General features: G+C 68.4%; 56 protein-coding genes, 2 tRNA genes and 1 pseudogene (2 of these 59 running past the window's edge). 21 read left to right on the top strand and 38 right to left on the bottom strand.

The window, feature by feature from the left end; translation table 11 throughout:
- Positions 1-532 carry the end of a DUF4349 domain-containing protein gene (locus LL236_RS07460; protein WP_228178112.1) on the top strand. 581 nt of this gene lie to the left of the window's left edge, so only the last 532 of its 1113 coding nucleotides appear in the window; its start codon lies off the left edge, out of view; it ends in the stop codon at positions 530-532.
- A gap of 28 nt (positions 533-560) precedes the next feature.
- Here LL236_RS07460 and LL236_RS07455 read toward each other — a convergent pair whose 3' ends face one another.
- Positions 561-1712, bottom strand: a complete 1152-nt coding sequence (locus LL236_RS07455; RefSeq protein ID WP_228178111.1) for an AAA family ATPase — start codon at positions 1710-1712, stop codon at positions 561-563.
- A gap of 800 nt (positions 1713-2512) precedes the next feature.
- Between LL236_RS07455 and LL236_RS07450 the strand changes: the two genes are divergently transcribed.
- Complete coding sequence (locus LL236_RS07450) at positions 2513-2830, top strand: hypothetical protein (protein ID WP_195691657.1); 318 nt, start codon at positions 2513-2515, stop codon at positions 2828-2830.
- Positions 2827-3876 (top strand): zeta toxin family protein, encoded by a 1050-nt coding sequence (locus tag LL236_RS07445; RefSeq protein WP_195691658.1) that lies wholly within the window; start codon positions 2827-2829, stop codon positions 3874-3876. Before LL236_RS07450 ends, LL236_RS07445 begins: the two co-directional genes overlap by 4 nt.
- Positions 3877-4199: 323 nt before the next feature.
- Here the strand turns inward: LL236_RS07445 and LL236_RS07440 are convergent, their stop codons facing one another.
- Both LL236_RS07440 and LL236_RS07435 read right to left on the bottom strand, forming a co-directional pair.
- On the bottom strand, positions 4200-4859 hold the full coding sequence (locus LL236_RS07440) for an arsenate reductase ArsC (RefSeq protein WP_228178110.1): 660 nt from the start codon (positions 4857-4859) through the stop codon (positions 4200-4202).
- A gap of 5 nt (positions 4860-4864) precedes the next feature.
- Positions 4865-5542, bottom strand: coding sequence for an arsenate reductase/protein-tyrosine-phosphatase family protein (locus tag LL236_RS07435; protein ID WP_195694251.1), 678 nt, complete (start codon positions 5540-5542; stop codon positions 4865-4867).
- A 47-nt stretch (positions 5543-5589) separates the two neighbouring features.
- Between LL236_RS07435 and LL236_RS07430 the strand changes: the two genes are divergently transcribed.
- The 3 genes from LL236_RS07430 to chrA are packed head-to-tail and all read left to right on the top strand — an operon-like array spanning position 5590 to position 8915.
- Positions 5590-6285 (top strand): aquaporin, encoded by a 696-nt coding sequence (locus tag LL236_RS07430; RefSeq protein WP_195691660.1) that lies wholly within the window; start codon positions 5590-5592, stop codon positions 6283-6285.
- Positions 6282-7664: an FAD-dependent oxidoreductase gene (locus tag LL236_RS07425; protein WP_195691661.1), complete on the top strand. Its 1383-nt coding sequence runs from the start codon at positions 6282-6284 to the stop codon at positions 7662-7664. The genes LL236_RS07430 and LL236_RS07425 overlap by 4 nt, the downstream gene beginning before the upstream one ends.
- Before the next feature lie 33 nt (positions 7665-7697).
- Positions 7698-8915: a chromate efflux transporter gene (gene chrA / locus LL236_RS07420; protein ID WP_195691662.1), complete on the top strand. Its 1218-nt coding sequence runs from the start codon at positions 7698-7700 to the stop codon at positions 8913-8915.
- Between the two features lie 23 nt (positions 8916-8938).
- Here chrA and LL236_RS07415 read toward each other — a convergent pair whose 3' ends face one another.
- Both LL236_RS07415 and LL236_RS07410 read right to left on the bottom strand, forming a co-directional pair.
- Entirely contained in the window at positions 8939-9664 is a 726-nt protein-coding gene (locus LL236_RS07415; protein WP_195691663.1) for a VIT1/CCC1 transporter family protein, read from the bottom strand.
- Positions 9665-9773: 109 nt separating this feature from the next.
- Entirely contained in the window at positions 9774-11684 is a 1911-nt protein-coding gene (locus tag LL236_RS07410) for a heavy metal translocating P-type ATPase (protein WP_195691664.1), read from the bottom strand.
- A gap of 141 nt (positions 11685-11825) precedes the next feature.
- Here LL236_RS07410 and LL236_RS07405 point away from each other — a divergent pair, with 141 nt between their 5' ends.
- Positions 11826-12827 carry an IS481 family transposase gene (locus tag LL236_RS07405; protein ID WP_195691665.1) on the top strand — a complete coding sequence of 334 codons (1002 nt, stop codon included), beginning with the start codon at positions 11826-11828 and terminating at the stop codon, positions 12825-12827.
- Positions 12828-12836: 9 nt separating this feature from the next.
- Positions 12837-13355: a gamma carbonic anhydrase family protein gene (locus LL236_RS07400; RefSeq protein ID WP_228178109.1), complete on the top strand. Its 519-nt coding sequence runs from the start codon at positions 12837-12839 to the stop codon at positions 13353-13355.
- Positions 13356-13370: 15 nt separating this feature from the next.
- Here LL236_RS07400 and LL236_RS07395 read toward each other — a convergent pair whose 3' ends face one another.
- From LL236_RS07395 to LL236_RS07340, 12 genes are all read right to left on the bottom strand, one after another.
- The gene (locus tag LL236_RS07395) at positions 13371-14066 is read right to left on the bottom strand and encodes an alpha/beta fold hydrolase (protein ID WP_195691666.1); all 696 of its coding nucleotides are present in this window, start codon (positions 14064-14066) and stop codon (positions 13371-13373) included.
- The gene (atzF, locus tag LL236_RS07390; protein ID WP_228178232.1) at positions 14056-15807 is read right to left on the bottom strand and encodes an allophanate hydrolase; all 1752 of its coding nucleotides are present in this window, start codon (positions 15805-15807) and stop codon (positions 14056-14058) included. The genes LL236_RS07395 and atzF overlap by 11 nt, the downstream gene beginning before the upstream one ends.
- 11 nt (positions 15808-15818) lie before the next feature.
- Complete coding sequence (gene biuH, locus LL236_RS07385; protein WP_228178108.1) at positions 15819-16523, bottom strand: biuret amidohydrolase; 705 nt, start codon at positions 16521-16523, stop codon at positions 15819-15821.
- Positions 16520-17539: a ring-opening amidohydrolase gene (locus LL236_RS07380; protein WP_195691667.1), complete on the bottom strand. Its 1020-nt coding sequence runs from the start codon at positions 17537-17539 to the stop codon at positions 16520-16522. The genes biuH (LL236_RS07385) and LL236_RS07380 overlap by 4 nt, the downstream gene beginning before the upstream one ends.
- Positions 17539-18264, bottom strand: coding sequence for a biuret amidohydrolase (biuH, locus tag LL236_RS07375; protein WP_195691668.1), 726 nt, complete (start codon positions 18262-18264; stop codon positions 17539-17541). The genes LL236_RS07380 and biuH (LL236_RS07375) overlap by 1 nt, the downstream gene beginning before the upstream one ends.
- Before the next feature lie 79 nt (positions 18265-18343).
- The gene (locus LL236_RS07370; protein WP_195691669.1) at positions 18344-18985 is read right to left on the bottom strand and encodes a GntR family transcriptional regulator; all 642 of its coding nucleotides are present in this window, start codon (positions 18983-18985) and stop codon (positions 18344-18346) included.
- Between the two features lie 49 nt (positions 18986-19034).
- Positions 19035-19850, bottom strand: a complete 816-nt coding sequence (locus LL236_RS07365) for an ABC transporter ATP-binding protein (RefSeq protein WP_228178107.1) — start codon at positions 19848-19850, stop codon at positions 19035-19037.
- On the bottom strand, positions 19847-21259 hold the full coding sequence (locus tag LL236_RS07360; protein WP_195691670.1) for an amidohydrolase family protein: 1413 nt from the start codon (positions 21257-21259) through the stop codon (positions 19847-19849). Before LL236_RS07360 ends, LL236_RS07365 begins: the two co-directional genes overlap by 4 nt.
- On the bottom strand, positions 21256-22284 hold the full coding sequence (add, locus tag LL236_RS07355; RefSeq protein ID WP_228178106.1) for an adenosine deaminase: 1029 nt from the start codon (positions 22282-22284) through the stop codon (positions 21256-21258). The genes LL236_RS07360 and add overlap by 4 nt, the downstream gene beginning before the upstream one ends.
- Before the next feature lie 2 nt (positions 22285-22286).
- A complete protein-coding gene (locus LL236_RS07350; RefSeq protein WP_195691672.1) occupies positions 22287-23078 on the bottom strand; it encodes an ABC transporter permease in 792 nt (263 codons plus the stop codon).
- Entirely contained in the window at positions 23075-23857 is a 783-nt protein-coding gene (locus LL236_RS07345) for an ABC transporter permease (protein ID WP_195691673.1), read from the bottom strand. Before LL236_RS07345 ends, LL236_RS07350 begins: the two co-directional genes overlap by 4 nt.
- Positions 23854-24900, bottom strand: a complete 1047-nt coding sequence (locus LL236_RS07340) for an ABC transporter substrate-binding protein (RefSeq protein ID WP_195691674.1) — start codon at positions 24898-24900, stop codon at positions 23854-23856. Before LL236_RS07340 ends, LL236_RS07345 begins: the two co-directional genes overlap by 4 nt.
- A 114-nt stretch (positions 24901-25014) precedes the next feature.
- On the opposite strand from LL236_RS07340, the gene LL236_RS14845 reads away from it, so the two are divergent.
- The 3 genes and pseudogenes from LL236_RS14845 to LL236_RS07330 all read left to right on the top strand — a co-directional run.
- Positions 25015-25398, top strand: a complete 384-nt coding sequence (locus LL236_RS14845; protein WP_267189647.1) for a histidine phosphatase family protein — start codon at positions 25015-25017, stop codon at positions 25396-25398.
- Positions 25284-25805, top strand: coding sequence for a histidine phosphatase family protein (locus LL236_RS15135; protein ID WP_374198017.1), 522 nt, complete (start codon positions 25284-25286; stop codon positions 25803-25805). The genes LL236_RS14845 and LL236_RS15135 overlap by 115 nt, the downstream gene beginning before the upstream one ends.
- Positions 25738-25899: pseudogene (locus LL236_RS07330) on the top strand (gamma carbonic anhydrase family protein); the annotation flags it as partial. The gene LL236_RS15135 and the pseudogene LL236_RS07330, both read left to right, overlap by 68 nt.
- On the opposite strand, the gene LL236_RS07325 reads toward LL236_RS07330, so the two are convergent.
- Both LL236_RS07325 and LL236_RS07320 read right to left on the bottom strand, forming a co-directional pair.
- A complete protein-coding gene (locus LL236_RS07325) occupies positions 25896-26213 on the bottom strand; it encodes a hypothetical protein (RefSeq protein WP_195691675.1) in 318 nt (105 codons plus the stop codon). The pseudogene LL236_RS07330 and the gene LL236_RS07325 sit on opposite strands and share 4 nt — an antisense overlap.
- Before the next feature lie 10 nt (positions 26214-26223).
- A complete protein-coding gene (locus LL236_RS07320) occupies positions 26224-27186 on the bottom strand; it encodes an IS481 family transposase (protein ID WP_228178105.1) in 963 nt (320 codons plus the stop codon).
- A gap of 301 nt (positions 27187-27487) precedes the next feature.
- Between LL236_RS07320 and mobF the strand changes: the two genes are divergently transcribed.
- The gene (mobF, locus tag LL236_RS07315; protein WP_228178104.1) at positions 27488-30907 is read left to right on the top strand and encodes a MobF family relaxase; all 3420 of its coding nucleotides are present in this window, start codon (positions 27488-27490) and stop codon (positions 30905-30907) included.
- A 40-nt stretch (positions 30908-30947) separates the two neighbouring features.
- Here mobF and LL236_RS07310 read toward each other — a convergent pair whose 3' ends face one another.
- Complete coding sequence (locus tag LL236_RS07310) at positions 30948-31649, bottom strand: hypothetical protein (RefSeq protein WP_195691677.1); 702 nt, start codon at positions 31647-31649, stop codon at positions 30948-30950.
- Between the two features lie 120 nt (positions 31650-31769).
- Between LL236_RS07310 and LL236_RS07305 the strand changes: the two genes are divergently transcribed.
- Together LL236_RS07305 and LL236_RS07300 are read left to right on the top strand one after the other, a co-directional pair.
- Complete coding sequence (locus LL236_RS07305; RefSeq protein ID WP_195691678.1) at positions 31770-31982, top strand: helix-turn-helix transcriptional regulator; 213 nt, start codon at positions 31770-31772, stop codon at positions 31980-31982.
- Positions 31983-31991: 9 nt separating this feature from the next.
- Positions 31992-33119: a site-specific integrase gene (locus LL236_RS07300; protein ID WP_195691679.1), complete on the top strand. Its 1128-nt coding sequence runs from the start codon at positions 31992-31994 to the stop codon at positions 33117-33119.
- 61 nt (positions 33120-33180) lie between these two features.
- On the opposite strand, the gene LL236_RS07295 is transcribed toward LL236_RS07300, so the two are convergent.
- Positions 33181-33256 (bottom strand) — tRNA-Glu (locus LL236_RS07295).
- 106 nt (positions 33257-33362) lie between these two features.
- Between LL236_RS07295 and LL236_RS07290 the strand changes: the two genes are divergently transcribed.
- Positions 33363-34001 carry an MBL fold metallo-hydrolase gene (locus tag LL236_RS07290; RefSeq protein WP_228178103.1) on the top strand — a complete coding sequence of 213 codons (639 nt, stop codon included), beginning with the start codon at positions 33363-33365 and terminating at the stop codon, positions 33999-34001.
- A gap of 15 nt (positions 34002-34016) precedes the next feature.
- Here the strand turns inward: LL236_RS07290 and LL236_RS07285 are convergent, their stop codons facing one another.
- Complete coding sequence (locus LL236_RS07285) at positions 34017-34808, bottom strand: hypothetical protein (protein ID WP_228178102.1); 792 nt, start codon at positions 34806-34808, stop codon at positions 34017-34019.
- Positions 34809-34949: 141 nt separating this feature from the next.
- Here LL236_RS07285 and LL236_RS07280 point away from each other — a divergent pair, with 141 nt between their 5' ends.
- Together LL236_RS07280 and LL236_RS07275 are read left to right on the top strand one after the other, a co-directional pair.
- Positions 34950-36167, top strand: a complete 1218-nt coding sequence (locus LL236_RS07280; RefSeq protein ID WP_228178101.1) for an ArnT family glycosyltransferase — start codon at positions 34950-34952, stop codon at positions 36165-36167.
- A gap of 27 nt (positions 36168-36194) precedes the next feature.
- Positions 36195-36977: a hypothetical protein gene (locus LL236_RS07275; protein WP_228178100.1), complete on the top strand. Its 783-nt coding sequence runs from the start codon at positions 36195-36197 to the stop codon at positions 36975-36977.
- Between the two features lie 27 nt (positions 36978-37004).
- Here the strand turns inward: LL236_RS07275 and LL236_RS07270 are convergent, their stop codons facing one another.
- The 3 genes from LL236_RS07270 to LL236_RS07260 are packed head-to-tail and all read right to left on the bottom strand — an operon-like array spanning position 37005 to position 38625.
- Positions 37005-37313, bottom strand: coding sequence for a DUF6510 family protein (locus LL236_RS07270; RefSeq protein WP_228178099.1), 309 nt, complete (start codon positions 37311-37313; stop codon positions 37005-37007).
- Complete coding sequence (locus tag LL236_RS07265) at positions 37310-38035, bottom strand: FAD-binding oxidoreductase (protein ID WP_228178098.1); 726 nt, start codon at positions 38033-38035, stop codon at positions 37310-37312. Before LL236_RS07265 ends, LL236_RS07270 begins: the two co-directional genes overlap by 4 nt.
- On the bottom strand, positions 38032-38625 hold the full coding sequence (locus LL236_RS07260; protein ID WP_228178097.1) for a sulfite oxidase-like oxidoreductase: 594 nt from the start codon (positions 38623-38625) through the stop codon (positions 38032-38034). Before LL236_RS07260 ends, LL236_RS07265 begins: the two co-directional genes overlap by 4 nt.
- Positions 38626-38770: 145 nt before the next feature.
- On the opposite strand from LL236_RS07260, the gene LL236_RS07255 reads away from it, so the two are divergent.
- From LL236_RS07255 to LL236_RS07245, 3 genes are all read left to right on the top strand, one after another.
- On the top strand, positions 38771-39640 hold the full coding sequence (locus tag LL236_RS07255; protein ID WP_228178096.1) for an NYN domain-containing protein: 870 nt from the start codon (positions 38771-38773) through the stop codon (positions 39638-39640).
- 171 nt (positions 39641-39811) lie between these two features.
- Positions 39812-40768 carry an alpha/beta hydrolase gene (locus LL236_RS07250; RefSeq protein WP_228178095.1) on the top strand — a complete coding sequence of 319 codons (957 nt, stop codon included), beginning with the start codon at positions 39812-39814 and terminating at the stop codon, positions 40766-40768.
- Positions 40769-40987: 219 nt separating this feature from the next.
- Positions 40988-42589, top strand: coding sequence for an ABC-F family ATP-binding cassette domain-containing protein (locus tag LL236_RS07245; RefSeq protein WP_228178094.1), 1602 nt, complete (start codon positions 40988-40990; stop codon positions 42587-42589).
- A 16-nt stretch (positions 42590-42605) separates the two neighbouring features.
- Here LL236_RS07245 and LL236_RS07240 read toward each other — a convergent pair whose 3' ends face one another.
- The 9 genes from LL236_RS07240 to LL236_RS07200 form a co-directional block, all read right to left on the bottom strand.
- Positions 42606-43475, bottom strand: coding sequence for an AraC family transcriptional regulator (locus tag LL236_RS07240; protein WP_228178093.1), 870 nt, complete (start codon positions 43473-43475; stop codon positions 42606-42608).
- Between the two features lie 15 nt (positions 43476-43490).
- Positions 43491-44641 (bottom strand): IS3 family transposase gene (locus LL236_RS07235; RefSeq protein ID WP_228178092.1). Its coding sequence is split into 2 segments (ribosomal slippage): positions 43491-44371 and positions 44371-44641, totalling 1152 coding nucleotides; the frame shifts between segments, so codons are not numbered across the junction.
- A 414-nt stretch (positions 44642-45055) separates the two neighbouring features.
- A tRNA-Gln gene (locus tag LL236_RS07230) sits at positions 45056-45127 on the bottom strand.
- An 84-nt stretch (positions 45128-45211) separates the two neighbouring features.
- The gene (gene gltX / locus LL236_RS07225; protein ID WP_228178091.1) at positions 45212-46732 is read right to left on the bottom strand and encodes a glutamate--tRNA ligase; all 1521 of its coding nucleotides are present in this window, start codon (positions 46730-46732) and stop codon (positions 45212-45214) included.
- 51 nt (positions 46733-46783) lie between these two features.
- Entirely contained in the window at positions 46784-48031 is a 1248-nt protein-coding gene (locus LL236_RS07220; RefSeq protein WP_228178231.1) for an MFS transporter, read from the bottom strand.
- 2 nt (positions 48032-48033) lie between these two features.
- The gene (locus LL236_RS07215; RefSeq protein ID WP_228178090.1) at positions 48034-48813 is read right to left on the bottom strand and encodes a fumarylacetoacetate hydrolase family protein; all 780 of its coding nucleotides are present in this window, start codon (positions 48811-48813) and stop codon (positions 48034-48036) included.
- The gene (locus tag LL236_RS07210; protein ID WP_228178230.1) at positions 48810-49928 is read right to left on the bottom strand and encodes a branched-chain amino acid aminotransferase; all 1119 of its coding nucleotides are present in this window, start codon (positions 49926-49928) and stop codon (positions 48810-48812) included. Before LL236_RS07210 ends, LL236_RS07215 begins: the two co-directional genes overlap by 4 nt.
- A gap of 72 nt (positions 49929-50000) precedes the next feature.
- The gene (locus tag LL236_RS07205; RefSeq protein ID WP_228178089.1) at positions 50001-51053 is read right to left on the bottom strand and encodes a 3-isopropylmalate dehydrogenase; all 1053 of its coding nucleotides are present in this window, start codon (positions 51051-51053) and stop codon (positions 50001-50003) included.
- Entirely contained in the window at positions 51016-52626 is a 1611-nt protein-coding gene (locus tag LL236_RS07200; protein ID WP_228178088.1) for an MFS transporter, read from the bottom strand. Before LL236_RS07200 ends, LL236_RS07205 begins: the two co-directional genes overlap by 38 nt.
- Before the next feature lie 78 nt (positions 52627-52704).
- On the opposite strand from LL236_RS07200, the gene LL236_RS07195 reads away from it, so the two are divergent.
- Positions 52705-53256, top strand: a complete 552-nt coding sequence (locus LL236_RS07195) for a TetR/AcrR family transcriptional regulator (protein WP_228178087.1) — start codon at positions 52705-52707, stop codon at positions 53254-53256.
- Positions 53257-53270: 14 nt separating this feature from the next.
- Here the strand turns inward: LL236_RS07195 and serA are convergent, their stop codons facing one another.
- From serA to ilvC, 4 genes are all read right to left on the bottom strand, one after another.
- Positions 53271-54875 carry a phosphoglycerate dehydrogenase gene (serA, locus tag LL236_RS07190; RefSeq protein WP_228178086.1) on the bottom strand — a complete coding sequence of 535 codons (1605 nt, stop codon included), beginning with the start codon at positions 54873-54875 and terminating at the stop codon, positions 53271-53273.
- 150 nt (positions 54876-55025) lie between these two features.
- Positions 55026-55424, bottom strand: a complete 399-nt coding sequence (locus LL236_RS07185) for a bacitracin resistance protein (RefSeq protein WP_228178085.1) — start codon at positions 55422-55424, stop codon at positions 55026-55028.
- Positions 55421-55948, bottom strand: coding sequence for a DNA polymerase III subunit gamma/tau (locus LL236_RS07180; RefSeq protein ID WP_228178084.1), 528 nt, complete (start codon positions 55946-55948; stop codon positions 55421-55423). The genes LL236_RS07185 and LL236_RS07180 overlap by 4 nt, the downstream gene beginning before the upstream one ends.
- Positions 55949-56066: 118 nt before the next feature.
- Positions 56067-56413: the final stretch of a ketol-acid reductoisomerase gene (ilvC, locus tag LL236_RS07175; protein ID WP_228178083.1), read on the bottom strand. The gene runs 679 nt beyond the window's last position; only the last 347 of its 1026 coding nucleotides appear in the window; its start codon lies off the right edge, out of view — the gene reads right to left on this strand; it ends in the stop codon at positions 56067-56069.

The raw sequence follows: 56413 nt of genomic DNA, 5'->3' as shown, positions 1-56413 counted from the left end.
CGGCTGGATAACCGTGCGCGTACCCGCCGATGAGCTCACTGCCGCCATGGCCGACCTGGAGCAGGTGGGTGAGGTGACGGCATCCTCGATCGACCGGTTCGATGTCACCGACCAGGTCGTCGACCTGCAGGCGAGGGTGGATGCCGCACAGGCGTCAGTCGACCGCCTGGTGGAACTCATGGCGCAGGCGGGGTCGGTGTCGGACCTGATCGCCGCCGAGTCTGCGCTCGCCGAGCGGCAGGCGACGCTCGAGTCCTACCAGCAGCAGCTCGAGACGCTCGAGGACCAGGTCGCGATGTCGTCGCTGAGCGTGTCAATCACCGTGCGTCACGAGGCTGTCGACGCCAACCCCGCGGGGTTCTGGGACGGCCTGGTGGCCGGCTGGAACGGTCTGGTCGCAACGCTCAACGGCATCGTTGTTGCGCTCGGCTTCCTCGTCCCCTGGATTGCCGTCGTCGCGGTAGTCGGCGGGCTGGTCTGGGGAGTCGTCGTTCTGGTTCGCCGGCGACGCAGCCCGGCTTCGGAGGACTGACTCGCGGGCACCGCCCGCTCGCGGGCGATCAGCGCGTGGGCCAGACCCACGCAGGAGCGTCGAGCGACCCCTGACCTCGAAGTCGCGTCTCCCCGCCTGTTTTCTCCAGCGTGTGAACCGTCGCGCCGGACCTCTCCAGCGCGTCGACGAGCGTCTTCGAGTGCGAGACGACGATGATCTGGGATCGGGTCGCCGCATCCGTGAGCATCGCCGCGAGTGGCTCCAGGATGCTGGGATGCAGGCTGGTCTCGGGTTCGTTGACGGCGATGAGGCTCGCGGGCCGTGTGCTCATGAGAGCCGCCACCCACACGAGGTAGCGCAGCGTCCCGTCGGACAGCTCGGGCGCAGACAGGGGCCGCAGCATCCCCGGCTGTCGCAGCGAGAGTTCGAACCTCCCCGCGTGGTCAGTGACGACAAGCCTGCTGCCGGGGAACGCGAGCTCAATCGCTGCGTCGAGTGCGTGGGGATCACCCTGCTCCCGGATGGTCTGCAGCGCCGAGGCCAGATCGCTCCCATCGGACGCCAGGATCGGAGTCCGTGTGCCGATGGCGGGACGTCGAGCGGGAGCGTCAGCGTCAGTACGGACCGCGTCATAGAAACGCCAGTCGCGCAGGCCTGAGCGAAGGCCCAAGACCTCTGGCGCGGCATCCATGTCGCCGAATTCCGCCAGCATGCTCTCCCACGGTGCGAGCCCTCTCTGCGCCATCTGCCAGCCGGCATCGGTGCGAACACGGTAGATCGCGCCGCGTCGCTCGCAGACGAGCGAGCCGTTGCGAAGCACCGACCCACCCCAGACCGCCTCGGCCTTGATCTCGGGGTCTGCCCCGAACATCGTTGTGGCGGGGATCGGGATGCCAAGATCCGTGGCGTAGCCGAAGCCCGCGGCATCCGACCCGAAACCCAGTCGCAGCGCGATCGGTCCTTTCCGCACCGTGCCCTGCACGGGACCGCTCGTCGGCGCGCCGGCCTCAGGCCCGGCCCACAACGTACCCGGAAAACCGCCTTCAGCGGCGAGGGCACGGATGGCGCCTTCCCGCGCCGCGGCCCCCAGCAGACGCAACGAGCGATACAGGCTCGACTTTCCGCTTCCGTTCGCGCCGGTTACAACCGTCAACGGCGAGAGCGGCAGGACCAGGCTTCGGATGGAGCGGTAGCCCTCGATTGCCAATGTGGTCAGCACGGCCGCCAGCCTACGTCGGCGCTCCGACGCTCTCAGGCAGAGGCAGGATGCTTCGCATGGACTTTCCGGGGTAGGAGGAATCCTGGGCGTAGGACGACTGAGCGCTCAAACGTCCTACGCCGGTGAGTTCGCCTACCTGCGAGATTCATCCGCAGAGGGCGCCGCTGCGCGACCAGGCATCCCGAACGCACGAAAGCCCGGTACGAGACCGGGCTTTCGTGCGTTGGTGACCCCAGCGGGATTCTCCCCGCCGCCACTCCGCGAGCCGCTGCGCGCCTCGCGGAGCCTCCGGCGGCGTGGGCCCAACCCGGATAAGTTGCGAGACAACAACAGGCATCCCGAACGCACGAAAGCCCGGTACGAGACCGGGCTTTCGTGCGTTGGTGACCCCAGCGGGATTCGAACCCGCGTTACCGCCGTGAGAGGGGAATAGGCTCCCCCGGAACTGCGTGCCCGACCCGGTTCTGCCCTGTGTTTACTGGGGTTCCGCGTGCGTCGAGTGCGTCGCGGAAAGTCCTGTCGTCAGCGTTCGTTGCCAAAATGTTGCCACGTTTGCGCCCCTCCAGAGGCGGGTAATCCTGGTGCCTCTGCGCGCCTGCCGAGTGTGCCGAGTAGCGAACTCACGTTCCCGCGCCTGACCCGCTCTACCAGCTTGCGGGGTCGTGGCGGATGCCGCAACACCACGTCGCTGCGCTCGGATGTTGCACCCTCCGTCCCGACCCGCGAACAGCAGGGAGCGGGTCCGGGGCGGGAGCGGACCGGGGAGGTAGAATGAGCAACGACGAAGCAGAGGTGATCCCATGAGCGTGACGATTCCGAGCGCGATCCCGGCCGAGTCCCTGCGCGCCTGGTACGACGACGAGCCCCGCGTGAGCGATGTGGCCCTCTACGACATGACCGCCCAGGGCGCGACCACCCTGGCCTCCGTCCTGATCGAACGGCAGCTCGCCACGACCGACGAGCGCGAGCGCGAGTATTGGGCCGCGCGGGTGCGCCTGGTGAACCAGCAGCGCACGGCGCTGGACCCCGACGACCGGCTCGGGCTGATCGCCCAGCAGCAGGCATGGCTCGATGAGATCGACGCCCTGACCGGCCAGGCGAGCCGCCGGATCGCGTGACCGAACCCGTCGCCTCCGACGAGGCGCGGCTGCGGCAGGTGTTCGACGCCACCGCGCGGCAGGCGATCTTCCCGCCGGTCCCGACCGGCGACCGGCTCCTGGTACTGCTCGGCGGCCAGCCCGCCGCGGGCAAGACGAGGGCGCAGGCGGCGATCCTCGCGGAGCACCCCGAGCTGGTGTCCATCACCGGGGATGACCTGCGCGCCTACCACCCCGGCTACCGGGATCTCGCGGTGAACGACCCGCTGGCGATGCCGGCCGCGACCGCGCCAACCTCCAGCGGGCTCATCCGCCTCGCCCTGGACCATGCGATCGAGCACGGCTACCCGGTGCTGCTGGAAGGCACCTTCCGCGATCCAGCGATGGTCATCGACACCGCGGCCCGGTTCGCGGAGGCCGGTTACCGGGTCGAGGTCGTCGCCGTCGCCATGCCCGCCCCGGTGTCGCGCCTGGCCGCGGAAGAACGGTTCCTGCGCGCCCGGCGCGGCGAGGTCGGCCGCTGGACCCCGCCCGAGGCGCACGAGACGGCGCTGGCCGGCTCACCCGAGGTCGTGGCCGCGCTGGAGGCCCTGCCCGCCGTCGCCCGCATCCAGGTCTACACCCGCGACCGCCGCCTCTACGACAACCGCCGCACCGAATCCGGCGCATGGGAGCACGAGCCCCACGCGGCCGAGGTGCTGCGCAGCGAGCAGACCCGAGAGCTCACCCCGGTCGAGGCCGTTGCCTGGCTCGCGGACTACGGCGCCGTATTCGGCGCCGCTCACGCCCGGCGCGGCTACCTCAGTCCGAGGACCGCGTCGGCCTACCGGCGGCTGCAAGACGACGCCGCCCGCATGATCGAGCTGGCCGCCTCCGACCCCAGTGCCGACGTGCGGGCGCTGGAAGAGCAGCAGACCCACCGCCGGATCGCACTGAAGGTCGCCGTGCCCGAGCCGCCGGGGATCGTCGGACGGATCGGGCAGACCCTTCGGCGCTCACTCCCGCCCTATCGTCCAGCTCCGTCGCGTGACGCGCCCGGTAACGAACCACCGAGCATCGGACGCTGAGAAGACGCCTATCGTTCCCCCACTCACGACGACGACGTGGGAGTAGAACTGTTCGACACCCCTGTCCCCGCCGGATCACGAAAGCACGTTCTGGCCCGTAAAACACGGGCGAGTCGCCGGGTGGCCGCGTGGACAACTCCCTCAGGATTCACGGACCTACGCGGTCGGTAGCACATGAGAACGAGCCTGCCGAGACGCCGCCAAACCCGATACCCGAGTCTGCGCGATCGCGCCGGATGTCACAAGCCGGTTCGGGCATTGCGGCCTCCGCCCCGACCCCGCGACTGGCAGGGAGCGGGTCCGGTGCTTGTGGAAGTCGACTGTCAGGCGCGGGAGGGGACGCCGAGTTCGGCCAGCAGGTTCAGCACGCGGCGCTCGATCTCGTCGCGCACCGGCCGCATCCCGTCCGGGGTCCAGCCCGCGGGATCGGGTAGCGTCCATTCCTCGTACCGCTTGCCGGGGAAGATCGGGCAGGCGTCGCCGCAGCCCATCGTGATCACCGCGTCCGCCGCCCGCACGATCTCGTCGGTCCAGGGCTTGGGGAACTCGCCGGCGATGTCGATGCCCCGTTCGGCCATGACCTGAACGGCGACCGGGTTGATCTGCTCGCCGGGCTCGGAGCCGCCGGACCAGCCGATCGCCCGGTCGCCGGCGTGGTGCTGGAAGAAGCCGAGGGCCATCTGCGAGCGGCCGGCGTTGTGGACGCACAGGAACAGCACGGTCGGCGTGCCCGTCAGGTGCATCCCGTCGACCTTGGCGAGCGCGCGCAGCCGCTGCCGGGCGAACTTCTCGGTCAGCAGCGGCAGATAGGTCGGCACCGTCGCACGGGCGGCGAGGTCGGTGTAGGAGGCGTGCAGGAAACGGTCGATCGTCTCCCGCCCGAAGGTGCCCTCGAACTCCCGCGTCAGGCGCTCGGCGCTGGTGGCGAGGCCCGCTTCCTGGTCGATGGTGATCGTCGCGTGGCGCTCGTGCTCGTCTGGCATCGTCGTCATCCCTTCGTCGTGGTCAGCCGGGGCGCGAGGCTCTGGATGCGGGCGGCGATGTCCTCGAACGCCGCGTCGAAGGCGGCGTCCGTCCCGTCGCGCACCGGGTCCGGCACCGACCAGTGCACGCAGCCGGCGTCGCCGAGTTCTTCGTGCGCGGTGTCGCACACGGTCACCACGAAATCGTCCGCGCCGAGCACGTCGTCCAGCGCGCGCGGGGCGCGGGCTCGCAGGGTGAGGCCGTGTCGGTCCGCGGCGGCGATCGCGCCCGGCTCGATCTGCGCGGCCGGGTGCGTGCCGGCCGAGGCCACCGGGATATCGCTGCTGCCGTGCCAGAGCGCAGCGGCGAGCTGGGATCGGGCCGAGTTGCCGGTGCAGACGAACACCACCCGCCGCACCCCGAGCATCGGGGAAGGGGTGAGGCCGTCGAGCGCGCCGGGCGCGAGGTGGAGGTAGGTGCGGCGCCGGTCGGCCTCCGACCGCGTCCGCACGATCAGCCCTGCCTGTTCGAGCTGGTTCAGGTGATGGGCGAGCAGGCTCGATGAGACACCCAGCTCGCCTTGCAGCTCGACCGGGGCGACATCGCCCAGGGTGAGCAGGTCCACGATCCGCAGCCGCACAGGATCGGCCAGCGCCGCATACCGCGCGACCCGACCCGCAAGGCAAGTTTCCTCAATGTTCATTACCTCAAGTTTGACTGAGCGAACCGGATTCGTCAAGATGGGCAGCGATGAACACCACCACGACCGAGGCCGTCCCGCTGTGGCGGCGTGCTGCCGCTGAGCTGCTGGGCGCCGGCCTGCTGGTGACGGTCGTGGTCGGTTCCGGCATCGCCGCCTCGCGTCTCTCGCCCGGCGATGTGGGCTTGCAGCTCCTGGAGAACTCGATCGCCACCGCGCTCGGCCTGACCGTCCTCATCCTGATCTTCCAGCCCGTCTCCGGCGCGCACCTGAACCCGGTCGTCACCCTCGCCGACCGCGCCCTCGGCGCACGGCACGGCGGCGGCGAGATCGCCGTCTACGCTGGCGCTCAGATCGTCGGCGGCATCGGTGGGGCGCTGCTGGCGAACCTCATGTTCGCCGTGCCGGCCGCGCTGTCGGTGACCGACCGGGCGGCACCGGGGCAGGTGCTCGGCGAGGTCGTCGCCACCGCCGGGCTGATCCTCACGATCTTCGCCCTGGCTCGCACCGGCCGCGCGGCGCTGGTCGCCCCGGCGGTCGGTGCCTACATCGGCGCCGCGTACTGGTTCACCTCGTCCACCTCGTTCGCCAACCCCGCCGTGACCATCGGCCGGATCTTCACCGACACCTTCGCCGGCATCGCCCCGACCTCCGCGCTGTGGTTCCTCGCCGCCCAGGTCGTCGGCGCGGTCGTCGGCGTCGGGCTTGTGTTCCTGCTGTTCCCGAATCGAAAGGCCCAGCCATGACCCATCTGATCGCCATCGGCGGCTCCGACGCCGGTATCTCCGCCGCGCTCCGTGCCCGCGAACTCGACCCGACCACCGACGTGACGGTGGTGGTGGCGGACGAGTACCCGAACTTCTCCATCTGCGGCATCCCCTACTACTTCACTGGCGAGGTCGCCCCGTGGCAGTCGCTCGCGCACCGCACGAGCGCTGACTTGGAGGCCACCGGGATGCGGCTGCGGCTCAACACTTTCGCCACGGGCATCGACGTCGCCGGGCAGCGGCTCACTGTCCGCACCCCGGACGGCATCTTCGAGGATCTGGCCTACGACGAGCTGATCGTCGGCACCGGCGCGCTCCCGTCCCACGCCGGCATCGCCGGCCTCGATGCGCTGACCCCGGAGGACGGGGTGCATGTCATTCATTCGATGGGTGACACTTTCGCCCTCGACCACGACCTCACTACCCGGCAGCCGCAGTCTGCGATCATCGTCGGCGCCGGCTACGTCGGCCTGGAGATGGCCGAAGCCTTCATCACCCGCGGGATGCAGGTCACCCAGCTCCAGCGCGGACCCGAAGTGCTCTCCACCCTCGACCCCGAGCTCGGCGCCCTCGTCCGCGACGAACTCACGACGCATGGCGTCGAGGTCGTCACCGGCTCGACCGTGACCGGGATCGAGAAGACCCCGGTCGGGCTCACCGTCACCGGCACCCGCGACGGGCAGCCCTTCGCACAGACCGCGGACCTCGTGCTCGTGGTCGTCGGGGTGCGGCCGAACACCGAGCTGCTCGAGCAGGCCGGAGCGAGCCTCGGCGCGGGCCGCGCCGTCGTGGTCGATGAGCACATGCGCACCGGGCTCCCGCACGTCTGGGCCGCCGGCGACGGCATCATCACGCATCACCGCCTCCTCGGCGCGACCTATCTGCCGCTGGGGACGACCTCGCACAAGCAGGGCCGCATCGCAGGAGAGAATGCTCTCGGCGGCGACCGAGCCTTCGCGGGGTCGGTCGGCACCCAGGTCGTCAAGGTCTTCGACCTCGTCGCCGCCCGAACCGGCCTGCGCGACCACGAGGCGATCGCCGCCGGCTACGCGGCAGCAACGATCACCGCGGCCGCGGACGACCACAAGCGGTACTACCCCGGTGCCCACCCGATCCACTTCCGCATCACCGGGGACACCGGCGACGGGCGTCTGCTCGGCGCGCAGCTCGTCGGGCGGCGCGGCACCGAGGTCGCCAAGCGGGTCGACACCTTCGCCACCGCCCTCTATGCCGGGTTGACCATCGGGCAGTTCGATGACCTCGACCTCTCCTACACCCCGCCGCTCGGCTCTCCGTGGGATGCCGTGCAGCTCGCGGCGCAGGCGTGGTCGGCCGCGAATGCCAGGGTGCTGGTCTAGTGAGCGTCAAGTGACTGGGGCAGACTGAGCGCGATGAGCCTTTCCCCCTCGACCGGCGGGCGCCGCCACCCCGGCACGGTCGGAGAGGTGTTCCTCGTGTTCCTGCGCCTGGGACTGACCTCCTTCGGCGGCCCGGTCGCGCACCTGGGGTACTTCCGCGAGGCGTTCGTGGAGCGGCGCAAGTGGCTGGGCGACCGCGCCTACGCGGACCTGGTGGCGCTGTGCCAGTTCCTGCCCGGCCCCGCATCCAGTCAGGTCGGCATGGCGATCGGGCTGCAGCGCGCAGGGTTCGGCGGGCTGCTGGCGGCGTGGGCGGCGTTCACCCTGCCGTCGGCGATCCTGCTGGTCGCGTTCGCCTACGGGGTCACGGCGCTCGGTGACCTGTCCGGCGCCGGATGGATTCACGGGGTGAAGGCCGCCGCGGTCGCGGTCGTCGCCCACGCCGTGCTGGGCATGGCGAGAACCCTCACCCCGGACGCGAAGCGGGCCACGATCGCCGTGGCGGGCATGATCGTCGTCCTGCTCGTCCCGAGCGCGTTCGCACAGGTCGCCGTGATCGCCGCCGCGGGAGTCGTCGGGCTGGTGTGGCTGCGCCCGCAGGCCGCCACGGCATCGGAGTCGGAGCCATTCGTCGTGCGGGTGCCTCGCTGGGCCGCGATCGGGAGCCTGGCCTTTTTCGTGATCCTGCTCGCGGGCCTCCCCCTGCTCGTGTCCGCCACTGAGAACGGGGCGGTACGCTTATTCGACGTGTTCTACCGGGCTGGGGCACTCGTGTTCGGCGGCGGTCACGTCGTGCTGCCGCTGCTGGAGGCCGGGACCGTGCAGACCGGCCTCGTCGACCACGACGTGTTCCTCGCCGGCTACGGTGCCGCGCAGGCGGTCCCCGGTCCCTTGTTCACCTTCGCCGCCTACCTCGGCGCCGCGACTACCAGCCCGCCGTCCGGGCTGCTCGGCGCCGCGATCGCGCTGGTCGCGATCTTCCTCCCCGCGACACTGCTCGTGGTCGGGGTGCTGCCGTTCTGGGACCGGCTGCGTCGCGCTCCACTCGCGCAGCGGGCGCTCATGGGCGTGAACGCCGGCGTGGTGGGGATCCTCGCCGCAGCGCTCTACACGCCGGTGTTCACCGAAGGGGTCACATCGGTCGCGGCCCTCGGGATCGCCGCCGCCGGGTTCGTCGCCCTGACCTCGTGGAAGGCGCCGGCGTGGGCGGTCGTCATCGCCGCGGGCCTCATCGGCTGGGCCGTACTGTGAGCAAGGGGTGAGTCCGCGCCGCCTCAGCCGACGACCGTGCCGAACAGGGAGCCGACCAGGAAGGTCGCTCCCAGGGCGAGCGCACCGCCGATCACCAGGCGCACCACGGCCCGCCACCGATGAGAGCCGCCGATCCAGGCCGCGACGTATCCGGTGACCGCCAGGGCGAGGAGCACGGCAACGAAGGTCCACACGATGCGCGCCGGGTGCGGCAGCAGCAGGATCGTCAGCAGCGGCAGCACGGCGCCGATCGTGAACGCGATCAGCGAGGCGAAGGCGGCGTGCCAGGGGCTGACGACGTCCTCCTGGTCGATGTTCAGCTCGAGCGCCAGGTGGGCCTTGAGCGCGTCGCGCTCGGTCAGCTCCGTCGCCACCAGGCGGGCGGTTCCGGGGGTGAGGCCCTGCTCCTCGTAGAGCCCGACCAGCTCCTCGAGCTCGACCTCGGGATCCTCCTCCAGCTCGCGCCGCTCCTTCTGGATGAGAGCCCGCTCGCTGTCCCGCTGGCTGGACACCGAGACGTACTCGCCGAGCGCCATTGAGATAGCCCCGCCGACCAGGGCCGCGGCCCCCGCCAGCAACACTGGCGTGACCTCCGCTGTCGCTCCGGCGACACCGACGACGACCGCCGCCGTGGACACGATCCCGTCGTTCGCTCCCAGCACTCCTGCGCGCAGCCAGTTGAGTCGCTGCGCGAGCCCCGTTGCGTGAGGCTCGCCGGAATGCCGGTATGGAGGGGATTGCGTCGTCACGGCTCCTCACGGTAGTTCGGTAGTTCTCCTGCCGCCAGGAAGGAGAGGCAACCCTGCACCTCGGCTCTTCGCCCGCAGATTCCAGTCGTGGTGCTCGGGTTTCAGAGCGTCACACGCGGTGCGAGTCGGACTCCGTGTCGGATCGGCGTGACGGCGGCGGTGCGGCAGCGGGGAGTCCGCTCGGCGGGCCGCCCAGCGCGCGGAGCGCGTAGAGGATCGTGGCGAGGTCCACGAGCTCCTGCGTGAGAGCGCCGGCGACGGCGGGGATGGCGCCCGTCATGGCGATGACCATGAGGACCACGCTGAGACCGATGCCGAGCCATATCGCCGTCAGCGCGACGCGAAGCGTGTGCCGCCCGATCGACACGGCGTCGACCACCTTGCTGAGCGAGTCGACAAGGATCACCACGTCAGCGGCATCGCCGGCCGCGGTCGCGCCTTTCGCGCCCATCGCAACGCCGATGTCGGAGGCGGCCAGCACCGGGGCGTCGTTCACCCCGTCGCCGACCATCATCACGGGTCGTGGATGCAGGTCGGCCGCGAGATGAACCTTCTCTGGCGGAAGGAGCTCGGCATGCACCTCGTCGATCCCGGTCTGCCGCGCGATCGATTCGGCTGTCGCACGAGTGTCTCCCGTGAGCATGACGATCCGTTCGACACCGTTCGCGCGCAGCCACGACACCACCGCGACGGACTCCGGGCGGGGATCGTCGGCGAGCACGAGGACGCCGGCGAACCGGCCGTCGATGGCGACGTAGGCCGCGGCCTCGCCCGTCGTCAGGTCTGCGCGCACCGTGTCGGCCGCCACTGACGCGACGTAGGAGGGCTTCCCCACGACGACCGTTCGCCCCCCGATCACCGCGGTCACACCATTCGTGGCGACCTCACTGGCCTCCTCGGCCGCGAGAAGGTCGATGCCGCGCTCGACCGCGGCCCGGCGGATGCTGTCTGCGAGCACATGCGACGAGTACTGTTCAGCAGACGCGGCGAGCTGCAGCAGTTCGCCCGCCTCGAAGCCGCCGACAGGGCGAACGTCAACGAGGGTCGGCTGGCCCTGCGTCAGCGTTCCGGTCTTGTCGAAGGCCGCGGACTGCACTCGGGCGAGCTGTTCTACGACACCTCCGCCCTTCATGATCACGCCGGCCTTCGCGGCCCGCGAGAGCCCGCCGAGGAACGCGACCGGTGCAGCGATCAGCAGCGGGCACGGCGTCGCTAGCACCAGCACCTCAGCGAAGCGCGTCGGATCGCCCGATACCGCCCACGCTATGCCGGCCAGGGCGAGCGAGACGGCCGTGAAGGGGATCGCAAACCGATCCGCGAGCCGCACGACGGGCGCACGCGAGTCCTCCGCGGCACGCACGAGCGCGACGATCTGCTGGTACTGACTGTCCGCGCTGCGCCGCACCGCCCGGATCCGCACCGCCCGGTTCCCGTTGATAGCGCCGGAGAGCACGTCGCTGCCCGCCTCACGAGTCACCGGCAGACTCTCCCCAGTGAGCGACGATTCGTCGAACGTGCCGCTCTCGGTGAGCAGGATGCCGTCGACCGGCACGATCTCGCCCGGCCGCACCAGCAGCACATCATCGATCCCTACGTGCTCGACCGCGACATCCTGCACCTCGTCCGAGTCCGACGCATGCTCGTGAGTGAGAACATGCGCGGTGCGCGGCGATCGGTCCAGCAGCGCGGTGAGGTCGCGCCTGGCCCGCCGGGCGGCGAAGTCCTCCAACGCTTCACCGCCGGAGAGCATCAAAACGATGATGAGCGACGCGATGTACTCGCCCACGGCGAGGGTTGCGACCATCGCCACCACCGCGAGGATGTCGAGCCCGACATGCCCGCGAAGCACATCACGCACCATCCGAACCAGCGTCCACACGACGAACGCTCCGACGTAGGCCGTCGCCGTCCACCGTCCCACCGCATCCGCTCCGACGGCGTGGAGGACCACGACCGCGGCGAGCACCACGACGGTGACCGAGATGATCGGGTATCGCCACAGCGGCCGCAGCAAGCGCATACGTCTCAGCCTTGTCGACTGCTGCACTCGCCGCTAGCTGTACTGCCCAGGGAGGTTGTTTGATCTGGCTTCCCTGATGTGACGAGAACCTCCCGGCAGAGTGGAGCTGCTACCGCATCCGCTCTGAACCAGGAGGTTCTCGTGTCTCACGCTAACGCGGCGCTCACCCCGCGCCAAAGGCTCCGTCTTGCACAGAAGATCGTCGACGAGGAGTGGACGGTCGCCGCGGCGGCGGACTACTTCCGTGTCTCCTGGCCCACCGCCGCGAAATGGGCGCGACGCTACGTCGAGCTCGGTGAAGCGGGGATGGCCGACCGGTCCTCGCGCCCGCATGCGCATCCGAACAAGACCCCGACGCACCGTGTGAAGAAGATCGTGCACCTGCGGATCCGCAAGCGCCTGGGGCCGGTCCAGATCGCCGACCGCGTCGGGATGCCGGCCTCGACCGTCCACGCGGTGCTGAAACGGTGTCGACTGAACCGGCTCTCGCATGTCGATGTGAAGACCGGGGAACCCGCCCGCCGGTACGAGCACGACAAGCCCGGCGCGCTGATCCATGTCGACGTGAAGAAGCTCGGCAACATCCCCGACGGCGGCGGCTGGCGCTACGTCGGACGGTCCCAAGGCGACCGCAACCGAGCAGTCACGGCCAAGCGCACCGGAAAGCGAGGCATCGCCGGCGACATGGTCACCGGCACCGCCTACGTCCACACCGTCATCGACGACCACTCCCGCGTCGCTTACGCCGAGATCCACGACGACGAACGCGCCGAGACCGCGATCGGCGTCCTGCAACGGGCCGTGTCCTGGTTCGCCGACCGCGGCGTCCGCGTCGAACGGGTCCTCTCGGACAACGGCCCCGCCTACCGCTCCCACGCCTGGCGACGCGTCTGCGCCGAGCTCGCCATCACACCCAAGCGCACACGTCCTTACCGTCCGCAGACGAACGGGAAGATCGAGCGATTCCATCGCACTATGGCCGACGGTTGGGCCTACGTGAAGCACTACAACAGCGAATCAGCCCGCCGCGCAGCCCTGCCCGCCTGGCTGCACTTCTACAATCACCACAGGCCCCACACTGCGATCGGGAAGCTCCCGCCCATCAGCCGGATCTCAAACAACCTGCCTGGGCAGTACAGCTAGGCTGGCGGAATGCCGGTCATCCTCCCCTTCGACGGGCACGAGCCCGACATCTCCGCCGACGCCTGGGTCGCCCCGAACGCGTCCGTGATCGGCAAGGTGCGCATCGCTGCAGATGCCAACGTCTGGTTCGGCGCGGTGCTGCGCGGCGACATCGACGAGATCGTGCTCGGCGAACGCAGCAACCTCCAAGACAACGCGGTGATCCACACCGAGGCGGGCAACCCGACGATCATCGGCGCCGACGTCAGCATCGGCCACGCCGCCGTCGTGCACGGCTGCGTCGTCGAAGACGGATGCCTCATCGGCATGAACGCGACCGTGCTGAACGGCGCCGTCATCGGCGCGAACTCGCTCGTCGCCGCGGGGGCGGTGGTGCTCGAGGGAACCGTCGTTCCGCCGCGATCGCTCGTCGCGGGCATCCCCGGCAAGGTGCGGCGGGAGCTCACCGACGAGGAGGTCGCCGGGCTGCTCGGCAACTCCGCGCGCTATGTGCCGCGGTCGAAGATCTACCGCGCGGCCGAGGTCTAGAAGACCGCCGCGAGGTCACCACCAGAACCTCGCCCACCCCGAACCTCCGTCATCGATCCCCGGATGCCCGGGCGCATCCAATCCGGCGACCTCGCGCACCAGGGCGGCCAGCCTCGCGGGCTGCTCGTATGTGACGAAGTGCCGGGAGCCTTCGATGGTGCGAGTCTCGTAGCCCAGCCGCCGCAGCTCTCTCGCAACATGGTGCCTGGGCGCAGCCGACCGAGACCCCGTCGTGACCACGCATCGGGGTCCCCCGACCGGTCGACGTCGAGGCTGAAAGCTGCGGAACATGGCGATCTCCTTCGCCGTCGTCGCGTCGACGTCTCCGTGGTCATCGAGCAGGTCGACCGACCACCTCCTGCCATAGAGCGCCTTACCCACCGCTGTCGTCCCGCCACGGCGAAAGGCCTCGGCGGTCGGGGAGAGAAGGTCCGGCACCAGGTTCCCCGCCGCCGGCTCATGGAGGACGAATCCATGGCACGCGGCACCCATGCCCGCGAGCGCGAGACCGAGGGTTGCCCCGCCTGACATCCCCACGATGACCGCGCCCGCCGCATACTCGGCCAGCCACTCGATCTCGTCCTCCAACCGACCGGTCTTCGGGCGACGAAGCGCCCGGAGCTGTGGAATCAAGCGCTTCAGAGGATCCCAGACGGCAGGTGAGGCCGCGACCCCGTGAACCGCGAGGATCGGGACGTCGTCAGCTGGCATCGGCCGCCCTGTTGAGATCATCGGCCGCCGCGGCCATATACGAGCGCCACCCGCCGTACGCGGTGATGTCACGCGCTCCCTCGAGCGCCGTCGGATCGCAGACGAATCCGTGGACGGCGGTGCCGTCGTCGAGCTCGAGCGTGCCGATCGCCAACGGTGCACTCACACCGCGGAGAAAGGACCCGACGGTAGCAGTCGGAAGCCGATAGACCTCGACCTCGATACGAGCGCCTTCTCGTAGATCGGTCACCAGCCCGGGACGTCGCGGCTCGTCGCCGGGGAGCGCGTAGAGCCGGTACCGGGGTGCGGTCATCGTGCGCCGGCTCAGGAGCCCGCCGCGATCGGTGATTTGGTGATGAAGTCCGAACCCCTCGAGATGGGCGCCGACGACGGCGACCTCCATCAGCGAGTCCTGGTCGACCGCATCCGCGAGCGCCGACGCCAGCCCTGCGAGTTCCTGGTCGGCACCGGAAGGCCCATGAAGGGTGACACCGAAGGGGACGTGCGCCGCCGTACTCCCCGCCGGGACCGCGATGGCGCACATGTCGAGCAGGTTGGTAAAGGTCGTGTAGGTACCCAATTGCGCGTTGAGTTCGACGGGGTCAGCGCGCATCTGCTCGACCGTGTAGGTCTTCGTCACCGTGGGAGTGAGCAGAGCATCGACCGAACGGAGGATGTCATCCGCCTCCCGCCGCAACTCCCACACGCGGTGCATACTCGACCAGACCTGTGCGGCCGACATCGCACCGGCGCCCGCCAAGATCTGGCGCACGACCGGGTCGACGTCGTCTCGGTCCTCCTCGAGCGCGACCGAGACGGCGGTCGCGCGCTCAGCAAGCCACGCACCGCCATACAGGTGACGACCTGCCTCGAGAAGCGGGGTGTAGTCGATCTCAACCAGTTCGGCTCCGGCTCGGACGAGGTCGGCACGGACCCGACTCCACGCGTCCTCCTCGCCACGCTCGCCCCATCCGGCGACAACCTCAGGCACGCCCAGGCGGACTCCGGCGAGCGAGACCGAAGCAACCCGGGCGGAAGGAACCGGGAGCGGGCGCGACCAGGGGTCCTGATCATCGAAGCCGGCGATCACCTGAGCCACGATGGCTGCGTCGGCAACCGAGTTCGCCATCACCGAAACGCAATCGAGCGACCGGCACGCCGGCACGACACCGCGAGTGCTGACAAGGCCCACACTCGGCTTGAGACCGACGACCCCGTTCAACGCCGCGGGAACGCGCCCGGACCCCGCGGTATCGGTCGCCAGAGAAAACGCAACCAGGCCCGCCGCAACAGCTACCGCGGATCCTGATGACGACCCGCCGGAGATGAGGGAGCTATCGTGGGCCGAGGAGGGCGTCCCGTAAGGAGAACGGGTACCGTTCAGACCGGTAGCGAACTGGTCCAGGTTGGTCTTGCCGACGAGGATCGCGCCTGCCGCGATCAGGTCGCGAACCACGGGTGCCGACTGCTGGGGGCTGTAGGCGAAAGACGGGCACGCCGCCGTCGTCGCCCACCCCTCGACGTCCATGTTGTCTTTGACCGCGAAGGGGATGCCCCAGAGCGGAAGACGATCGCGATCGGCAGGATCGAGTGCTTCAGCATCTCGGACGAGTCGATCGGAGACCGAGATCCAGACTCCGTCACGTCCTCGCGCATCGATCGCAGCCAGAGTGCGCTCCGCCACATCGCGAGGTGTGCAGGTTCCCCGCCGGTACGCGGAGTGGAGGCGGGCGATCTCCATGCGAGGAGAGATCACCGCGCGGATCCCTTACCGAACGCGTCATCCAGCGCCGACGACTCCGCGACCGCACCGAAAACACCCCCCTGCATGGTGATCATCTTCAGCGCCGCCTCGTAGTTTCCGTGATCGGTGGCGCCTGTGCAGTCACTGAGCAGAAGGCACTCGTAGCCGCGATCGTTCGCCTCCCGCATCGTCGTGTGCACGCAGACGTCGGTTGTGATCCCCGTCAGAATCAGATGAGTGATCCCCCGAGTGCGCAAGATCACGTCGAGATCGGTTCCGTAGAACGCCCCCTTGCCAGGCTTGTCGATGACGATCTCGCCCACGAGAGGTGCCACTTCGGGCACAATCTGCCACCCGGGTTCCCCGCGTACGAGGATGCGTCCTCCCGGTCCTGACGACCCGATCTCGGCACCGATCTGCTGCGAGCGCCAGAGTTTGTTGGGCGGGCAGTCCGAGAGATCCGCCCGATGACCCTCGCGAGTATGGATCACCTGGAGGCCTGCCGCGCGAGCGGAACCGAGGATCCGCGCTGTGGGCGCGAGTCCGCGTCGGGTGAGTGTGAGGTCGTACCCCATGCGGTCGACGTAGCCACCGACCCCGCAGAAGTCCACCTGCCAGTCGATACACAGGAGCGCGGTCGACTGGGCGGAGAACGTTCCGTCGAACGGCCACGCGTACGGTGTGGCCGCTACCGGCCCGAATCTGCTCGTCATCGCCTCGTCTCACCTCCGCCCGTGGGTTCCTGCCACACCACCGTCACCGGACCTCCTCCAGGTGGCCCTTGGTTCTCGGCGCCTCCGGAGACGTAGATCGATGTGCGCCCGAACACCCCCGCTAGAAGGCCTCCTACGGCCGCGCGCGCGTGTCGTGTCGACGAGAGGTCGGTGTCGGTGAGCATCGTGTGCCGTAACCCTCGGATCCGCCCGTCCGGACTCGCCTCGGCCTTCGCGAAGACCTGCACGATGGTGCCGCCGGCGGCTCGGATGCGATCGCGGAGCGCGACGATCTCCTCCACGTCGATCGCGTCGTGCATGACCACCGTCTCAGCGTTCAGCTGTCCGCCGGGGTCGAGTCGAGACCCGAACGCCAGCACGAGGCACCGGTCGAGCTCGATACCGGCGGAAGCCGAAGCGACCGCCGACCAGACAGAAGGATCGCCTGCGAGGCCTTGGTCCGCTTCGACTCCGCCGATCTCTCCGCACGCGAGCGCGACGCCCAGCGAGCTAGCCGCTCGGGATCGCGCCATCGATAGGTAGGGATCATCCGTCACGGCCCCGCCTCTCGCTGACACGATCTGCTCGGTCGTCAGCAAAGGGCATTTCACGAGCACCATGTGGGCGTTGCGTGGATCAAAGCCTCCGTTGCGGCACGCTTCGAGCGTCGCCGCAGCGACCGCGTCGACCTGCTCTCGGCGCCCGAGCCCTTCGACAGATAACCGAGGGGTCTGCGCGAACCCCGCCGCAAGTCGCCCGTTGCCTGATGTCGAACCCTCCGAAACCACGGTGACATGCGGGCTGAGGACTCCCTCAGTGCCGCCCGACATGACGGTCAACGCCGGTTCCGAGAGCCCCTCGGTCCAGGCGCGAGTCGCGAGAGCCCGGCTGAAGTCGTTAACGCCGCCGTTCCCCTCCGTCTTTCCGATGACGGCAAGGACCCTTCGCCCGAACACCCTGTCGACCGGGGCGTCGTCGGGGGCAGCAACCGGCACGACCGTCAGATCGACATACATCAGCGCGTCCGGTCGTCGGCCGGGAGCGATTCCGCACCCAGCGCGGCGAGGACGGAGTCCGATGAAGCGACAGCCGCGAACAAGCCGCCCTGCATCGTGAGGATCTCGATCGTCTGCAAGTGCCGGGCGCGATCGGTCGCGGCCGTGCAATCCGACAGCACGAGTACCTCGAACCCGCGATCGTTGGCCTCCCTGATTGTGGTCGACACGCAGACATCGGTGGTCAACCCCGTAATCAGCAGATCGGTAATCCCCGCCATGCGCAGAATGTGCTCGAGGTCGGTGGCGTAGAACGCACCTTTGCCGGGCTTGTCGATGACCGTCTCACCCGCAAGCGGGGCCAACTCGGGGATGATCTCCCACCCAGCCTCGCCTCGAATCAGCACGCGTCCCAGAGGCCCGACGGACCCGATCTCGACCCCCTGACTGGCGGAACGCCACCTCTTGGTGTCGGGCAGATCAGAGAGATCGGGGCGGTGCCCTTCTCGCGTGTGGATCACCGTCAGCCCGAGTTCGCGCGCCCGCCCAAGCACTCTTTGGGTGGGTTCTATCGCCGCACGGGTCAGGCTGATGTCATAGCCCAGCGAATCAATGAATCCACCGCTGCCGCAGAAGTCGACCTGCCAGTCGATGCAGAGCAGAGCCGTGCGCGTGAGATCGAGTTGACCGTGCCACGGCCAGGCATAGGGATCCGCCTGGATCGCCTGCGGTGTTGTCGTGGTCACTATGACTCCCTTGCTCACCTCGATCGTATACGACCTACCGGAGAGGGCCGGCGTCGGAGTGTTACCGCCGTGTTAAACCTCAGCGACGGATGAGCTCGTCGAAGAACGCAAGGTCGCCGAGGACGTGCTCGCGCATGAGATGAGCCGCGGCCTCCTCGCCGCCGAGAATCGACGCGCAGATGTCGCGATGCTCATCCCACGACCCGGCAGCGCGCGCAGCCAGCTCCGCTCCGAATATCCAACTGAGGCGGCTGCGCAGCGTCCTCAGCATCTCGACGAGTTCTCGATTTCCGGAAGCAATCGCCACCGTGTCGTGGAATCGCTCCACCAGCTCCGAATGGCGCTCGGGTTCGGTCACCGGGTCGAGGGTGCTGCCCTCTTCTGTAAGAGATCGAAGTTCGCGTGCCATCGCCCCTCCGTGGGCAGCCGCGGCAAGCCGCGCCGCCATCGCCTCGAGTTCGGCGCGGATCGCGATGAGCTCGCGGGTGCCCGATGACTCGGGCTGGGCGACTATTGCACCCTTGTATTTGCGCAACTCGAGAAAGCGCTGCTGCTCCAGCACCTGAAAGGCCTCGCGCACGGGTACTCGGGAGACGTCGAAATCGGAAGCAATCTCCTCCTCGCGAAGCCGGCTGCCGGGAACGTACGAGCCATCGATGATCCGTCCCCGGATCGCGGCGGCAATCACGTCGCGCAGGGGAAGCCCAGCACGAGAAGCCATGCTCCTCACTCTAGGGACCAACCCCGCCAGATGCCGAGTTCCGGTCGCCTCAGCTGGATGCTCCCCCGCTTGCGGACGATTCCGCCTCCGTCGCGTCCAGTCGCGCGTTCAGCCCGTCGACGATGCGATGCAAGCGATCATCCCGCAGCAGATCCGGCTCACGGGGTCGCTCGAACCCCACTTCGACGACATCGGCGACCTGCGCCGGTCTGGCGCTCAGCACGACGACTCGGTCGGCGAGGAACACCGCCTCCTCGACGCTGTGCGTGACGAGGAGCGTCGTGATGCGCAACCGCGTCCACACCGCCTGCAGCTCCACATTGAGTCGTCGTCGCGTCACCGCGTCGAGCGCTCCGAACGGCTCGTCCAGAAGCAGAACGGAGGGATCCAGAGCCAGAGCCCGCGCGATCGAGACTCGTTGACGCATCCCGCCGGAAAGCTGGGACGGGCGCGCATCGGCGAAGCCCCGGAGTCCGACCAAGTCGATCAGATCATCTACCTGGTGCCGATCGACGTCACGGCCCGCGACTCGGAAAGGGAGCTCAATGTTCTTGCGCACCGTCAACCACGGCAGCAGTGCGTGGTCCTGGAACGCGACACCCAGGCGATGATCGCGCGCGAGGACTCGCGGATGCTCACCGGCGATCGTCACGGACCCCGAAGTCGGCTCGTCAAGTCCGGCAATCATCCGCAAGATCGTCGACTTCCCCGAGCCCGACGGGCCGATGAGCGCGACGAACTCCCCCTCGGCGATCTCCAGGTCTACCCGCTTGATCGCCTGGACCGACGCTCCGCGCTTCAGCCGGAACGACTTCGAGACCGCCTCGACCCGCACGCTGCGCCCGAGAGGCGCGCCGGCGTTCATCGGCCCACCTGGAGTCGTGCGCGGTCCGCGATGCCGCGGGAACGCTCCGAGGCCTCCCGCACCAGGGCCGCGAGGTCGCCGTCAGCGCCAAGGAAGGTAGGAACGCCGCGTTCGACGACGACCCGACCGTCGACTATCACGGTACGTACCGCGACCGTGGGTTGCAAGAATACGAGCGCCGCGTACAAGTCGGCCGCGGGCGTCATCCGCGGCTCCTCCAGATCAAGGATGACGAGGTCGGCGCGCTTGCCGACCTCGATCGATCCGATCAGGTCATCCATACCCAGAACCCGCGCTCCCTCGATCGTTGCCATTTCCACGACCCGCTGCGGACTGATCGCCCCCGGGTCACGACTCACCGCGCGGTGCAGGAGCGCCAGGAGCTTCATCGAACCGAAGAGATCGACCGCATCCGAGCAGTTCGCATCGTCCGTGCCGATCCCCATCGGGATGCCCGCCCGGAGCATTCGCGGAACCGGCGCGACCCCGGCGCCTAGAAAGGCGTTGCTCGCCGGCTGCGTCGATACCCGGGTGCCCGATTCTGCGAGCAACCGGATCTCACGATCGGAGACGTCGATGCAGTGCGCCGCGAGCAACCTCTCATCGAGCGCACCGACGCTGTCGAGATACTCGACCGCGCCCATCATGTGCTGCACGCGCTCCCGCTCGTCCTCGGCGACGTGCATCGTCCACATGGTTCCGCGCTCGCGCGCGATCTGTCGGCTCCGCTGCAGGGCGCGTCGGGAGACGATTCCGGGGATCGCCGGCGACGGCCACACTCGGATCCGACCCTCACCGGCCCTGTCGTACCTCCGCACGATCTCATCGAGGTCGGCCAAGACGCGATCGGTGTCGACGAAGATGTCGCTGTCCGGAACGTCCGGGGCCTTCGCACGGACCGCGCCGAGATAATCCTCGAAACCCGGCGCAGGCTGGTCGGCGAACATGCGAGCGTATACAGCGCGGATGCCGCTCTCGACGAGGGCCTCGACAGTGCTCGCCGCGGTGGAGACCATGGAACGCGTTCCAGCATCCTCGTTGTCAACGATCGTCGTCACACCGTTCATCAACGCCTCCGTCGCGAACAGCAAGGTCGCGCACCGGATGTCGTCGTTCTCGTACACGCTCAGGCCCGGGTACAGCACGTTGTAGAGCCACTCGTAGAGTGGCCGATCGTGGGAGTAGCCGCCGCGAAGCAGGATCTGCGGCACATGGGTGTGCGCGTTCACGAGTCCCGGGATCACCGCGCGCCCCGCCGCCTCGATCACCCGCGAGCCGACGGGAATCTCGACGTTCGATCCCACTGCGACGATCTCGCCGTCCTCGACCAACACGGTCGCCCGCTCGAGGTCGCGGCGCTCATCGTCCATCGTCAGCACTCGCGCGTCAACGATCGCCACCGCGCTCATGCCCGCGCCTCCTCGCCGGCTGCCACCGCATCGAGCTCCGCGAGCAGCGCGCTACGACGGTCATCGTCGCAGAAGGCCGACTCGATCGATGTTCGCGCGATGGCGAGAAGGTCATCGCGCTGCCAGCCGAACGCCCGCGCGGTCGCGGCGTACTCCTGGTCGAGAATCGATCCCAGGGCAGTGCCGTCGTCGGTGTTGAGGCTGATCCGCACCCCGGCTTGCCGCAACTCCTCGACTGGATGCGCGGCCCGGCTCTCGGTAAATCCAAGAGCGACGTTCGACCCCGGGCAGATGCCGAGCGGGATGCCTCGGTCGGCGATCTCGGCGACCAGCGCCGGTTCCTCGATCGCGCGGAAGCCGTGATCGATACGATCGGCCATCAGGAGGTCGATCGCATCGCGGACACCCTCGGGACCACTGGACTCCCCTGCGTGAACGGTCCGGTAAATGCCACGGGATGCCGCGCGGCGGAAAGTGTCGGCGAACCTTGCGGACACACGCCCGGCAACCGCTTCGTCGCCGTCGATCGACAGGGCGACCACCCGCGGATGGTCCCGCTCCAGCATCCAATCCAGCAGTTCATCGGCCTCAGCGGCGGATTGCTGGCGCAACAAGCTCAGGCACAGGCCAGTCGACGGGAGTCCGTCCTGTTCCGCCTCTCGCCATCCGGCGTCGAGGGCGTCGACGAGTCCCGCGATATTTCCGCGCCAGGCCTCCCAGTGGGTCGGGTTGATGATCACGTCGGTGTAGCGGATGCCGCTGGCCGCCTGCCTCTGGGCGAACCGATAGGCGACGGATGCCGCGTCGTCGGCGGTCCTGACCAGCGACGCACCCCAGTCGAGGAACTGGAGAAATTCGGTGAGTCCGTCGAAATCGAAGAGCTGCTCGGCCGGTCGGCGAAGGGGCACCCCGTACTTGCCGGCCAGTCGCATCAGCTCCTCCCGGTCGATGCATCCGTCCAGGTGCACGTGGACCTCGGCTTTGGGTACCGTCCGTACCCAAGCCTCGTCGATGTTGTCGTTCACGATCATCCCTTCCCATTACTGCCGTCGTGATAAGCCGCTTCGAGCCACCGCGTCACGGCCGAAGCCAGCCCGAAGAATGCGAGAGAGAGCACTGTGGCGACGATGGCGGCACCCCAGGATCGCGACATGTCGTAGGAGACCCGCGACACCACGAAGAGCTGCCCGAGACCCGACGACCCGACGACGAACTCGGCGAGCAGCACCCCGACCACCGACCCGACCGCAGAGAGCCGGAACGCCTCCAAGAGCGAAGGGACCGCGGCCGGGAGATCGAGCCGCCGGAACCTCGTCCATCTCGAGGCTCCCAGCACCGTCAGCAGGTCCTGCTTGCTGCGCGAGGCGGAGGCCAGACCGCGCGACACCAGGACGAACGCTGGAAAATACGCGACCAGTGTGGCGACGACCAGCACGGTCGGCGTTCCGTAACCGACAATCCGCGCGAAGATCGGAACCATCGCCACCATGGGAACAGCGCGGACGATCAGCACCGCGGGCCGCACCGCCGCACGCACGACTCCTGAGAGATGGGCCGCGATGGCGAGTCCGATGCCAAGCAGTTGTCCCAGGACGAGACCCGTCGCGGCCAGCCCGGCGCTCACCGTGAGGTCGGGAAGATACGCATCCGGATGTCCGACCAGGTCGGCGAGAACACTCGCCGGGGAGGGCATGACGACCCGGTTGACCTGCCCGATCACGACCCACAGCGCCCACGCGGCGACGATCGCCACGACCGCCACGTTGTCCCAGGCGAACCGGGCGACCGCTCGCCCGATAGCCGTCACGCGCGCGTTCACAGCCCGAACCTCGCCGCGCTCCGCCGGGCGAGTGACGCAGCGCCGCCGTAGACGATGCTGGCGGGCACTGCGGTCAGGACCCCCGCCGCCCACAGCAACGGGATGTCGTAGTTCTGCATCGAGTTGATCAGCAGGGGCCCGATGCCCCGGGCGGAGCCGAACCACTCGCCGATCACCGCCCCCAACAGGGCCGCGGGAATCGCCAGCTGAAGAGCCGCGAACACCGCTGGGAGCGCCGCGGGCGCTTCCAGCTGCGCGAGCACCGCGATCCGCCGGGCACCCAGTACGGCAAACAGGTCCTCCTGCGCCGCCCGTCGGGTCCACAGCGCGGAGCAGATGACGACAAAGGCAGCGAAGTAGGCCGCTGTCGCCGCCAGCGCCGCGGGCACGACGGCGCGGGGCAGAAGGACCATGAGCAGCGGGCCGAGGGCGACGACCGGAACCGCCTCGACGAGAACCGCGAAGCGCTCCGCCGGGCGACGCGTGACCGGCATCAGGCGGGAGAGCACCGCGGTCGCCACCGCGGCGCTGATTCCGATCACGCCGCCGAGAAGCCCCTCCTGGACGGTCACCCCGAGCGCCCCCCACAACCTCGGCGCACGCGCGGGATCGACGATCACCCACAACACGTCGGTGAGGGGTGGCCAGGAGGTGGAGAGGACCCCGGTCCGGCCGATGATCTCCCACGCCGAGGCGAAGAGGAGCACGCCGATCACGATCTCGATGGTCTTTCGGGACCGCGTCGCCGTGCCGACCGGACCGAGGTCCTGCACAGTCATCGGAGCAGGGTTGCCGATCCGCCGAAGACCTCGTCGAGCAGCGATTCGTCAACGTAAGTCGCGACATCAGGAAGATCGGTCATGCCCGCAGCCCGCAGGATCGGGTACATCTTCTGCTCGATGTCCTCCGCCGAGATCCGCAACAGACCCGACTCCGCGGTGAGATCGCTCGTCGTCATCGGGATCTGATTGATGTTCTCCTTGATCTGCTGGCTCAGCGAGAGTCCCAGGTCGGCTCCCCACACGTCGACCGCGAGCTGCGCGGCCACTTCGGGGTCGTCGGCGTTCTTCTCCCAGCCCTTCACGGTAGCCCGCAACCAGGCGACAACCAGGTCGCGGTTCTCTTCCAGGTAGGTGCGGTCGACGAAGATCATGTTGGAGTAGACATCCAGACCCAGGTCCTGCCACGACACGCTGGTGTAGTCCACACCCTGCTCTTCGAGGATGAGTCCCTGGTTGGTGGCGAAGGCGGTGATCCCGTCGACGTCTCCGTTCACGAGCGCTTGCACGTCGTAGCCGATCGGCACGAACTCGTAATCCGGCTCTAGCCCGTTGATGGTGAAGATGGCATCCAGTTCACGCTGCTGCCCCTGGGGGCTTCCGATGCGCTTGCCGATCATGTCCTCGACCGAGTTGATCGGGTTCTCGGAGAGCGACAGGATTGCCAATGGGCTCTCCTGGTAGACAGCACCGACGAGCACCACGTCGGCTCCCTCCGACACGGCGTCGATGAACGAGGTGAAGTTCGTATCGAGTCCGATCGGTGCGTCACCGGATGCGACGATCTGAACGGTGTTGGAGACGTTGGGGCCGCCCGGCAGCCATTCGGCGACGATGCCCTCCTCCGCGTAGTAGCCCTCGCTCTCGGCGATCCACATTCCGGCGAACTCCACGTTGGTGACCCAGTTCAGCTGTGTCGCCACGACCGGAAGGGACTCTTCCTCGGTCGATGGCTCCGCCGCACAACCGGCGATCGTCAGCATCCCCACCATGGTCGCACCCGCCCAGGCGAGACGCCTATCGCGGTGGCTTGAAGTCTTCATAAGCCTCTCAATTCTCGCGGCAATCATGACGCGATCTCTCGCGTTTTGTATACGATCCATGCTCGCTGGCTGTCGTTGCGCGGGCATGGCCTGAACATTTCCAGCGTGTAAAAGATGCTGCGCCGCCCGCAGGGGCGGGTCACCGGCGCCGTTCCCGGCACTGAAGCGTTCGGCGAGCACCCCGAAGTCAGGCGGTCGCTGCGATCCTCAGGATCACAACGCCGACGATCGACGACCCCCGCGATCCGGGAATTCGCGCGGCGATACCTGGGCGTGCTGCCGTGGCGCCTCGCCCACCGGGCGCGGTTCCTCCTGCTGGTGGCGCCCGTGAGGCTCGTCGTCGTGGGCTCCGGGGCGGTCTGGACCCGTGGTCGGCGTGATCGGTGCCTTCACGTCATGATCGTCGCGTTCATCCGGCATTGTCAGGCCGACTGGAACGCCGAGGGACTCATCCAGGGATCGAGCGACATCCGGCTCAACAACACCGGACACCGATAGGTGGCGGATACCCCGATGACCCTGCGCTCACTGCCGTGGATGCGGTCGTGAACTTCCCGCTCCTGCGCGCCCGCGAGACGGCCCGCATCATCGCGGAAGGGCTGAACACCCCGTTCGGCACCGCGTATCCGAAGCTCGCCGAACGCGACTACGGCGAGCTGGAGGGCACCTCGGCCGCCGCCGCGATCGCGCGCTGGCCCGACCGGGAGTATCCGGGCGCAGCGTCGCTCGACTCCGTCGCTGTGCACGGGGTCGTGGCCCTGACCCGCATCGCCACCGACTTCCCGGCAAGGCGGTGCTCGTGGTCTGCCACGGCACGCGAGGTGGTGGTGCTCGAGGGGCACGATCGTGCCGCCGCAGTCGCTCGTCGCGGGCATCCCGGGCAAGGTGCGCCGCGAGCTCACTGACGAGGAGGTCGCGGGGTTGCTCGGCAACTCCGCGCGCTATGTGCCGCGGTCGAAGGTGTACAAGGCGGCGGAGGGTCAGGACGCCGCGGGTTAGGACACCGCCGCGATCCGCAGGATCACGACGCCGACGACCGGCACCAGCGCGACGACCAGCGCCAGGATCGCGATGCCGCGCGCGAGACCGCGCACGAGGCAGACGATCGAGATCACCAGCGCCGCCAGCACGAGCGCGGCTCCGGCGAGGAACAGCACGATGAATCCACCCGCTCCGCTGCCGCTGCCGTCGAGGGCGGCGGGAACCCCGAGCACGAAGCCGGCGTACATGGCGGCGGTGCCAAGCACGGCGAGCAGGAGGGCGATGCCGGCAGGGACGCGGGTGGGGCTGACGTAGACGTCGCTGTCACTCATGGCGACCACCCTAGGTGTAGCGACCCGTGAGGTTGTGAAGGCGGCAGGTGGGGGTGTGGCCTCCGAGGGCGGTGTGGGGTCGTCGGTGATTGTATTCCTCGAGCCAGTCGTCGTAGGTGGCTGATCTTGCCGCGTTCGAGAGGTAGGTCGATGCGTAGGCCCACTCGGCGGCGAGGGTGCGGTTGAATCTCTCCACTTTCCCGTTCGTCTGTGGCCGGTAGGGGCGGGTGCGGATGTGCCGGACTCCCTCGCCGAGGGCCGCGGCGAAGTCGTGGGAGCGGTAGCAGGAGCCGTTGTCGGTCATGACGGCTTTGACGGTGAGGCCGGCTTCGGCGAAGTGAGCGCGGGCGCGGATCCAGAACCCGGCGGCGGTGTCCTTCTGTTCGTCGTCGAGCTCTTCGGAGTAGGCCAGGCGGGTGCAGTCATCGACCGCGTGGTGCAGGAACGAGTAGCCGGTCCCGGCGCGGCGGTTGCGGCGTCCGGCGTGACGGCCGAGCATCCGGTGGCCGCCACCGTCAGGGATCCGACCCAGTTTCTTGATATCGACATGCACGATATCGCCCGGCGCGGCCGCCTCGTACCGGATCGGTTTCGGCTTCCGAACGGGCAGCCCGGTGTTGCGGTCCAGATGCGACAGCCGCGGCATCCGATAGCGGGCAAGCACCCGACCCACGGTCGCCGGGTTCAACCCCAGATGCCAGGCGATCCGCCGAGCACCCCACCGCCGGTTGAAGCGGATCGCGACGATCCGCCGCTCCGTGCGACGGTCAAGCTGGGTCGGCGATCGATACGGACGGGAACTGCGATCAGTCATCGGCTGACCCGCCCGGTATCGATCGGCCCACTTCTTCGCCGTCGCCTGCGAACACTGGAACCGTTCCCCAGCCCGGGCGAGCGACCAGCCGCCGACAACGACCGCACGAGCAAGCCGAAGCCGCCCCCTCGGCGTCAAATGAGCATTAGCGTGAACCACGAAGACCTCCGGTCACCGATGCGAGTTGTCAGATACCCACATCGTCCCGGAGGTCTTCACCTACCCGCGACGCACACAACGTCCCGGGTCGCTACACCTAGGTCGCGGCCCAGCAGTTATCACCGCATGCAGGCACATCTCTCTGAGATCCTCACCACTGTCCACTCTCCCCAACTCTTGACCCTCTGACGTTCGCTGATCCGCCAACCGGACCCCGGACTCGCTCATTTCTGACTTCTTCACAAGAATGGACGTATCCTACCTGATATGGTAGCTGTTATCTTAGGTAGGAGGCGAAGGCATGAAAGGTGGCGTGATCCCGTTCCGGGGCACAGGCTCGGATGCCCTGCGCTATCTGGAGTCCGACCGCGCGCGGGCGGACGAGTATTACCTGGAGGCGGGGACCGCCCTGGCCGAGTTCACGGCGGTCGACGCCGAGGGCCGAGTGATCGGCGAGCTCGGGCTGACCGCCGAGGAGTACCGCCAGTGGGTTGGCTGGATCAACCCGCTCACCGGGGAGTCGATGGGCCGACCCCGGCTGCGGGGCGAGGGTGGCCGGGGGTCGCCCCGGTTCATGGAGATGGTCGTGAACGTCCCGAAGTCCCTGTCGGTCGCCGCCGGCCTGCACCCGGAGGTGTCCGAGGCCCTGGACGCCGCCCAGCGGGACGCGGTTGCGGAGATCCGGTCCTGGCTCGGCCAGCACTCGGTCACCCGCGTCGGCGCGCGCGGGAAGCAGGAGGTCGTGCCGATCGAGCAGCTCGAAACCGTGGCCGTGTCGCACAAGACCTCCCGTGCGGGCGACCCGCACCGGCATATCCACTTCCAGATCGGGACGCGCGTGTGGGCGGCCGGTCGCTGGCGCGGGCTCTACACCGCGGCGCTGTTCCGGCAGCAGGGCGCGATCCGCGCCCTCGGCACGGCGGTCATCGCCGCGCACCCGCAGCTCGCCGCGGTGCTCGACGCGCACGGTCTCACCCTTGACCCGGTGACCGGGGAGGTCGCGGAGCTGGTGCCGTGGAAAGCGGTCATGTCCAAGCGCGGGCAGCAGGTGGCGCGCAACCTCGCCAAGTTCGAGGCCGAGTGGGAGGCCGCGCATCCCGGCCAGGAGACGGGGCCGGTGGTGCGCGCCAGGTTGCACGCGAAGGCGTGGGATCATGAGCGGCCGAGCAAGAAGCCCAGCGTGCTCGGCTCCGAGGCCGGCTGGTTGCGCGAGTTGCAGGAGGCTGGCTACACCCCGGACCTGCCGCGCGCCACCGTGCAACCCCTGCGCACGCTGGACGAGCTGGCCGTGCAACAGGTCGCCTCCCGTGCGCTCGACCGCTGCGCGGCTGCTGCATCCGCATGGACCGTGCATGACGTGCAGGAGCAGGTGGCGCACATCGTCACCGAGGCCGGTGTGCGCGCCACCCGCGAGGAGCTGCGCGAGTTCATCACCATCACGACCCGGCTCGCGGCGGACGACTGCCTCTCGATCCTGCCGCCGGATGCGCCACGGCTGGAGCATGTTGCGCACCTCACGACGCTGCACGTAGTGGCCGTCGAGACGGAGCTGCGCGACCGACTGGCTGCACGCGCCACCCGGCCGGTGCACGGCGCAACCCCGCGCGTGCAGGAGCCGGGGCTGGATGCGGACCAGGCGCGCGCCGCCGCCGCGCTCGCCTCCACCCGGCCGCTCGTCGTGGTCGAGGGCGCGGCGGGCGCGGGCAAGACGACCATGCTCGGTGCTGCGATCCGCGCCGCCGGACAGGAGGGTCGTTCGGTGCGGGTGGTGACCCCGACGAAGAAGGCCGCCGACGTCGCCGCCGCCGAGCTGGGCGTGCCGACCGACTCGGTAGCGGCACTCGTCTACGACCACGGGTTCCGGTGGAACGCCGATGGTGTCTGGACCCGGCTGGCCGTGGGCGACACGGACCCGGTGACGGGCGCGACCTACCGCGGCCCGGCGAAGGAGAACCGACTGGCCGCCGCCGAGCGGGTTGTGGTGGACGAGGCGGGGATGCTCGACCAGGACACCGCCCTCGCCCTGCTGACCGTCGCGGACGAGGCCGGCGCGACGCTCGCACTCGTCGGGGACCGGGCGCAGCTCCCCGCCGTGGGGCGCGGCGGGGTGCTCGACATCGCGGCCGCGCTCGTCCCCCGCGTCTACTCGCTGACGAGCCTGCACCGCTTCGCGGACCCCGACTACGCGCAGCTCACCCTCGCCCTGCGGACCGGCCGCGACCCGGCCGAGTTGTTCGACCGGCTCCACGCGCTCGGACTCGTGCGGCTCCACGAGGACACCGAGGCGCTGCGCGCCGCGGTCGCCGCCGAGCGGATCGACGGAGCCGCGATCACCGCGGCGACCAACGACGAGGCGCGCGAACTGAACACTCTGATCCGAGAGGACCGGGTGCGCGCGGGCGCGGTCGACGACGCCCGCACCATCGACGGCGCGGACGGCCTGAGCATCGGCGCCGGCGACCTCATCCAGACCCGCCGCAACGACTCGGAGATGGGCGTGGCGAACCGGCAGACCTGGATCGTCCAGCACGTCAGCGGCGACGGCAGCCTGTGGGTGCGGGACGCCGCGAGCCAGCGGAAGCAGCAGCGCACCGTGCATCTGCCCGCCGAGTACGTCGCCGAGCACGCGCACCTGGCCTACGCCGCGACCGCCTACGGCGTCCAGGGCATGACTGCCCCCGCGTCGCACACCGTCCTGTCGGACGCGCTCGACGCGGCCGGCGTCTACGTCGGCCTCACCCGCGGGCAGGAGGAGAACAGGCTGCACGTCGTCGCCGCGGACCTCGGGGACGCGCGCGAGCAGTTCCAGGCCGCGCTCGAGCGGGACCGCGCCGACCGCGGACTGCGCGAGGCCACCGAGCGGGCGCAGGCCGCCGTCGCGGGCATCGTCGCGGACGGGCCGGTGCGCGTCGTGAACGCCGAGCGCACCCGACTGCGGCAGAGCATCGAGCAGGCCGAGCGCCAGGCGGCACGGTGGGCGGAGGCGGCCGAGGCGATGGAGCGCCAGTCGGCCGCGCACCGCGTCGAGGCCGAGGCGCTGCTGGCCGAGGTCGAGGCCGCCGCCCAGCAGGTCGAGGCGGCACGGGCCGAGGCCGTCCCGCCGCTGGTCGAGCAGGCCGGCACGGACGCCGCCGCGGTCCTCGCGGTCAGGGAGCGCCACGAGACGGCGATCGCCGCCAGGAGCCGTGCCGGGGCGCTGAGGCGTCGGAGCGCCGACCGGGCGCTGACCGAGGCCGAGCGCCAGCGCCACGAGGCCGAGCACCTGACCCGGCAGCGGTGGGGCTCGATCCCGCGTACGCCGGAGCAGGCGCCGGCGTGGGCGCAGGCGGCGGCCGAGCAACAGGCCGAGGCCGACCCGCGGCTGGCCGACGCCATGCGCACGCACGCGCAGGCCCGGCAGGAGCAGCGCCGTGCCGGGGACCGGCAGGAGCGGCAGCGGGCCATGCTGCACACGCGGCTGTTCAGCAAGCCGTACAGCACCGGCAGCCCGCGCCGCCAGGCCGAGAGCGCCCAGCAGCAGGCCGAGGCGCTGCGACGCCAGCTCGCGGAGCTGGAAGCCCTGCCGGTCGCCGAGGCCGCAGCCCAGGTCGAGGCCCGAGCCGAGGCCGAGCGCGTCGCAGCCGAGGCCCTGGCGCGGCGTGCCGCAGAGCTGCACGACTTCACCCGCGACCAGCACCGTCCGAGCCCGAGCAGCGGACCCGACTTCGGGCCGAGCCTGTAGCGACGCGCTCGGGGGCAAGTGCGCGCCGCTCCCCCGACGACTACCCGCGGCGGCCCGGCGGGAGCAGTCCGCGCGAGCGGGTGCGCACGAGCCAGCCCTGCGCGGTGGCGTGGGCGACGCCGTTGATCTTCGCCATCGTGACAGCAGGCGCCGCGTCCCCCTGCGCCGAGAGCTTGCCGTACTGGAGGGCGACCAGCTCGTAGAAGTCGGGCGTGCGCTTCGGGTTCCCGAGCGGCTTGAGCAGATCCCGCTCGCTGATCTTCCGGCCGGAGGGCAGCACGATCTTCCCGCCGGTGATGGTCACCGTGCGCTTCATGGCGAACAGGCGCTCGTTGATCGCCGCCTCGATGCGCGCGGTCGGCAGGGTGCGGAGGTCTTGGCTGGACACGGGATCGCCCGGCCGCCACGGGAGGTAGACGACGCCGGTGATGCGCACCTCCTCGGGCACGGCGAACTGCTGGCGCTGGAGCCGGATGAACACGCGGGTCGCCGTGGCTGTGTGCTCGATGTAGCGCCAGCGGCCGTCGATCGTCTCGTTCTGCTCCGAGTCGAGCTGCGCCTGCCGGTCGGCCTCGGTCGTCACCTGATCGTTGTAGCCCAGGATCGCGTCGATCTGCGCGCTGGCGTCGTCGTCGCGCTCGCCGGGGAACCGGCTCGGCAGATGCCAGCCGTCCGGCAGGTCGGCCGAGACGATCAGGCCGTCATAGGACTGATCGCCGGGTCTGCGCGGGGCTGCGGTCACATCCCGAGTGTACCGAGCGACACGAGCAACTAAAACTCTTGCTGTGATTGGCGTGTTGTGGTCTAATCTAAGACGACAGCAGCAATCGCGGCTGTGATCGTAGATGCGAAGGAGGCCGTGATGGGTCAGAGCGCATCGCCCCTCGACGCTCGGGAGCCCGAGCGCCTGTTCTACTCCGAGGAGGAGACAGCGGCGCTGCTCGGCATCCACCGCACGACCCTGCGCACCCTCGCCCTGGAGGGCCAGGCCCCGGTGGAGCCGATTCGGCTCACCCGGCACAAGCGCGTCTACCGCCGCATCGACGTGCAGCGCCTCGCGGGGCTGGAGCAGTAGGAGCCAGTCATGGGAAGCATCGAGTCCTACGACACGGCCAAGGGCCGTCGCTACCGGGCGCTCTACCGACGCCCGGACAAGAAGCAGACGCAGAAGCGCGGCTTCACCACCAAGAAGGCCGCCGAGCTGTTCCTGGCGACCACGGAGGTCGACATCGCCCAGGGCCGCTACCTCGACCCGTCGCGTGCGCGGGTGACCGTGGCCGAATGGCTCCAGACCTGGATCGCCGCCCGCGGCGACCTCCGGGCGACGACCCGCAGCCGGGTCGAGAACATCATCGCCAAGCACATCGTCCCCGAGTTGGGGAAGATCCCGATCGGCGACCTCACCCGCCTGCGGGTGCAGGAGTGGGCCTCGGCCCTCCCCGGTGCCCCGGCGACCGTCCGCAAGATCGTCAACGTCCTCTCCGGTTCGCTCCGATTCGCGGTCGAGGACGAGCGCCTGCCGTCCAACCCCGCCGCCCGGCTCAAACTCCCCAAGCCCACCAAGTCCCGCAAGCGGTATCTGTCCCACAATCAGGTCGCCGCGCTCGCCCAGGCCATTGACGAGATGAAGGATGGGCGCGAGTACGGCTACGGCCTCGTCGTCCTCGTGCTCGCCTACTGCGGCCTGCGCTGGGGCGAGCTGTCCGGGCTCCGCATCCGTGACCTCGACCTCGACGCGAAGCACCCGCGCCTCACCGTCGAGCAGACCGTCGTGGCCGACAAGGGCTACCAGCGCATCGAGCCGCCGAAGGACTACGAGCACCGCAGTATCCCGATCCCGGCGTTCCTCGTCGGGCTGCTCCGCGCGCAGATCGCCGGGCGCCCGGCCTACGCCCCGGTGTTCTACGGCATCCGCACCGGCACCTGGCTTCGCAACCACGTCTACCGGGTCGGCTGGTTCGACACCGCGGCCGAGGCGGTCGGGATCAAGGGCCTCACCCCGCACGAGCTGCGGCACACCGCTGCCTCGCTCGCCGTCAGCGCCGGCGCGAACGTGAAGGCCGTCCAGCGGATGCTCGGGCACGCCTCGGCCGCGGTGACCCTCGACGTGTACGCCGACCTGTTCGATGACGACCTGGACGGTGTTGCCACGGCGCTGAACCTCGCGGCCATGCAATCAGATGTTGCCAATCTGTTGCCAAAAGCGGCATAGCGCCCGTTCGAGCCTTTCGGCAGGAACAAGAAAACCCCCGGCTGACCGGGGGTCTTCTTGTTGGTGACCCCAGCGGGATTCGAACCCGCGTTACCGCCGTGAGAGGGCGGCGTACTAGGCCGCTATACGATGGGGCCGCAAGACAACCGTTCAATTATGCCATGTATACGAACGGCCGGCCAAATCGACGCGAAGACCGCAGCGGGGTTGCCTCGAGCCCCGTCGCGAGGGTTGACTCGGGATATGCGAGTCACGAAGCACGAGCACGCTGCCCTCACGATCCGCGACTCCGGTAAGACGCTGATCGTCGATCCGGGATCGTTCACCGATCCGCTCCCGGATGACGGCGATGTCGTGGCCATCGTGCTCACGCATGAGCACCCCGACCATTGGACACCGGAGCATCTGCGTCGCATCCTCAGCAACGCACCGAAGGCGCAGATCATCGGGCCCCAGGGCCTCGCCGACGCCGCCGCGGGGTTCGATGTCACGGTGGTCTCGCCCGGCGACAGCATGAAAGTCGGCCCGTTCGAGCTCGAGTTCTTCGGCGGCAAGCACGCCGTCATCCACGAATCGATCCCCGTCATCGACAACGTCGGTGTGCTGGTGAACGACCGTCTCTACTATCCCGGTGACTCGTACGAGGTGCCGGAAGGACGGAACGTGAAGCTTCTGGCGGCTCCTGTCGGCGCGCCGTGGCTGAAGATCGGGGAGGCCATGGACTTCGTCCTCGCCGTCGCTCCACGGATGTGCTTCGGAACACACGACATGACGCTCTCGATCATCGGACGCACGATGGGGCGTCAGCGTCTGCGGTGGGCGACCGAGCAGGGCGGCGGCGAGTTCCTCGAACTGGATGCCGGAGCCTCGGTCGACATCTGAGGCCCCCGCTCCCGATCAGCTCGCGCTGAGGTCACTTCCCGTGTCGGTGGGTTCGCGAACCCAGATCTCGACGACGTCGCCGCGAGCGACAAAGCGCACGACGCCGCCCTCGTCCAGGGGCGCTGCCAGCGGCATGGGGATGTCGGGATTCACGCGGAAGTCGACGACAGGATCCAGGGGTGCGGGCGTGCAACTCCCGTTCCCCCACAGCTCCCCCCACGCGACAATGAGACACCGTGCACCGACAGCGTTCGTGCCCGTCCACATCGTCACGCCTTGCACCTGCTCGTACTGCCGGAGGTTGCCTGCGTCCACGTCAAGAGCCCGTTCCGCCTGACGGATCCACGCCTCGGTCGGGTCAACCGGAGCGTCGCGGTCGACGCCGGCAATGAAGTCGGGTCGATCCGTCCAGACAGCAGGTAGCGCAAGCCCGAGTCCGAGCCCGACCGCGAGCGCGAGTCCGGCCGCACCGAACACTCCCGGGTGCCGCCACCACGCTGATGCCGGAGGCGGCAGCAGCGGCTCCTCGGCTGAAGTCTCGGTCCCCAGCGAGGGGCTATCGCATGCACCGGCCCCGTCTGCCCCTGAGAGCACGCCGCCGTCGGACGTCGTCAGCGGCGTGTCAGCAGTGTCGTCCGTCTTGGATTGCCTGGCCGCCGAGGTTTCACCCTCGCGCACAAGCGCCTCGAGCTCGGCGAGCCGGGCGGTAGCCGCCGGATCCATCGCGATGTCGGCATCCGGGCCATAGGCGCGCTCTCGAAGCGCTGCCAGCTCGCGACCAATGTCCGTCGGCAACGTCGCGCTCATGGGTTCCATTATCGAGGCGGCAGGAGAGCAGGGGGCCGATGCGCCTGCCCGACCGCACAGCAAGGCTCGACGACGGAAACCATAGGTTCCTCATAGGACTGCGAAAGACCATGCCTCACCACGATTCCTACCGTCAGGGTCATGGTCACCGACGCTCACCCGCTGCCCGCTGCGCCCCTCGTCTCCACAACGCGACCTCTCACCGACCGGAGCCCGTCCCCGTGGGGCTTCCGCATCGGCCTCGCCCTCCTCGCCCTGGCAACCGGCGCGCTCACCGTGTGGGCGATCGATTCGGCATCCGAGTCGCAGTACTACGCAGCCATCGCGGTCTCGATGAGTCAGAGCCCGGCGAACTTCTTCTTCGGCGCCTTCGACCCAGCGGGAACCGTCACTCTCGACAAGATCCCGGGATCGTTCTGGGTTCCCGCGCTCTTCGTCGCCGCGTTCGGGTACTCCACGTGGACGGTCGTCTTGCCGAACGCGCTGGCCGCCCTGGCGACGGTTGTCGTCGTGGCATCCACAGGTCGGCGCCTCGTTTCGCCTACGGCCGGGCTCATCGCCGGCGCGGTGGCAGCGACGACACCGATCCTCATCGCCGTGTCGCGCTCCAATCAGCCGGAAACCTTCTTCGTGCTGAGTCTGTCCCTGGTCGCGTGGGCTGCGGCGCGTGCCCTCGCCCAGCGGAGCCTCGGCTGGCTCATCACCGCGGGCCTGTTCATCGGGCTCGCGTTTCAGATGTACATGCTCGTCGCATGGGCTGTGTGGCCCGCTCTCGCGCTCGCGTATCTGATCACCGCCCAGCCAGTCATCCGGCGCCTCTGGCACCTCGCCGCGTCGGCGACCATCAGCATTGCGGCGTCGCTGACGTGGATCGTGATCGTCTCGCTCATCCCCGCCGATTCGCGGCCCTACATCGGCAGCACACTGAGCAACAATCCCTGGGAGATGGTGCTCGGCTACAACAGCCTTGGCCGCTTTTCGGCCACCGCCGACTCATCCGAGTACCTGTCATTCAGCCCACCCTTCTCCGGAGACCCGAGCGCGGTGCGGCTGTTCACCGAGCAGCTCGCCGGCCAGATCGCGTGGCTCCTGCCGGCGGCACTTCTTGCCGCGTCGGTGCTATGGATGCTGCGCTTCTCGCGCGCAGTCACCGTGTTCCTCGGGGCGTGGCTCGTGATCTTCGCGGCAATGTTCTCGGCCGTCGACGGGATGCACCAGTTCTATACCGCCGCGCTCGCCGTGCCGGTTGCGCTGCTTGTCGGGCTCGCGTTCGGGGTTGCACGGCGTCGAGGCATCCTGTGGCCACAGGTCTCGCTCATCGTGGTGGCCGGCGTGACCGCGGTGCTGATCTCGCTCTAGTATCCCGGCTACTCCACGGTGGTCTCGGTGATCCAGGCTGCGGTCGGCGCGCTCGCAATCGTGCTGCTGTTCGCCGAGCACAAGCGCACCGATGGCAGCGGGTGGGCGATACCGCGCTGGATCACGGCGCCGGTGGCGGCGATCGCGCTGGTACTCACTCCTGCGGTCTGGTCGGTGGTGACCATCGCCTATCCCAGCGATATCAATCCGGTTGCCGGGGGCGTCTCAGACATGGGCGGCATGGGGCCGGGCGGGCAGGGCGGTGGAGCACCCGGATTCGGAAGCGTCCCCGGCGGCGGTCCGGGACAGGGGGCGGGAGCGGCCCCTGGTAAGGCACCGGGTCAGGCTGACAGCGTTCCGGGACAAAGCCCCGGGCTCGGGCCGCGACAGGGAGGTGCGGCATCCGGACAAGCGACCAACGGCGCCGCCGGAAGCATAACCAGCCGGGGCGGCGCGGCATCCAACGACCTGATCGCCTGGCTACAGCAGAACCAGGATGACGCGGATTACCTGGTCGCGTCCTTCGGTGCTCAAAGCGCTGCAGGAATCATTCTCGCGACCGATGGCGGATCGGTGCTGCCGATCGGTGGCTTCAACGGCAACGATGCAGTCCCCACGCTCGACGAGTTCCGGGCACTCATCGCCGACGGCAGCCTGCGGTACGTGCTGGCCACCGGCATGGCAGGACAGGGTGCGAGCACTCCCTCAGGCGGAACGTCGACGACCTCGGCACAGATCCGCGAGTGGGTCGAGGCAACGTGCGAGACGGTCGCCGACGCACCCGGCGTCGTCTACGACTGCGCTCCGTAACCGCCGGGGAGCGGAGGATCCATGGATTCAGCGCGCGCCACGCTGCACCGTCATCTGACAGCTTGCGCCATCGATGACGAGGTCGTGCGCACTCCAGCGCACGGTGAGCGTGGTGTGCGTGCAGCGGCGAGACCGCACGATCGCGGATGTCGGTGCCAGCTCGACCGCCGCTTCGGCGAGCGCTACAGCGTCGGCGCATGCCCCGCAGGTGAGCGTGAGCGTTTCGGCTGCAGCGCCAAAGGCCTCCTCGAGAATGCCGACGAGGGCGTTCCCATCGACCAAGCTCGGCCGCGTGGCTGCTGGTAGATCGGGCAGCGGATGTGTGGTGGCGGTCATGATCCTCCTCCGAACCGCTCCGTGCGGATGCGCTCGGCTCGATACCCCAACGAGACGAGCGCCCCGGCGACGAACTCGACGAACCGCGTCGGCCCACAAACGAAGCTGACCGGGTCGACGGACGCCGGGTGCAGCGCATCGGCGAGCGCAGAAGCGCTGAGCCGGCCGACGGTACCAGACCAATCGTCGGGAGCCGCGCGCGTGTACGCCCAGGTTGCCGAGATCCGCGGCGCATCGAGCGCGAGCAGTTCGTCTCGGTACATCGCCCGGTCGGCATCCTTCACCGAATACACGAGACGCATCGACGCCGAGGCGTCTGCAGCCACGTGCGCGCGCACCATGGCGATCAGCGGCACGATTCCTGATCCGCCGGCGATCAGCTGAACCGGCGACGGGTCGGTCGCGTCCCAAACGAAGTACTGACCGAGCGGTCCCTTCACTTCCATCTGGTCACCGGCGCGCACGTCCTCGACCAGGTAGGGAGAGACCTCACCGTCCTCGACCTCGTCGACGCCCAGCTCAACGGCGGTGCCGGAACCGAACGACGCGATCGAGTACGACCGCACCGCCTGATAACCGTCCTCGGCGGTCAGGCGAAGATCCAGGTGTTGTCCTGGCAGGTTCCCCGGCCAGTCCGGAACGTCGAGCACCAGAGTGCGGGCACCCACAGCGGCGGGGCGGGCCTCCAGCACGGATGCCGCAAGCCAGGCCCCAACCGTCACCAATACCGCTCCTCGCGCCACGGATCGCCGTGCATGTTGTAACCGTTCTGCTCCCAGAAGCCCGGTTCGTCGCGGCGCAGCAGCGAAAGACCGCGGATCCACTTGGCGCTCTTCCAAAAGTACAGGTGCGGCACCAGCAGCCGGGCGGGACCACCGTGTTCGGGGTCGATCGGTGCGCCGTTGAACTCCGTCACCACCCAGGCTCTTCCGCCGAGCAGGTCCAACATCGGCACGTTCGTCGTGTACCCGCCGAAGCTGTGCGCCATCGCCGCCTCGGCATCCGTCTCGACGCCCGCCAGGAGCGTGTCGACCGAGACGCCTCGCCAGGTCGTGTCGAGCTTCGACCAGCGCGTCACGCAGTGGATGTCGGTGTGGATGTCTTCGAACGGAAGCGCACGGAACTCATCCCACGTCCATGCCCGCGATCCACCCCGTTCGTCACGAACAGTAAAGCTCCACGCACTCGTGTCGATGCGCGGCGTCGGGCCAGCCGACAGCACCGGGAAGTCGGTCGTCAGGTACTGCCCCGGCGGCAACCGGTCGTTCGTTTCGCGCCGACGAGCACCGAAACCGCGAGACACGGGCGACATGGGCGTCCTCCGATCCACCACCGATGCTGGCACCCTACGGATCCTCCGCGATCTGCGGAACAGCGCGACCCGTGTGGGCCGACGGATGTCGAGACTAGGCTCGGGGGGAAGCAGGCGGGCGCCCGTGGACCCACGAGGAGTGAGCATGGCTGAGAGAACCGACCCACGCGTAGCCGTGTATCTGGACTTCGACAACATCGTGATGTCCTGGTACGACACCGTACATGGCCGCAACGCCTACGGCAGGGACCGGCAGCGCATCGCATCCGATCCGACCGAACCGGAGATCGCGGAGCGGTTGGCAGCAGCCACCGTGGATCTCGGCGCGATCATCGACTACGCGGCATCCTTCGGCACACTCGTGCTTACGCGGGCATACGCGGACTGGTCGTCGCCGGTCAACGCCGAGTACCGCTCGCAGCTCGTTGCTCGCGCGGTCGATCTCGTGCAGCTGTTCCCGGCCGCTGCGTACGCGAAGAACGGTGCCGACATTCGGCTCGCCGTGGATGCCGTCGAGGACATGTTTCGGCTGCCCGACCTTTCGCACGTGGTGATCGTCGCGGGTGATTCGGATTACGTGCCGCTCGCGCAGCGTTGCAAGCGCCTCGGTCGCTTCGTCGTGGGAGTCGGCGTTGCAGGCTCCAGCGCCCGCTCCCTCGCTGCGGCCTGTGACCGCTTCGACACCTATGACGCTCTCCCCGGCATCGAGCGCCAGCCGGCGAAGGATGCCGAAGACAAGGCGTCCGGCAAGACGCGCCGCAGCCGCAAGAAGTCCGCAGATCCGGGCGCTGAGCTTCTCGAGCGGGCGTTGCGGCTGGAGGGCGACCGCGAGGGCACGGACTGGCAGCACGCGAACGTGGTCAAGAGCCTGATAACGCGCCTGGATCCCGGCTTCAGCGAGCGCGCCCTGGGCTTCCGCAGCTTCACGGAGTTCATCAAGGCGCACCCGCAGGTTGCCGAGATCGACGAAACCGAGAACATCGTGCAGATCCGTCTGGCTGCGGGCACGCGCTGAGACCTACACGACGGACCAGACGCGGGGATGGACCCAGCCGCGCAGGTCGGTTAGCATCGCCCCGGATCGGGGAGGTCACATGATTGACGCTGCACTGCTCACGCTGCCGAAGATGTCACTGTCGTAAAGGAGATCGACGGGCTGAGCTACATCTCCCCCGACGATCCCGCGATGCCGTCATACCGGGTCATTGCGAACAATCGCCAGCCCGTTGCGCTCCGCGACATGATGATCCTCCCGGTGCGCACGGGCTACATCGGTGCCGACCGCATCCGCAAGCCCGATCCGGCGCTCATCCCACCCTCGGCCGAGGAAACGGTCCCCGACGTGGAGGAGACGACGGTCTACCTCCCCGTGCGCAACGGATATGTCAGTGCTCAGGTCTACCGGCCGCACGCCGTTGACCAGGATGCCGCGCTGCCCGTCATCCTGTATGCCCATGGCGGCGGGTTCACGGTGGGCTCAGACTTCGACACCGCCTACATCACTCGGCGTCTGGCGCGCGATAACTCCGTCGTCGTCGTGTCGACGAACTATCGGATGGCTCCGGAGTATCCCTTCCCCACGCCCCTGAACGATGTCGCCGACGTCTATGCGTGGCTCGTGCGGGAGGCGGGCCGAGTCGGCGGCGATCCGTCGCGCGTCGCCGTCGCCGGCGACTCGGCCGGTTCGAACTTCGCCGCTGCGTTGCCGCTCTACACCCGCTCGCACGATCCCCCTGCCCCCGCTGCGGTCATCATGCTCGGTGCGTTCGCGGACTTCACCCAGGAGAGGTGGCCCTCGTTCCAAGAGCAGGCGCCGCGCGGAATCGTCCACGACAGCCCGTTCTTCGCGTTCATCCGCAGCGCCTATCTGCCGACGACGCCGTGGACCGAGCCCCTCGCAAGCCCGATCTACGGTGATCTGGCCGGATACCCGCCGCTTTTTCTCGCGACCGGCACGCACGACCCCATCATCGATTCGGCGCGGGAGTTCGCATCCCTGGTTGAGAAGGCAGGCTCTCCCACCGACGGCTACTGGCCCGCGGGGATGCCGCACGGCTTCTACTTTTTCCCGGGTGTCCATCCCGAGGGTGACGTCGCCTTCGAACGGTGCCGTGAGTTCCTCGCGAAGCACCTGTCCCACTAGGGAACGCGCGGGCGCGTTTGCGTACAGCGGCGGCAGTGGCATACTGAGGTCGCACTCCTGCGGCATCCGCTGCTCGTGAGAGGGAGTGAACGGCAAGGAAGAGACATGACAGGTTCGGGCTTCAGCATCCCCTGCTGACCGGACCATCCTCCCTTTCTGCGGACCCGTGTCAGCGTCACCCCTGACTTCGTCAGGAACCGACACGTTCTGGAGTTCCGCATGCCTGCCCCCATTCCTTCCGTCGTTCTGCACGACCTCACATTCAGCTGGCCCGACGGCCACCGCGTTCTCGACGCCGTGTCGGGTTCGTTCCCACCCGGCTCGACGGGACTGGTCGGCCTCAACGGTGTCGGCAAGTCGACGCTGCTGCGCCTGATCGCCGGGAAACTCCGGCCGATGTCGGGATCCGTCCAGGCGGCTGGCGTCGTCGACTATCTGCCGCAACGGAGGGATGCCGACCCTAGCCATACGCTGGTCGATCTTCTCGGCATCCGCTCGATCGTGGACGCGATAGCCGCGATCGAACGGGGAGCGATCGACCCCGCCCTGTTCGACACGATCGGCCCGGATTGGGACATCGAAGAGCGAGCGATCGCCACCCTGAGCGCTGCGGGCGTCGACATCGACGACCTGAACCGACCCGTCACGACGATCTCGGGCGGGGAAGCGACAGTCGCCGCGCTCGCCGGCATCCGGATGCGTGGAGCCGACATCGCGCTGCTTGACGAGCCGACGAACAATCTCGACGCCCAGGGACGGACGCGAGTCCACGACCTCATCGGCGCATGGGGCGGTCCGGTGATCGTCGTCAGTCACGATCTCGAGTTGCTCGAGCTGATGCAGCACACCGCTGAGTTGCGGGCCGGTTCGCTGACGCTGTACGGCGGTCCGTACTCCGCGTTCCGAGAGCAGGTCTCGCGGGACCAGGAGGCGGCCGAGCGCGCGGTACGCTCCGCGGAGCACGCGGTGCGCGTCGAGAAGCGGCAGCGCATCGCCGCAGCCGAGCGTATCGCGCACAGCCAGCGGCAGGGGAAGAAGGATGCCGCCAACCGCAAGTACATCGGCGCCGTCGTCAATGACCGACGCAACTCTGCCGAAAAGACCCAAGGAAAGCAGCGCTCGTTGCTCGATGATCGGATGCAGTCGGCGCAGCGCTCGTTGCAGGAGGCCGAGTCACGCATCCGTGATGACGACCGCCTCAGCATCGACCTTCCCGACCCGGCCGTCCCTCCAGGCAAGCGGATCGCCGAGTTCACGGGGAGCGACGGGCGCACGATCATCATCCAGGGACCGGAGCGCATCGCGATTACGGGACAGAACGGGGTCGGCAAGACCACGCTGCTCGAGGGACTCGTTTCCGGCGTGGCCGCGGCGCCCGGGACGGCCGCGGCGGTCGCGCACGTTCACCGCATCGGCAAGCTCTCACAACGGCTCGACAACCTCGACGACGCTGCATCCGTTATGGAGAACGTGACACGGGTCGCCCCCCACGTTCCGCGAGTTGAGCTTCGCAACCGGCTCGCGCGGCTCCTCGTACGCGGCACCATGGTGGATCGGCCCGTCGGAGCCCTCTCGGGCGGCGAGCGCTTTCGCGTCGCGCTCGCGCAGGTGCTCCTCACCGACCCGCCACCTCAGCTGATCGTGCTCGATGAACCGACCAACAACCTCGACCTTCAGACCACGGAGCAACTCATCGATGCGCTCGGCGCCTACCGCGGGGCGATCATCGTGGTCAGTCATGACCGCGGATTCCTGGATCGGCTGAGGCTGGACGCTGAGTTCGAGCTGGATGCCGCAGGACTGCTGACCGCGATGCGGTAGGCGCCGAGCAGGTGACCTATGAGCGGCGTGCGATCGGCATCCAGAGCTCCGTCGTTGCGGTACTGAAGTCGTCGGCGCGTTCGAGGACGGCGACGATCGAGGGACCGGGACGCAGCTGCCAGGGGTTGGCGGGGAACCAGTCCGACGCGGAGGCCGCGTAGGCCTCCTGGAGCGCTGCGGGGTACGGTCCTGACGTGCGGAACACCGCCCACTCCCCTGCCTCGACCTCGATCACATCAAGATCGTCGGGCACGGGGGCCTCAGCATCCAGTGCGACGCCGTGCAGGTAGGTGAGCTCGGTTCCCTCCCGGTAGTCCGGATCGACGCCGTCACTCACCTGCAGCAAGCCGCTCGGTTCGGTGCTGCTGAGCCCCTTGAGTCGGGCGTGTTCGCTCTCAGGCAGTGCGGCGATGTACGTCTGGATGTGCGGATTGATTCCTTCGTTGATGAGCGGCACGCGAGCGGCGTGTCCGACCAGACGGAACGCGGGGCGTTCGGCGATGCGCGTGTCCATGGTGGTGTTCCCTTCGACGGTCAGGCGGAGCCTGAGTTTCGGTTGCGTACGAAGGGGACCGCCACTCACGCGCACCTCGGCGGGCGTCGAGCCGTGGACCGCGCGAAACGCCCGACCAAAGGCTTCGGTCGACCCGTACCCGAACCGCACCGCGATGTCGAGCAGCGGGTCACCGGCGACGACCGCCGCAGCTGCCACCGTCATCCGCCGGCGCCGCACGTACTCCGACAGTGGCATCCCGACCAAAGACGAGAACATCCGCCGCAGGTGGTACTCCGTCACGCCCGACTCCCGCGCCAGCGACGCGACATCGAGGTCTTCGGATAGATCGTCGTCGATGACATCGATCAGTCGATTGAGTTCCGCGATCATGGTGGGCCGCCCCCTTCATTCGGTCCGGTCGCTGTGCGAGTCGTCGGTTTCCAGTTGATGGGTGCATTGCCGAGCGTAGTCGACCGGTGCGAGGTATCCGAGCGATGAGTGCCGGCGGTCATGGTTGTACTCGGTCTTCCAGTCGCCGATCACGACCTGGGCGTGCAGCAGCGAGTAGAAGCTGTTGATGTTCAGGCACTCGTCGCGGAGCCTGCTGTTGAACGACTCGACGTACCCGTTGTGCCAGGGCGAGCCGGGCGGAATGTAGAACAGGCCGGTGCGGGTGCCGGCCCAGTCGGCCATCGCGTCGCTGATGAACTCCGGCCCGTTGTCTGATCTGAGCACCGCGGGCGCGCCGCGGACGGCGACGAGGTCCTCGAGGTGGGCAGTGAGTCGGTCCGCGGTGATCGACCGCTCGACAAGCCCTCCGATGCACTCACGGGTGTGCTCGTCGACGATGGAGCAGATCTTGATCGGGCGGCCCTGCTCGTCGGCATCGAACTGGAAGTCCACCGCCCACACGAGATTCGGTGCGACCGCTGCCGGGGCGTCGACGGTCGAGGATCCGACGCGTTTGCGCCGCCGCCGCTGGGGGACACGGAGGCCTTCCTCGCGCCAGAGCCGCTGGATCTTCTTGTGGTTCACGACCCACCCCTCGCCGCGAGCGTCGTGGTAGGCCCTGCGGTATCCCCACCGCGGATGCTTCTTCGCGTACGCGCGCAGCCAGTCCCGCAACGCCCTGTCCGGGTCGGCGGTCGTGTCGCCCTTGAGCGGGCGACGGTACGCGGACCTGCTCAGCCCGGCCAGACGGCACGCCATCCGCTCGCTCACCTGCAGTGTCCTGATCAGGTGAGCGACGGCGGCGCGGCGCCTGCCCGGGCCTAGAAGTTTCCCTCAGCCAACTCCTTCAGCGCGGCCTTCTCCAGCTCCGCTTCGGCCAGCAGCCGCTTCAGAGTGGCGTTCTGCTTCTCGAGCTCCTTGAGACGCTTCGCGTCGTCGGCCTTCAGGCCGCCGTACTGGTTCCGCCACCGGTAGTACGTCTGCTCGGACACGCCGAGCTCCCGACACACCGCGGCGACGTCCGCGCCGTCGGCGAGCATCCTGTCGGCCTGCCCGAGCTTGCGGACGACCTGCTCCGGGGTGTGACGCTTCCTGCTGTTCGTCATGATCTGACCAGTCTCCCTGCCCGAACCCTCGGGCGACAGGACGACTCACACAACGACTGGACCTACAAAACGGGGTCAGTCCAATGGGGCCTCCTTCGACATCCAGCCTGCGAGAGTCGACCCCGCGCGCCCGATCGTTCCGGTCCGGTTCGATCGGCCTAGGTGGGTTCCGTCGTGCGTACGAGCCCGCACCTGACGCACGACCATGCGACGAGGAAACGTTCATCGTCGAGGATCTCGTACCGTAGCCGGTCGCCGCACGTCGGGCACTCCCACGCCTGCGACTCACGACTTGTCACGGGCTCAGCCTAGGCGCCCCCGAGGGCTCGCGACGGCGCGCCCTCGACGGGGGTGCGTCGCACGCGCGGGTCATCAGAAACGACGAAACCCGCGGGATTCCGCGGGTTTCTCTTGCTGGGGTACCTGGACTCGAACCAAGAACAACTGAACCAGAATCAGCCGTGTTGCCAATTACACCATACCCCAAGGGTTCCCGCCGGAACGGGCGCCAAGGGTCAAGTCTAGACGACGCGAAAGGCCCCGCCAAACCAGACCCGGCAGCGGCGCGTCTCAGCTCGCGGCTAGGTGATCGACGAGTGCCCCGAAGCGGCGGACCGACGCATCCTTGCCCAAGAGTTCCATGGACTCGAACAGCGGCGGCGAGACGCGACGGCCGCTGAGTGCGACCCGCAGCGGTCCGTAGGCGACGCGCGGCTTGAGACCGAGGCCCTCGATGAGCGCAGCAGCGAGGGACTCCTGAATCGCGGCGGCAGTGAACTCCGCCTCGGGAATCAACTCGATCGCACCCACACCGGCCACCAGCACCTCACCCGCGTTGGCGGGCAGAGACGTGAGGGCGTCTTCTTCGTAGGTGACGGCATCCGTGAAGAGGAACCCGAGCAACCCGGGAGCGTCACCGAGCAGCTGCATCCGTTCCTGCACGAGCGGGGCGGATGCCGCGAGCATCTCCTGCTGCGCGTCAGTCAGCGGATCCGACACGACCCCGGCGGCGACCAGGTACGGAATCAGACGGGAAGCGAAGTCTTCGGCTTCCAGCATCCGGATGTGGTCGCCGTTGATCGACTCTGCCTTCTTCTGATCGAAGCGAGCGGGGTTCGGGTTGACGTCGGCGATATCGAACGCGGCGACGAGCTCGTCGAGCGAGAAGACATCGCGGTCGGGAGCAATCGACCAGCCGAGCAGGGCGAGGTAGTTCAGCAACCCCTCGTGGATGAAGCCCTTCTCGCGCTGCAAGAACAGGTCTGCCTTCGGGTCGCGCTTGGAGAGCTTCTTGTTGCCCTCCTCCCCCAGCACGAGCGGCATGTGACCGAAGCGGGGCACGAAGGCGGTGACGCCCGCCGTCACGAGCGCGTCATAGAGCGCAAGCTGGCGTGCTGTTGAGGGCATGAGGTCTTCACCACGGATGACGTGAGTGATGCCCATGAGAGCGTCATCGACCGGGTTCACGAACGTGTAGAGGGGCACGCCTCCGGCCCGCACAATGACGAAGTCGGGGAAGGAACCGGCCGGGAAGGTGACCTCGCCGCGGATGAGGTCGACGTAGGTGAGGTCGTGATCGGGTACGCGCAAGCGCCACGCGGGCTCGCGTCCCTCGGCGCGGAAAGCCGCCTTCTGCTCATCAGTCAGGTCGCGGTCGTAGTTGTCGTAGCCGAGCTGCTTGGCACGCCCGTTCGCCTCGTTGCGCGCGTCGATCTCTTCGGCTGTCGAATAGCTCTCGTACACGACGCCGGCATCGATGAGCTTGTCGAGCACGCCGCGGTAGATCTCGTGGCGCTGGGACTGCCGGTAGGGCGCGTGGGGACCGCCGACCTCGACGCCCTCATCCCAGTCGATCCTGAGCCACCGCAGCGCGTCGAGCAGCTGGTTGTAGCTCTCTTCGGAGTCCCGGGCGGCATCCGTGTCTTCGATGCGGAAGATGAGCTTTCCCCCGTTGTGCCGCGCGTAGGCCCAGTTGAACAGCACCGTGCGCATCAGCCCAACGTGCGGTAGACCCGTCGGCGACGGGCAGAAGCGGACCCGAACGTCGGATCCGGTGGCGGTCGTGGTGGCTGGATGCGGCGTCCCGGGCATAGATATCAAGTCTAAGTCCGGCGCGGATGCTGCACCTGCGCCTCGGTACGACTACGCGACCTGACGGATGCGGCCGTACGGCGCGAGTAGCACTGTCGCGATCACGGCGACACCGACAACCAGCGCGAGCCCCGTGAAACCGATCCACCCGAGGACGACGCCCGAGGTGATCGCACCGACGGCACCGACGAGGCTCATCGAGAGGTCGTTGCGCCCCTGACGCGTGGTGCGTCGCTCCTCCGACGACGATTCGGTCAGGAGGGCCGATCCGGCCACAGTCGCAGCGCTCCACCCCAGGCCGAGCAGAATGAGCGCGACGGTGACCGCCGTGTTCGACTCCGCGCCGAAGAAGACCGTCACCAGGGATGCCGCGAGCAGCGCCTGACCGACCATGATCGTCGGAATGCGGCCCACGCGGTCTGCCAGGATGCCGAAGACCGGCGAGAGCGCGTACATCCCCGCGATGTGCAGACTGATCGTCAGACCGATGATGGTCAGACTCGCGCCGTGATGGAGCATGTGAACCGGGGTCATCGCCATGATCGAGACCATGACGCCGTGTGCGGCGGCATTCGCGAAGATCGCGTAGCGAGCCGACACCGGACGGTCGGGCTTGACGATCTGCTCGACCACCCGGTCGCGACGCCGCTGCGCCACCGTCTGCGCGACCAGCAGCGGATCCGGCCGAAGAGCGAACAGATACACAATGATGCTCAGCGCTTGCGCGACGATCGTGAAGACGTACGGTCCCGTCAGGGGCGGCATCCCCAGGGCGTCTCCGATCGCCTGGCCGGGTTGCACAAGATTCGGTCCGAGCACGGCGCCGATGGTCGTCGCCCACACGACGATCGACAGATCGCGGCCACGCGTGGCATCCGTGGCGAGATCGGCGGCAGCGAATCGCGACTGCAGGTTCGCGGTCTGACCCGCTCCGACGAGCCCGAAGGCCAGCAGAAGCAGCGGGAACGACCGAACGGCCGCCGCCACCACGACCAGCGAAACGCCTACGAGCGCGATCGCCATGCCCGACGCCAGCGAGATACGGCGTCCGCGCCGACGCGCGAGGGCAGCAAGCGGCACCGCCAGCGCGGCGGTGCCGAGGGTCACACCCGCCGCAGCCAGCCCCGAGAGCGACTCGTCACCGGCGATGTCGGCGGCAAGCACCGCACCGAGGGAGACTGTCGCTCCAAACCCGAGCCCGCCGAGCACTTGGCCTGCCGAGAGCACCCAGACGGTCCGACGCTGGATGCCGGCGAGTTCGCTCGCCTCCTGGCGATCGTCGACCCAGCCGTCAGACAGTGTCACCGGCGCGGCTCCGCATCCCGCGCGGTGTTGCGCAGGATGCCGAGCCCATCGATCTCGACCTCGACGACGTCTCCGGACACGAACGGGCCGACACCGGCCGGCGTGCCAGTGAGGATGACGTCCCCGGGCAGCAGTGTGAACGCAGCCGACACATACTCGATGATCGCCGGAACCGAATGGATCATGTCGGTGATCGCGCCGCGCTGACGGACCTCGCCGTTGACGCGTGTGGTCAGTGTCGCGCCGCCCGCGAGGTCGAACTCGGTCTCGATCACGGGTCCGAGCGGGCAGAAGGTGTCGAAGCCCTTCGCACGCGACCACTGGCCGTCAGAACGCTGCAGGTCCCGCGCTGTCACGTCGTTGCCGATCGTGTATCCGAAGACGTGGTCCAGCGCAGCATCCGCCGACACGTTCTTCGCAATACGGCCGATGACAACGGCGAGCTCCCCCTCGTAGTCCGTGCGCTCCGACTGCCACGGGCGCACGATCGGCTCGTCCGGCCCGATCACCGCCGTGTTGGGCTTCAGAAACAGCAGCGGCTCGCCGGGTGCCTCGCTCCCCATCTCCGCGGCGTGATCGAGGTAGTTCTTACCGACGCACACGACCTTCGAGCGCGGAATGACCGGAGCGAGCAGCGTGACCTCGCCGACCGGCACGCGCTCCCCCGTCGTCTCGTAGCCGGCGAACATCGGGTCACCCGCGAGCACCACGAGCTCGCCCTCGTCGAGGATGCCGTAGGCGATCGCATCCTCGTGTCGGAACCGCGCGATTCTCATGCCTGGGAGCGGGCGTCGAGGCGGTGCATCCAGCCGTGGCGGTCTTCGGCGTGGCCGTACTGGATGTCGGTCAGCTCCTGTCGCAGCTCGAGCGCGAGCGAGCCGACGGGCTGCTGGTCGACGAAGTCGCGTCCCTTGAGCACGCCGATGGGAGTCACGACGGCGGCAGTCCCGCAGGCGAAGACCTCGACGATGTCACCGGATGCCACACCCTCACGCCACTCGCGCAGCGAGATGTTGCGACCCTGCACGTGGAGGCCGCGGTCGGCCGCCAGCTGCAGGATGGAGTCGCGTGTGACGCCCTCGAGGATCGAGTCCGACTGCGGTGTCACGACCGTGCCGTCCTTGAAGACGAAGACGATGTTCATCCCGCCGAGCTCTTCGACGTTGCCGTCCTGATCGAGGAAGACCACCTGGTCGCACTCGTTCTCGTAGGCCTCGGACTGCGGCAGCAGACTCGACGCGTAGTTGCCTCCGGTCTTGGCAGCCCCGGTGCCGCCCTTGCCCGCCCGCGAGTAGTCCTCGCTGAGCCAGATCGACACGGGGGTCACACCGCCCTTGAAGTAGGCGCCCGCGGGGCTGGCGATGACGTAGTAGCCGACCTTGTTGGCTGGACGCACGCCGAGGAAGGCCTCTTTGGCGAACATGAACGGGCGCAGGTAGAGGCTCTGGTTCTCGCCCGAGGGCACCCAGGCGCCGTCGACCGCGATGAGCTCCTCGAGCGACTGGATGAAGTACGACACCGGCAGCTCGGGAAGAGCCAGCCGCCGCGCCGAGCGCTGCAGGCGGCGACCGTTCTGGTCGGGACGGAACGTGTAGATCGATCCGTCGGCGTGACGGTAGGCCTTGATGCCCTCGAAAACCTCTTGCGCGTAATGCAGCACAGCTGCGGCCGGATCGAGCGAAAGCGGACCGTAGGGTTTCACCTGCGGTCGGTGCCACCCGCCGCCGACCGACCAGCAGACATCGACCATGTGGTCGGTGAAGTGCTGACCGAAACCGGGGTTGGCGAGAATCGCCTCGCGCTCGGCATCCGTCTTTGCCTGCAGGTTCCGCATCACCTGGAACTGCAGGGGCGCAAGGCCGGCGTCGGGGTCGGTGTCAAGAAGAGTCATGTCGAAATCCAGTCGTTCGAGCGCGGCGGTGTCGGAATCGCCCAGCACAGCGAGGAGCCGAGTGGCTCCAGGCTACGCCTGAAGGCGGGCGACGATCGCGTCACCGATCTGCGCTGTGGTGCGGGCGGCCTCGCCCCGGGACGCAATGTCCTCTTCCACCGCGCGGGTGACGCGGGCGGAATCGTCGTGCAACCCGAGGTGGTCGAGAAGCATTGCGATGGACAGAATCGCGGCGGTGGGGTCGGCCTTCTGCTGACCCGCGATGTCGGGCGCCGATCCGTGGACGGGCTCGAACATCGAGGGGAACGCGCCGTCGGGGTTGATGTTCCCCGAAGCGGCGAGGCCGATGCCTCCGGTGACGGCGCCGGCCAAGTCGGTGAGGATGTCGCCGAAGAGGTTGTCGGTGACGATCACGTCGAAGCGGTCAGGGTTTGTGACCAGGAAGATGGTTGCCGCATCGACGTGCAGATAGTCTACGGCGACGTCGGGGTGCTCTTCTGCCACCTCGCGCACGATTCTCTGCCAGATTCCGCCGGCGTGCACGAGCACGTTGGTCTTGTGCACGAGCGTCAGCTTCTTGCGGCGCCGTTCGGCCAACGCGAACGCGTAGCGCACGACCCGCTCAACACCGAAGGCCGTGTTGACGGATGTCTCGTTCGCGACCTCGTGCGGCGTGCCCTTGCGGATCGCGCCGCCGTTGCCGACGTAGGGACCCTCTGTGCCCTCGCGGACGACCACGAAGTCGACCTCACCGGGGTTCGCGAGCGGGCCCGGCGCACCAGGATAGAGCTTCGAGGGCCGCAGGTTGACGTAGTGGTCGAGCTCGAAACGCAGCTTGAGCAGCAGTCCGCGTTCGATGTTCGCATCCTTCAGGCGAACGTCTCCCGGAACGCCGCCCACCGCGCCGAGCACGATCGCATCGTGCTGCTTTATGGCCTCGAGGTCAGCATCCGTGAGCGTGTCGCCGGTCTCGAGGTAACGCGCGGCACCCAGCGAAAACGGGGTCTTCGTGAACCGGATGTCGCCGCCTGCGGTCACCGCATCCAGAACCTTCATGGCCTCGGCGACGACCTCGACACCGATGCCATCACCGGGGATGACGGCTAGCTTCACCTCGCGCGACATTGCTCTCCTCGTTCTCGGATCGCGCCGCCTGATTCACAGATGACGGCGCCGATCCCAGCGTAGTGGCCGCGATAACGGCAGCCAGGACCACGAGACCGGCCCCGACCGCGGCAGTGACCGCAACGCCCGAGTCGAAGGCAGCTGCCGCGGCAGCACGCAACGCGTCGGCGATGGGGGCAGCGAGCTCGCCCGCCGTGACGTAGGCGCCGGCGAGCGTTTCCCGCGCCTGCGCGGCGAGGTCAGTGGGCACTCCCGCGGGGATCGCGATTCCCGACCGGTACGAGGCGGTGAGGATGCTGCCCAGCACAGCGGTTCCGAGCACGGCGCCGAGCTCATACGCCGTCTCAGAGACAGCGCCTGCCGCCCCCGCCTTGCTCGGCGGGGCGCTCGCCATGACGAGCTCGTTCGACACTGTCTCGGCGGCACCGATTCCGATGCCGAGCAGCACACTGGCCAGCAAGAGCCAGCCGAGGTCACCGCTCCCCGCTGTCGCCGCGACGAGGAGGTAGCCGCTCATCGAGAACATGAGCGCCGCGGGAACCACGATGCGCGGTGGAATCCGCGACGCAATGGGCACGACGAGAAGCCCGGAGACGATGACCGACGCCAGTGACGGCACGAGCGCGAAGCCCGCTTGCACCGGCGACAGGCCGACGATCAGTTGCAGATGCTGAGCGATGAAGAACATGAAGCCGACGAGCGAGATGACACTCAGCAGGTTCACCAGCAGAGCACCGCTGAAGGTGCCTCGCGTGAACAGCCGCATGTCGAGCATCGGGGAGCGCGCGCGCAACTGCCGCCGCACGAACAGGATGCCGAAACCAGCGCCCGCAACTGTCGCGACGACAATCGTCGGTGAGAATCCGTGGACCGCGAACTCCTTGATGGCCCACACGATCGGCACCATCATCGCCATGGACAGCACGATACTGACGGCGTCAACGCGTCCGGCATCCGGGTTGCGGCTCTCGGGAACCAGCAGCGGCGCGAGCACCAGCAGCGGCACGAGCACGGGTACCGCCATGAGGAACACGGATCCCCACGAGAAGTGCTCCAGGAGGACTCCCCCGACGATCGGGCCGAGCGCCGCACCGGCCGAGAACATCGATGCCCAGATGGCGATCGCGAGGCGTCGCTGATTGCGGAGGGTGAAGATGCTGCGCAGCAGCGCCAGAGTCGACGGCATGATCATGGCACCGAACAGGCCCATGGCAGCACGACCCGCGATCAACCACTCCGCCGAGGGGGCGAAGGCAGACAGCGCCGACACTGTAGCGAATCCGGTGGCGCCGATCAGCAGCATCCGCCGCCGACCAAACCGGTCGCCCAGGGTTCCCATCGTCACCAGCAGACCGGCGAGCACGAGCGGGTAGGCATCGATGATCCACAGCTGCTGCGCCGCGGTGGGTTCGAGTGCGAGCGCGATCTCGGGCAGTGCGAAACTCAGCACCGTGTTGTCGACCGAGATCAACAGCACGGGCAGCATCAGCACCACCAGCGCAGCCCAGCCACGCCAGGTCACCGGACGCCCCTCGCTTTCGGCGATGCGGATGTCTTCGGTCAGGGTCGTCATCATGTCACCGTCAGAATTTCTATACCGTCTGACTGGTATAGTAACAGCCATGGAGACTGCCTGGCTAGCATCGAACGCATGAGTCGTCCCCCGCACGCCCGTGAGAAGGTGCTCGACGCATTCGAGTCACTCCTCATCGCCGAGGGCGAGCGCGCCGCCACCATGGATGCCATCGCGCGCGCCGCCGGGGTCTCCAAGGGTGGCCTGCTCTACCACTTCGCGTCGAAGGAGGCGCTCGAGGCGGCGTTGCTCATCCGACTCGAGAAGTGCGTCGACGAAGACCTCGCCCGCATGACCTCCTCAGAGGAAGGTCCCGTCGCCTATTACGTGCGCACCTCGGCGATGGACGGCACCGCGCTCGACAGAGCGATCCTCGCCGTCTCTCGCCTCGCGCAGGCCGGCCGGGGCGCCGCGAGCGATGCCCTCCGAACTGTCCGGGAGCGCTGGGCCGACACTCTCCGCCCGCATGTCGCCGACAAGACGGCGTTGGACCTCGTCATGCTCATCAGCGACGGCGTCTACTACAACAACGCCCTCCAGCACGATGGTCTGGCAACGCCAGTCCCCCGCGACGCCGAGATGGATGCCTTGGTGCAGCTCATCGCACAGGCAACCGCTCCGCGCGACTGACCGCGGCCGAAGGCCTACGGCTCGACGATCTCGATCTGACGGAACAGGTCGGCCCCGACCGCCTCACGCATCTGGTCGAGCAGCTCGTCCGGCACTGCTGCGTCGACCGTGAGCACCGAGAGAGCACGCCCGGTGGCATCCGGATGCGCGACCTGGAGCCCCTCGATGTTGATTCCGGCGTCACCGAGCTTCCTGGCGTAGATCGCAACGATGCCCGGACGGTCCTGGTAGCGCATCACGACGTGGTGGCCGGCGATCGGTACCTCGATGTCGTAGCCGTTGATGGCGACGATCTTCGGGACCATGCGCGTCCCGGCGAGCGTTCCCGCGACGCTCAACGTCGTGCCATCCGACATGGTGCCGCGCAGAACGGTGAGGTTGCGGTACTGAGGGCTGTCGGCCTCGACGATCATGCGGGTTTCGATGCCGCGCTGCTCAGCGAACAGCGGCGCGTTCACGTAAGACACGTTCTCGCTGACGATGTTCGTGAAGATGCCCTTGAGCGCCGCGAGCCGGTACACGCTGACATCGAACGCGGCGAGTTCCCCGCGAACCTCGATGTCCAGCGAGGTCAACGCGCTGTGGGTCAGGCCCGTGAAGTACTGCCCGAGCATCTCGACAAGCCCGATACCGGGACGCACGAACGGGTCGATGACGCCGCCGGCGACGTTGACCGCGTCCGGGACGAGATCGCCTTCGAGCGCGAGCTTGACAGACTTCGCAACCGAGACGCCGGCCTTCTCCTGCGCCTCATCGGTCGAAGCTCCGAGGTGCGGCGTTGCGACGACGTTCGGAAGGGCGACGAGTTTCGCTGCCGCCGAGTCGGGCTTGGGCGGCTCGGCGGTGAAGACATCAAGTCCGGCACCGGCGATCTGGCCGGTGGTGAGAGCCTCGAGCAGCGCCTCTTCGTCGAACAGTCCACCGCGAGCGACGTTGACGACGTACGCCGTGGGCTTCATCGCCGCGAGCTGCTCGGTGCTGATCATGCCCGTCGTCTCGGGCGTCTTCGGCATGTGCACCGTGAGGAAGTCGCTCTCGCGCACAACCTCGTCGAAGCTCAACAGCTCGACACCCAGCTGCTGGGCACGCGCAGGGGTGACATAAGGGTCGTACCCGACCAGACGCACACCGAAGGCCCGCAGACGCTCGGCGACCAGGGCGCCGATCCGGCCGAGGCCCAGGATGCCGACGGTCTTCTCGAACAGTTCCGCGCCCGTGAACGAGCTGCGCTTCCACTGGCCCTGCGCGAGCGAGGCGTGGGCGGCGGGGATGTGGCGGGCAAGGCTCAGGATGTGCCCGACGGTGAGTTCCGCGGCCGAGATCACGTTGGACGTCGGTGCGTTGACGACCATGACGCCGGCGGCAGTCGCTGCCTTGATGTCGACGTTGTCGAGCCCGACGCCCGCGCGGGCGATCACGCGAAGCTTCTGCGAGGATGCAATGGCCTCGGCATCCATCTTCGTCGCTGAACGGATGAGGACGGCGTCCGCGTCGGCGAGAGCAGCAAGCAATGCGGGCCGGTCGGTGCCATCGACGTTTCGGACGTCGAAGTCCGGACCGAGGGCCTCGATCGTGGCGGGGGACAGTTCTTCGGCGATCAGCACGACCGGTTTGGACACGGGTGGATCCTTCGGAGCAGACGCGCACGAGTGAATCGCACGCAGGATGACGGGAATGCCACGCCGCACGCCATGACGACGGGCCTTCGCCAGCCTATCGCGGGCGCGCGCACCGTCCCGACCAGATGACGTGCCGATGGTCCCGTCGGCTCAGCCTCCGAGAAGCGATGCGCCGTAGACGGCGGCATAGGCGATGACGTTCATCCAGAACACCGCGACGATCCCCAGGCCCGACAGCATGATGAGCGCGAAGGCTCCGGCGCGTCGCTTCCACCCGATGGCAAAGGCGAGGGCGAACACGACGACGGGGAATGCGATCGCTGTCAGCAGCAGCGCCCATCCCCCACCGTTGAGCCCCAGCGGCCCGGTGGCCTGCGAAACCAGGAAGGCGACGGCGTTCCAGACCGCGTACGCGTAGAACAGGCCGAAGAAGCCGGCGATCGTGGCGATGAGCCACACCGGGAGCGCGGTACGGCGCTCGGCAGGTGCTGATGCCGTCACGGATGACGATGCCGAGGTCTCGGTGGGCTCGTTTGTGTTCTCGCTCACTGTCCGATCGCCCCCACCATGATGAACGGCCACGGCAGCACGAGCAGCGCCCCGAGGACAAGAAGCAGTATCCGAACCCAGGACCGACCGCCTCGGGTCAGCAGCAACACCGTGACGAACCAGATGAGCGGGGTCAGCACCGCTAGCCACAGACTCACCTGATAGGCCAGCGGCGCGACGAGGAACTCGGCGTACTGCTGCAGCCGCAGGCCCCCGATGATCCACCCGATGCTCTCGAGGGCGTACACGCCGCCGAAGACGCCGAGGATGATGAGCGCAGCGTTGCTCGGGCCTGCTGCGGGTGCGTCGTCGGTGTCGGCATCCGCCCGCTCCGCTTCCGGCGCGGGAGCTGCAGCATCCGAGCGAGAGTCGGATTCGGCATCCGCGGCCGGCGCTGACGTCGGGGTGATCGCCTCGCCCCCCTTGCCGACGGCGACGTAACCCGGGGGCAGCGAGGGACCCGCGTCGAGCGTCGGGTCGTCATCCCCCCACGAGAGGGCGTCGTCGTCGCGGTCGGTGCTCACGAGTTCAGCCTACCCACGACCGAACCCACACGTCCCGGCCCGAACCCACTGAGCTGCTCGCGCAGAACAGGTGGGTTCGGGGCCGGAGGTGTGGGTTCGGCGGAAGAGGGTGTGAAGGTCAGCGCGCGGCCGAGCCCTCCACGTAGTCCTTGTCCTGCTGCTTCCACGAGAACAGCGAACGCAGGTCCTTGCCGACTGCCTCGATCGGGTGCTTCGCAGCCTTCTCGCGCAGCTCGAGGAACTCGACAGCGCCGTTGTCCTGGTCGTTGATGAACCGCTCGGCGAACGCACCGGAACGGATGTCGGCGAGGACCGCCGCCATGTTCTCCTTGACGTGCGGGTCGATGACGCGCGGGCCCGAGACGTAATCGCCGTACTCGGCGGTGTCCGAGACGCTCCAGCGCTGCTTGGCGATACCACCCTCCCACATGAGGTCGACGATGAGCTTGAGCTCGTGCAGCACCT

It is taken from the genome of Microbacterium schleiferi, from assembly GCF_020781975.1.
In the GTDB taxonomy this organism is placed as follows: domain Bacteria; phylum Actinomycetota; class Actinomycetes; order Actinomycetales; family Microbacteriaceae; genus Microbacterium.
This window is presented reverse-complemented; position numbering and strand designations above follow the sequence as displayed.

Coding starts and splice junctions, on each gene's coding strand:
- LL236_RS14845 (WP_267189647.1), top strand. CDS start 25,015: ATGCTGCGCCGCCCGCAGGGGCGGGTCACCGGCGCCGTTCCCGGCACT.
- LL236_RS07200 (WP_228178088.1), bottom strand. CDS start 52,626: ATGACGACCCTGACCGAAGACATCCGCATCGCCGAAAGCGAGGGGCGT.
- gltX (WP_228178091.1), bottom strand. CDS start 46,732: ATGCCCGGGACGCCGCATCCAGCCACCACGACCGCCACCGGATCCGAC.
- LL236_RS07205 (WP_228178089.1), bottom strand. CDS start 51,053: ATGTCGCGCGAGGTGAAGCTAGCCGTCATCCCCGGTGATGGCATCGGT.
- LL236_RS07400 (WP_228178109.1), top strand. CDS start 12,837: ATGCCGGTCATCCTCCCCTTCGACGGGCACGAGCCCGACATCTCCGCC.
- LL236_RS07305 (WP_195691678.1), top strand. CDS start 31,770: ATGGGTCAGAGCGCATCGCCCCTCGACGCTCGGGAGCCCGAGCGCCTG.
- LL236_RS07435 (WP_195694251.1), bottom strand. CDS start 5,542: ATGAACATTGAGGAAACTTGCCTTGCGGGTCGGGTCGCGCGGTATGCG.
- LL236_RS07410 (WP_195691664.1), bottom strand. CDS start 11,684: ATGCGCTTGCTGCGGCCGCTGTGGCGATACCCGATCATCTCGGTCACC.
- LL236_RS07395 (WP_195691666.1), bottom strand. CDS start 14,066: ATGCCAGCTGACGACGTCCCGATCCTCGCGGTTCACGGGGTCGCGGCC.
- LL236_RS07210 (WP_228178230.1), bottom strand. CDS start 49,928: ATGACTCTTCTTGACACCGACCCCGACGCCGGCCTTGCGCCCCTGCAG.
- LL236_RS07380 (WP_195691667.1), bottom strand. CDS start 17,539: ATGTATGTCGATCTGACGGTCGTGCCGGTTGCTGCCCCCGACGACGCC.
- LL236_RS07325 (WP_195691675.1), bottom strand. CDS start 26,213: ATGAGTGACAGCGACGTCTACGTCAGCCCCACCCGCGTCCCTGCCGGC.
- LL236_RS07425 (WP_195691661.1), top strand. CDS start 6,282: ATGACCCATCTGATCGCCATCGGCGGCTCCGACGCCGGTATCTCCGCC.
- LL236_RS07250 (WP_228178095.1), top strand. CDS start 39,812: ATGCCGTCATACCGGGTCATTGCGAACAATCGCCAGCCCGTTGCGCTC.
- LL236_RS07450 (WP_195691657.1), top strand. CDS start 2,513: ATGAGCGTGACGATTCCGAGCGCGATCCCGGCCGAGTCCCTGCGCGCC.
- LL236_RS07345 (WP_195691673.1), bottom strand. CDS start 23,857: ATGACTGTGCAGGACCTCGGTCCGGTCGGCACGGCGACGCGGTCCCGA.
- LL236_RS07430 (WP_195691660.1), top strand. CDS start 5,590: ATGAACACCACCACGACCGAGGCCGTCCCGCTGTGGCGGCGTGCTGCC.
- LL236_RS07300 (WP_195691679.1), top strand. CDS start 31,992: ATGGGAAGCATCGAGTCCTACGACACGGCCAAGGGCCGTCGCTACCGG.
- LL236_RS07245 (WP_228178094.1), top strand. CDS start 40,988: ATGCCTGCCCCCATTCCTTCCGTCGTTCTGCACGACCTCACATTCAGC.
- LL236_RS07360 (WP_195691670.1), bottom strand. CDS start 21,259: ATGAGCGCGGTGGCGATCGTTGACGCGCGAGTGCTGACGATGGACGAT.
- biuH (WP_228178108.1), bottom strand. CDS start 16,523: ATGACGAGCAGATTCGGGCCGGTAGCGGCCACACCGTACGCGTGGCCG.
- LL236_RS07285 (WP_228178102.1), bottom strand. CDS start 34,808: ATGAGCGCGACGTTGCCGACGGACATTGGTCGCGAGCTGGCAGCGCTT.
- LL236_RS07290 (WP_228178103.1), top strand. CDS start 33,363: ATGCGAGTCACGAAGCACGAGCACGCTGCCCTCACGATCCGCGACTCC.
- LL236_RS07255 (WP_228178096.1), top strand. CDS start 38,771: ATGGCTGAGAGAACCGACCCACGCGTAGCCGTGTATCTGGACTTCGAC.
- LL236_RS07260 (WP_228178097.1), bottom strand. CDS start 38,625: ATGTCGCCCGTGTCTCGCGGTTTCGGTGCTCGTCGGCGCGAAACGAAC.
- LL236_RS07370 (WP_195691669.1), bottom strand. CDS start 18,985: ATGGCTTCTCGTGCTGGGCTTCCCCTGCGCGACGTGATTGCCGCCGCG.
- LL236_RS07440 (WP_228178110.1), bottom strand. CDS start 4,859: ATGCCAGACGAGCACGAGCGCCACGCGACGATCACCATCGACCAGGAA.
- chrA (WP_195691662.1), top strand. CDS start 7,698: ATGAGCCTTTCCCCCTCGACCGGCGGGCGCCGCCACCCCGGCACGGTC.
- LL236_RS07280 (WP_228178101.1), top strand. CDS start 34,950: ATGGTCACCGACGCTCACCCGCTGCCCGCTGCGCCCCTCGTCTCCACA.
- LL236_RS07270 (WP_228178099.1), bottom strand. CDS start 37,313: ATGACCGCCACCACACATCCGCTGCCCGATCTACCAGCAGCCACGCGG.
- LL236_RS07215 (WP_228178090.1), bottom strand. CDS start 48,813: ATGAGAATCGCGCGGTTCCGACACGAGGATGCGATCGCCTACGGCATC.
- LL236_RS07365 (WP_228178107.1), bottom strand. CDS start 19,850: ATGAACGCCGGCGCGCCTCTCGGGCGCAGCGTGCGGGTCGAGGCGGTC.
- atzF (WP_228178232.1), bottom strand. CDS start 15,807: ATGGAGATCGCCCGCCTCCACTCCGCGTACCGGCGGGGAACCTGCACA.
- LL236_RS07195 (WP_228178087.1), top strand. CDS start 52,705: ATGAGTCGTCCCCCGCACGCCCGTGAGAAGGTGCTCGACGCATTCGAG.
- mobF (WP_228178104.1), top strand. CDS start 27,488: ATGAAAGGTGGCGTGATCCCGTTCCGGGGCACAGGCTCGGATGCCCTG.
- LL236_RS07340 (WP_195691674.1), bottom strand. CDS start 24,900: ATGAAGACTTCAAGCCACCGCGATAGGCGTCTCGCCTGGGCGGGTGCG.
- LL236_RS07240 (WP_228178093.1), bottom strand. CDS start 43,475: ATGATCGCGGAACTCAATCGACTGATCGATGTCATCGACGACGATCTA.